Annotated in this window: 44 protein-coding genes, 1 tRNA gene and 5 pseudogenes (1 of these 50 only partly in view); 20 read left to right on the top strand and 30 right to left on the bottom strand. The window is 39.7% G+C overall.

Annotation, left to right across the window (positions count from 1 at the left end):
- A protein-coding gene (locus ACE1CA_RS06930) for an EAL domain-containing protein (protein ID WP_413275694.1) crosses the window boundary here: on the top strand, positions 1–2,084 show its 3' portion. It extends 514 nt beyond the left edge of the window; 2,084 of the gene's 2,598 nt are visible here — the last part of the coding sequence; its start codon lies beyond the left edge, outside the window; the stop codon is at positions 2,082–2,084.
- 201 nt (positions 2,085–2,285) lie between these two features.
- Here the strand turns inward: ACE1CA_RS06930 and ACE1CA_RS06925 are convergent, their stop codons facing one another.
- The 6 genes from ACE1CA_RS06925 to dpsA form a co-directional block, all read right to left on the bottom strand.
- Positions 2,286–4,895, bottom strand: a complete 2,610-nt coding sequence (locus ACE1CA_RS06925; protein ID WP_413275695.1) for a CHAT domain-containing protein — start codon at positions 4,893–4,895, stop codon at positions 2,286–2,288.
- 21 nt (positions 4,896–4,916) lie between these two features.
- Complete coding sequence (locus ACE1CA_RS06920) at positions 4,917–7,673, bottom strand: two-partner secretion domain-containing protein (RefSeq protein ID WP_413275696.1); 2,757 nt, start codon at positions 7,671–7,673, stop codon at positions 4,917–4,919.
- A gap of 315 nt (positions 7,674–7,988) precedes the next feature.
- Positions 7,989–11,399, bottom strand: coding sequence for a type 2 lanthipeptide synthetase LanM family protein (locus ACE1CA_RS06915; RefSeq protein ID WP_413275697.1), 3,411 nt, complete (start codon positions 11,397–11,399; stop codon positions 7,989–7,991).
- A gap of 251 nt (positions 11,400–11,650) precedes the next feature.
- Positions 11,651–14,608: a PAS domain-containing hybrid sensor histidine kinase/response regulator gene (locus ACE1CA_RS06910; protein ID WP_486517700.1), complete on the bottom strand. Its 2,958-nt coding sequence runs from the start codon at positions 14,606–14,608 to the stop codon at positions 11,651–11,653.
- 304 nt (positions 14,609–14,912) lie between these two features.
- Positions 14,913–15,923, bottom strand: a complete 1,011-nt coding sequence (gene obgE / locus ACE1CA_RS06905) for a GTPase ObgE (RefSeq protein ID WP_413275699.1) — start codon at positions 15,921–15,923, stop codon at positions 14,913–14,915.
- A gap of 130 nt (positions 15,924–16,053) precedes the next feature.
- Positions 16,054–16,608, bottom strand: a complete 555-nt coding sequence (gene dpsA / locus ACE1CA_RS06900) for a DNA starvation/stress protection protein DpsA (RefSeq protein ID WP_413275700.1) — start codon at positions 16,606–16,608, stop codon at positions 16,054–16,056.
- Between the two features lie 600 nt (positions 16,609–17,208).
- Here dpsA and ACE1CA_RS06895 point away from each other — a divergent pair.
- On the top strand, positions 17,209–18,117 hold the full coding sequence (locus ACE1CA_RS06895) for a glycosyltransferase family 2 protein (protein WP_413275701.1): 909 nt from the start codon (positions 17,209–17,211) through the stop codon (positions 18,115–18,117).
- Between the two features lie 13 nt (positions 18,118–18,130).
- Here ACE1CA_RS06895 and ACE1CA_RS06890 read toward each other — a convergent pair whose 3' ends face one another.
- Positions 18,131–18,535 (bottom strand): DUF4359 domain-containing protein, encoded by a 405-nt coding sequence (locus tag ACE1CA_RS06890; protein WP_413275702.1) that lies wholly within the window; start codon positions 18,533–18,535, stop codon positions 18,131–18,133.
- 116 nt (positions 18,536–18,651) lie between these two features.
- Between ACE1CA_RS06890 and ACE1CA_RS06885 the strand changes: the two genes are divergently transcribed.
- The 3 genes from ACE1CA_RS06885 (at position 18,652) to ACE1CA_RS06875 (ending at position 21,980) form a co-directional block, all read left to right on the top strand.
- A tRNA-His gene (locus tag ACE1CA_RS06885) sits at positions 18,652–18,724 on the top strand.
- A 267-nt stretch (positions 18,725–18,991) separates the two neighbouring features.
- The gene (locus tag ACE1CA_RS06880; RefSeq protein ID WP_486517699.1) at positions 18,992–20,320 is read left to right on the top strand and encodes an IS701 family transposase; all 1,329 of its coding nucleotides are present in this window, start codon (positions 18,992–18,994) and stop codon (positions 20,318–20,320) included.
- A gap of 88 nt (positions 20,321–20,408) precedes the next feature.
- Positions 20,409–21,980: a HEAT repeat domain-containing protein gene (locus tag ACE1CA_RS06875; RefSeq protein ID WP_413280488.1), complete on the top strand. Its 1,572-nt coding sequence runs from the start codon at positions 20,409–20,411 to the stop codon at positions 21,978–21,980.
- 64 nt (positions 21,981–22,044) lie between these two features.
- Here ACE1CA_RS06875 and ACE1CA_RS06870 read toward each other — a convergent pair whose 3' ends face one another.
- Genes ACE1CA_RS06870 through ACE1CA_RS06860 form a run of 3 tightly spaced genes read right to left on the bottom strand, consistent with a single transcriptional unit; the run spans position 22,045 to position 26,018 of the window.
- Positions 22,045–25,230: a helicase-related protein gene (locus ACE1CA_RS06870; protein WP_413280489.1), complete on the bottom strand. Its 3,186-nt coding sequence runs from the start codon at positions 25,228–25,230 to the stop codon at positions 22,045–22,047.
- A gap of 47 nt (positions 25,231–25,277) precedes the next feature.
- On the bottom strand, positions 25,278–25,448 hold the full coding sequence (locus tag ACE1CA_RS06865; protein ID WP_413261385.1) for a hypothetical protein: 171 nt from the start codon (positions 25,446–25,448) through the stop codon (positions 25,278–25,280).
- Positions 25,449–25,451: 3 nt separating this feature from the next.
- On the bottom strand, positions 25,452–26,018 hold the full coding sequence (locus ACE1CA_RS06860) for an ATPase (RefSeq protein ID WP_413261384.1): 567 nt from the start codon (positions 26,016–26,018) through the stop codon (positions 25,452–25,454).
- A 125-nt stretch (positions 26,019–26,143) separates the two neighbouring features.
- On the opposite strand from ACE1CA_RS06860, the gene ACE1CA_RS06855 reads away from it, so the two are divergent.
- Positions 26,144–26,266, top strand: a complete 123-nt coding sequence (locus ACE1CA_RS06855) for a DUF29 family protein (protein ID WP_413280490.1) — start codon at positions 26,144–26,146, stop codon at positions 26,264–26,266.
- Positions 26,247–26,417, top strand: coding sequence for a DUF29 family protein (locus ACE1CA_RS06850; RefSeq protein WP_413280491.1), 171 nt, complete (start codon positions 26,247–26,249; stop codon positions 26,415–26,417). The genes ACE1CA_RS06855 and ACE1CA_RS06850 overlap by 20 nt, the downstream gene beginning before the upstream one ends.
- Before the next feature lie 99 nt (positions 26,418–26,516).
- Here ACE1CA_RS06850 and ACE1CA_RS06845 read toward each other — a convergent pair.
- From ACE1CA_RS06845 to ACE1CA_RS06815, 7 genes and pseudogenes are all read right to left on the bottom strand, one after another.
- Positions 26,517–26,768: pseudogene (locus ACE1CA_RS06845) on the bottom strand (hypothetical protein); the annotation flags it as partial.
- Entirely contained in the window at positions 26,744–27,262 is a 519-nt protein-coding gene (locus ACE1CA_RS06840; protein ID WP_413280493.1) for a PIN domain-containing protein, read from the bottom strand. The gene ACE1CA_RS06840 and the pseudogene ACE1CA_RS06845, both read right to left, overlap by 25 nt.
- Positions 27,259–27,558 carry a hypothetical protein gene (locus tag ACE1CA_RS06835; RefSeq protein ID WP_413261380.1) on the bottom strand — a complete coding sequence of 100 codons (300 nt, stop codon included), beginning with the start codon at positions 27,556–27,558 and terminating at the stop codon, positions 27,259–27,261. The genes ACE1CA_RS06840 and ACE1CA_RS06835 overlap by 4 nt, the downstream gene beginning before the upstream one ends.
- Positions 27,559–27,594: 36 nt before the next feature.
- Positions 27,595–27,984: a hypothetical protein gene (locus ACE1CA_RS06830; protein ID WP_413280494.1), complete on the bottom strand. Its 390-nt coding sequence runs from the start codon at positions 27,982–27,984 to the stop codon at positions 27,595–27,597.
- A complete protein-coding gene (locus tag ACE1CA_RS06825; RefSeq protein WP_413280495.1) occupies positions 27,981–28,334 on the bottom strand; it encodes a hypothetical protein in 354 nt (117 codons plus the stop codon). The genes ACE1CA_RS06830 and ACE1CA_RS06825 overlap by 4 nt, the downstream gene beginning before the upstream one ends.
- Position 28,335: 1 nt before the next feature.
- Entirely contained in the window at positions 28,336–28,764 is a 429-nt protein-coding gene (locus ACE1CA_RS06820) for a DUF7680 family protein (RefSeq protein WP_413261378.1), read from the bottom strand.
- Between the two features lie 241 nt (positions 28,765–29,005).
- Complete coding sequence (locus tag ACE1CA_RS06815) at positions 29,006–32,242, bottom strand: ATP-binding protein (protein WP_413280496.1); 3,237 nt, start codon at positions 32,240–32,242, stop codon at positions 29,006–29,008.
- A gap of 374 nt (positions 32,243–32,616) precedes the next feature.
- Between ACE1CA_RS06815 and cas3g the strand changes: the two genes are divergently transcribed.
- The 6 genes from cas3g to csb2 all read left to right on the top strand — a co-directional run bounded on the left by cas3g (position 32,617) and on the right by csb2 (position 41,062).
- On the top strand, positions 32,617–35,082 hold the full coding sequence (gene cas3g / locus ACE1CA_RS06810) for a type I-G CRISPR-associated helicase/endonuclease Cas3g (RefSeq protein WP_413280497.1): 2,466 nt from the start codon (positions 32,617–32,619) through the stop codon (positions 35,080–35,082).
- Positions 35,075–37,219, top strand: coding sequence for a type I-G CRISPR-associated protein Cas8g1/Csx17 (gene cas8g1, locus ACE1CA_RS06805; protein ID WP_413280498.1), 2,145 nt, complete (start codon positions 35,075–35,077; stop codon positions 37,217–37,219). The genes cas3g and cas8g1 overlap by 8 nt, the downstream gene beginning before the upstream one ends.
- 3 nt (positions 37,220–37,222) lie before the next feature.
- The gene (gene cas7g, locus ACE1CA_RS06800) at positions 37,223–37,699 is read left to right on the top strand and encodes a type I-G CRISPR-associated RAMP protein Csb1/Cas7g (protein ID WP_413280499.1); all 477 of its coding nucleotides are present in this window, start codon (positions 37,223–37,225) and stop codon (positions 37,697–37,699) included.
- A gap of 44 nt (positions 37,700–37,743) precedes the next feature.
- Entirely contained in the window at positions 37,744–38,856 is a 1,113-nt protein-coding gene (locus ACE1CA_RS06795; protein ID WP_486517950.1) for an IS630 family transposase, read from the top strand.
- 95 nt (positions 38,857–38,951) lie between these two features.
- The gene (locus tag ACE1CA_RS06790; protein WP_413281860.1) at positions 38,952–39,386 is read left to right on the top strand and encodes a hypothetical protein; all 435 of its coding nucleotides are present in this window, start codon (positions 38,952–38,954) and stop codon (positions 39,384–39,386) included.
- Positions 39,386–41,062: a type I-G CRISPR-associated protein Csb2 gene (csb2, locus tag ACE1CA_RS06785; protein WP_413281859.1), complete on the top strand. Its 1,677-nt coding sequence runs from the start codon at positions 39,386–39,388 to the stop codon at positions 41,060–41,062. The genes ACE1CA_RS06790 and csb2 overlap by 1 nt, the downstream gene beginning before the upstream one ends.
- Positions 41,063–41,451: 389 nt before the next feature.
- Here csb2 and ACE1CA_RS06780 read toward each other — a convergent pair whose 3' ends face one another.
- The gene (locus tag ACE1CA_RS06780) at positions 41,452–42,306 is read right to left on the bottom strand and encodes a hypothetical protein (RefSeq protein WP_413281858.1); all 855 of its coding nucleotides are present in this window, start codon (positions 42,304–42,306) and stop codon (positions 41,452–41,454) included.
- Positions 42,307–42,409: 103 nt separating this feature from the next.
- On the opposite strand from ACE1CA_RS06780, the gene ACE1CA_RS06775 reads away from it, so the two are divergent.
- On the top strand, positions 42,410–43,522 hold the full coding sequence (locus ACE1CA_RS06775; RefSeq protein ID WP_486517970.1) for an IS630 family transposase: 1,113 nt from the start codon (positions 42,410–42,412) through the stop codon (positions 43,520–43,522).
- Positions 43,523–43,814: 292 nt separating this feature from the next.
- Here ACE1CA_RS06775 and ACE1CA_RS06770 read toward each other — a convergent pair whose 3' ends face one another.
- Positions 43,815–44,192 carry a hypothetical protein gene (locus tag ACE1CA_RS06770; RefSeq protein WP_413280977.1) on the bottom strand — a complete coding sequence of 126 codons (378 nt, stop codon included), beginning with the start codon at positions 44,190–44,192 and terminating at the stop codon, positions 43,815–43,817.
- A 56-nt stretch (positions 44,193–44,248) separates the two neighbouring features.
- A complete protein-coding gene (gene arr / locus ACE1CA_RS06765) occupies positions 44,249–44,665 on the bottom strand; it encodes an NAD(+)--rifampin ADP-ribosyltransferase (RefSeq protein ID WP_413280978.1) in 417 nt (138 codons plus the stop codon).
- 81 nt (positions 44,666–44,746) lie between these two features.
- On the opposite strand from arr, the gene ACE1CA_RS06760 reads away from it, so the two are divergent.
- Entirely contained in the window at positions 44,747–44,977 is a 231-nt protein-coding gene (locus ACE1CA_RS06760) for a hypothetical protein (protein WP_413280979.1), read from the top strand.
- 2 nt (positions 44,978–44,979) lie between these two features.
- A pseudogene (locus ACE1CA_RS06755) lies at positions 44,980–45,399 on the top strand (PIN domain-containing protein).
- 373 nt (positions 45,400–45,772) lie between these two features.
- Here the strand turns inward: ACE1CA_RS06755 and ACE1CA_RS06750 are convergent.
- The 4 genes and pseudogenes from ACE1CA_RS06750 to ACE1CA_RS06735 form a co-directional block, all read right to left on the bottom strand.
- Complete coding sequence (locus tag ACE1CA_RS06750) at positions 45,773–46,612, bottom strand: SWIM zinc finger family protein (RefSeq protein ID WP_413280980.1); 840 nt, start codon at positions 46,610–46,612, stop codon at positions 45,773–45,775.
- A 16-nt stretch (positions 46,613–46,628) separates the two neighbouring features.
- Positions 46,629–46,835, bottom strand: a pseudogene (locus ACE1CA_RS06745) (hypothetical protein); the annotation flags it as partial.
- 268 nt (positions 46,836–47,103) lie between these two features.
- Complete coding sequence (locus tag ACE1CA_RS06740; protein WP_413280982.1) at positions 47,104–47,616, bottom strand: SRPBCC domain-containing protein; 513 nt, start codon at positions 47,614–47,616, stop codon at positions 47,104–47,106.
- 32 nt (positions 47,617–47,648) lie between these two features.
- Positions 47,649–47,999, bottom strand: coding sequence for an ArsR/SmtB family transcription factor (locus tag ACE1CA_RS06735; protein ID WP_413280983.1), 351 nt, complete (start codon positions 47,997–47,999; stop codon positions 47,649–47,651).
- 212 nt (positions 48,000–48,211) lie between these two features.
- Between ACE1CA_RS06735 and blaOXA the strand changes: the two genes are divergently transcribed.
- A complete protein-coding gene (gene blaOXA / locus ACE1CA_RS06730) occupies positions 48,212–49,081 on the top strand; it encodes a class D beta-lactamase (protein WP_486517698.1) in 870 nt (289 codons plus the stop codon).
- Between the two features lie 170 nt (positions 49,082–49,251).
- Here blaOXA and ACE1CA_RS06725 read toward each other — a convergent pair whose 3' ends face one another.
- The 3 genes and pseudogenes from ACE1CA_RS06725 to ACE1CA_RS06715 form a co-directional block, all read right to left on the bottom strand.
- Complete coding sequence (locus ACE1CA_RS06725; protein ID WP_413279661.1) at positions 49,252–49,989, bottom strand: nucleotidyltransferase domain-containing protein; 738 nt, start codon at positions 49,987–49,989, stop codon at positions 49,252–49,254.
- A 123-nt stretch (positions 49,990–50,112) separates the two neighbouring features.
- Positions 50,113–50,778, bottom strand: a complete 666-nt coding sequence (locus ACE1CA_RS06720; protein ID WP_486517697.1) for a type I restriction endonuclease — start codon at positions 50,776–50,778, stop codon at positions 50,113–50,115.
- A gap of 75 nt (positions 50,779–50,853) precedes the next feature.
- Positions 50,854–51,093: pseudogene (locus ACE1CA_RS06715) on the bottom strand (hypothetical protein); the annotation flags it as partial.
- Between the two features lie 84 nt (positions 51,094–51,177).
- Between ACE1CA_RS06715 and ACE1CA_RS06710 the strand changes: the two are divergent.
- A pseudogene (locus ACE1CA_RS06710) lies at positions 51,178–52,387 on the top strand (IS1380 family transposase).
- Between the two features lie 220 nt (positions 52,388–52,607).
- Here the strand turns inward: ACE1CA_RS06710 and ACE1CA_RS06705 are convergent.
- The 3 genes from ACE1CA_RS06705 to ACE1CA_RS06695 form a co-directional block, all read right to left on the bottom strand.
- A complete protein-coding gene (locus tag ACE1CA_RS06705) occupies positions 52,608–54,827 on the bottom strand; it encodes a hypothetical protein (RefSeq protein ID WP_486517696.1) in 2,220 nt (739 codons plus the stop codon).
- Positions 54,828–54,963: 136 nt separating this feature from the next.
- Positions 54,964–55,290, bottom strand: a complete 327-nt coding sequence (locus ACE1CA_RS06700) for a tyrosine-type recombinase/integrase (RefSeq protein ID WP_413278610.1) — start codon at positions 55,288–55,290, stop codon at positions 54,964–54,966.
- Positions 55,291–55,300: 10 nt separating this feature from the next.
- Positions 55,301–55,546, bottom strand: coding sequence for a hypothetical protein (locus ACE1CA_RS06695; RefSeq protein ID WP_413278611.1), 246 nt, complete (start codon positions 55,544–55,546; stop codon positions 55,301–55,303).
- Between the two features lie 17 nt (positions 55,547–55,563).
- Between ACE1CA_RS06695 and ACE1CA_RS06690 the strand changes: the two genes are divergently transcribed.
- Positions 55,564–56,469, top strand: coding sequence for a type IV secretory system conjugative DNA transfer family protein (locus ACE1CA_RS06690; protein ID WP_486517695.1), 906 nt, complete (start codon positions 55,564–55,566; stop codon positions 56,467–56,469).
- A complete protein-coding gene (locus tag ACE1CA_RS06685; RefSeq protein ID WP_413280417.1) occupies positions 56,462–57,361 on the top strand; it encodes a hybrid sensor histidine kinase/response regulator in 900 nt (299 codons plus the stop codon). Before ACE1CA_RS06690 ends, ACE1CA_RS06685 begins: the two co-directional genes overlap by 8 nt.
- Positions 57,362–57,671: the final 310 nt, after the last annotated feature.

Raw genomic sequence — 57,671 nt, 5'->3', positions numbered from 1 at the left:
TTAATGATTTTGTACTCGATCCCGACGGAGTAATTCGGCGAAATTTCATATTTGCTGCTCTAAAAGGCGAAGCCTACTACTCTTTTGGATTACTAATCAGTTTAAAATATTTGCAAGAACAGAACTTAGCATTAAAAGTACAACCTCATCACCTGAAATTGGGTGAGAAAATTTTGCCCAATTTAAACCCTGATTCCGGGGGATACCAAAATATTGATACAGGAGGCTATCAAATATTATTAAAATATCGGAGTAGGAGTCAGAATATAGCAGCACAGGTAACATTGACTCAAGTTTTAAATGGAGAAATAGATCCGAATTTAATAAGAAATAAAATAGTAATAATTGGAACGACAGCACCCAGTCAAAAAGATTTATTTTTTACTCCTTATACGGCAACGGATCGGGATACAGCCAGTATGCCAGGAGTGTTAATTCATGCTCAAATGGTCAGCCAAATTATTAGCATAATGGAAGATAATCAACCTTTATTTTGGTTTTGGCCTCAATGGTTAGAATGGTTTTGGGTATGGGTTTGGTCGCTAATAGGAGGAATAATAGTTTGGCGCTTTCGCCGACCATTACTGTTAGGAATTGCTCTATTTATAGCGGTATTAATTTTATTAGGGGTTTTCGTTGTTAGCTTTGTGCAAGGAGGATGGGTACCGCTAGTAGTGCCAGTGTTGGGATTATTAGTCACGGGAAGTAGTGTAGCAGCTTATAAGTTATTTAATGATACTTTTTATGATGCTTTAACAGGTTTACCAAATCGAGCTTTGCTTCTTAAACAAATAGATAAGAAAAATAACTCCGTCCAACATAAGGAAAATTATTTAATAGCAGTAATATTTTTAGATCTCGATCGCTTTAAGATGGTAAATGATAATTTTAACCACCAAGTAGGCGATCGGCTGTTAATCGCTGTCACTAAAAGATTAAAATCTTGCTTAAGTGATCAAGATATAATAGCTCGGATTGGCGGAGATGAGTTTGCTGTCTTATTAACAAATATCAGTAATGTTAATCAAGTAACATCAGTAGCCGATGCAATGCAAGAGAAATTGTCTTTCCCCTTTAATCTTAAAGGGGAACAAATATTTATTTCGGCTAGCTTTGGAATTGCTTTTAATCAGATAGGTTGCGATCGACCTGATGAGATAGAATTATTAGTTAATCGCCAACCAGAGGAACTGTTACGAGATGCTCATACAGCAATGTATCGGGCAAAAGCACTAGGTAGAGCACGCTATGAAGTCTTTTCTATAGGTATGCGTACCCAAATAGTTTCTCGCTTGCAATTAGAAAATGAATTACGCCGAGCGATCGCGGCTTTAAGTGATGGTACAAGTCAAGAATTTTTAGTTTATTATCAACCAATCATATCTTTTAAAACGGGAAAAATAGCAGGGTTTGAAGCATTAATTCGTTGGCAACCTCCGGGTAAATTCATTTCCCCTGCTGAGTTTATTCCCTTAGCTGAAGAAACTGGTTTAATTATTCCTTTAGGGGAATGGATATTAAAAGAAGCCTGTCTTCAGTTAAAAAGTTGGCAGAAGCAATTTTGTTTGGAATCACCTTTATCATTAAGCGTGAATCTTTCCAGCCAACAGTTTTCCCAACCGGATTTAACTGAAAGAGTGGAAAAAATTCTCAAAGAAACAAAGCTGAATGGAGAAAATTTAAAACTAGAAATTACTGAAAGTATGGCAATGCAAGATGTAGAAAAGACCATTGCTAGTATTTTACGTTTAAAAGCGTTAAAGTTGCGTTTTAGTATTGATGATTTTGGCACGGGATATTCATCTTTGAGTTATTTGCATCGCTTCCCTGTAGACACTTTAAAAGTCGATCGTTCTTTTGTGAGTCGAATGGAAGATAGTAGTGAAAATTTAGCGATCGTCCAAACTGTAATTATGCTCAGTCATAAATTAGGTATGGATGTAACTGCTGAGGGAGTAGAAAAAGCTTCACAAATGCAAATATTGCGAGAGTTAGGATGTGAATATGGACAGGGTTACTATTTTGCTAAACCGCTAAATAGTGAAGCAGCAACGGCATTATTAGCCGAACAACCTCAATGGTAATTAGATATACATACTTATGGGAGGCTGACTCATGCAATTCGTTAGCGGTTTAGGTTAAAGAATTTTCTAGGTACGTTGTTGCGCTTTAGCGCTAAATGTGGTTAAGACAGCGCAATAAGATAAATAATTCAGCGATTCTTTCCGAAAAATTTTTCTTTTCTCTTGCCTATTCATGAGTAATTTAATCTTACTTATTTAAAGTTATAACCAATTTCCTACTAAAACAAAAGCTGACCAAAAATAGGGATGAGAAAATTGGTCATTTTGCAAAAATAACTGTTGAGTGCGACGTAAAGCTTCGGCTTTTGTAATTTGGTTATTATTTAGCTCTTTGTAAAAATTTGTCATAAATAAAGCAGTAGCTTCATCATCAACATTCCACAAAGTTGCTACAGTACTTCGCGCTCCCGCTCGCACAGCTATTCCCGTTAATCCTAAAGTGGCGCGATTATCTCCAGCAGCAGTTTGACAAGCACTAAAAACTAATAATTCTAAGGGGCGATTAACGCTCTGATTACTACGTAAAAGAGTGTCTAATTCCTTGGCATTAATCTTTGTATCCCAAGTCAAAATAAAAGTATTAGCCGCCTTAGAACTAAATTGACCATGAGTTGCTAAATGAACGATCGGAAATTTATCACTTTGGATTTTTGTCTTAAAATTAGATGCTGTAAAAGATTGATTTATTAGCTCTTGAGTACTAACTTCTTTAGCAATATTACTCAATTCAATAGCTACATTAGGAAGTGGTGCAAATCCTTGACGCGATTCGCTTAATCCCACCGTTAGCACTTTAATATTATTACGCTGTAAAGGTCTGGCATCTACTAATTGTAATCCAGGCGCGATCGCCACACTGTATTTTTGTACTAAATACTTTTGTCCATCATAAATTCCTGCTAAGGGAATATTTCTTAAAGAACCATCTAACACAAATACTAAAGTTTGTCTGCCACTATTTGCTAAATCAGTTTCGATCGGACGAATTAACCAATTGTAGATTTTCTCAGCAGCAGCTAAATAGCTTTTTTGGGAAAGTCGTAGTCGAGGAATAGTCAAAGCATCAATGGCTTTTTTGATTGTTGCTTCTATTTCTTGGTTAGGTAAAACAGTTGTGTACCGCCGCAAAGGTTTTCCTGGCAATGCAGCAATTACTTCTATCCGTTCGTTAATAGTGGAAGTACTTGTATTACTTAAAATAATTGTGGAAAAAACCGCTGCTTTCGGATCGATTTGGTCAATTTTAACAGCTTGGGTATTTAAACAAGCATCTCGGAAAAAATTATCCAATTCAGCTAATTGTAGAGAATCAATTAAACTCCTTGCTCTTTGCAAATCTGCTTGTTCTACATCTTTTCCTACTGGTAATAGTAAATCTACTAACTCGCGATAAACTGGTTCTACAGTATCTCGAAAATCGAACTGAGCTTCTGCGGAAATTGCCACTAAATCGCTGCGAATAGATGCTAAAGAATTAACAGCTTGATCATAAGCTGCGATCGCCCCTTGACGATCTTCTTGCTGTTTATAAATTCTCCCTAATTGCCATTGCCAACGAAAGTTAATATCAGTAGCATTAACACTTTGAGATAACAGTAAAGCTTTTTTGGTTAATTGTTGAGCAAAATCCCATTGTTTGTTTTCTTCATACAACCTCCCAAAATTTCCTACAGCATAAGATAATGTTCGTTTATCCTCTAAAGTCTCAGCTTGTTGCACAGCAGTTCCTAACATTTTGCCAACTTCCGCATTACTAGGAAGTGTTAATTGATTATTTCCCTCTTTCCTCAATTGCATTAACCTTCTAGCTAAATTAATTCGCGCATAAATTGCTTGTCTACTCAAAGGTAATTGGCTTATATTAGCTTGAATTTGCGGCACCAATGCTAGGGCTTTTTCTGCTTGTTTTTGATTAACTAAAACCTTGAAATTATTCAACATTGCTTGAGTTTTAATATCGGGAGAATTAGTAGCTTGCACTGCTTTTTCATAGTAATCCAAAGCTGTAGGTAATTCTTGCCCTAATCTTGCTGTTTCGCCCAAACTTAAAAACATTGCAGCGATCGCATCATCCACTTTCAACCTTTGGGCAATAGCTAAACCTTGGGTGAGAACTTTTTGCGATCGATCTAACTCCCCCACCACCCGCAAAGCATCCCCCAAACTTTGCAAACCCTTCACCTTGATTAAACTATCCGGTTGCTGTTGCCAAGTTACATTTAACTCATCCAAAGCTTTAATTGCCTGACGATACAAACCTAATCTTTGTAAAGCTTGAGATTGATTAATTTGATTGCGAGATACTCCAGCAAAATCACCAATTTCTTGATAATTATTTGTAGCTCTCTGCCAAGTTTCCAAAGCTTTTTCCGGTTGACCAACTGCTAATTGTAACAGCCCTTGAACTTCTAAAGATTGCGCTAATAATTGTTGGCTTTCTTTGCTATTAGGTTGTTTTTTCAGTAAATTAAAACTTTTGCTAATTTCTTCTTTAGCCTTAGAAATTTCTCCTGTTTTATGATAAGCTAAAGCCAAATTTCTCGCCACTCTTGCTTGTCCTAGCTGATTGCCTTGTGCAGCATAATTATTGTTAAGTTGTTGTAAAAGAGCGATCGCTTCCCCAAACTTACCATCTGCATAAAGTTTTTCTGCTTCTGCTTCCCAATTCATTGAATTATCAGCAACTAATTGTTTTGAAATTACTTGACTATCTGGAAACGCAGCAAGTGACATGGCATTTTTTCCCCACAAAATCACCCCACAAAAAGATAAAATTCCCAAACATATAATGAATAAATTTTTAATTTTCATTAACTACTTCCCTACCAAAAATTACTTTTTAATTGGTAAAACACCACAGCCCGGATCACTTAAACTCAAACTGTGAGGCGAAGCTGTTCCTCCTCCAGCAATTAAAACAACTCTGCCATCAGCCCCAACTATCCAACCTTGAGCTTCTACAATTTGCTCATCAGTTTTTGCCACTCTAGCATGAGAATTACTCCTACTATTTATCCGTCTTTGTAAACCAACATTTTGATTCACATCTGCCACTCTTGCCCATTCCACCATCACCGCATCATTAGTTGCAGAATTAACCGGATTAGGCGGTAAACCACCCCTTCCTGTCACTACAAAAGAACTCCTCTCTGCTTGTTGTGGCGCACAAGCATTTTGAGCAACTAATCCAGCTACATCAATCACATTTGTAGGTAAAGAAACTAACCCAGAACTCACATCCAAATCAGGTGTATTAATTTCCACTACTCCTCTTAATGCCGGATTTCCCCCCGTTGCCGTAATATCATTATTGGGCGTTTGTTCTAGTCGATATTGCAGACCAAAAATACCAGTTGCATTAATATTTACTCGACCCCCCTGGCTATTAGCAGCATTAGCAGTAATATCGCTATTTCCTATACCTACTAAGTTATTTGTTGTCAAAGTAATATTTCCCCCTGCTTCTTCACCAGTGGAATTAGTACTAATTAGACTATTCCCACGTAACACTAATAAATCTCTGGCTTGCACCCTGATATTACCAATCCCAGCTTGATTATCAGCCGCCAATCTCCCAGTATTATCAAGTTCAATTCTGGTTGCATTCACTTCCAAATTACCAGCCGCACCCGAACCCGTACCGCTGACAAATAAACCACTGTTAATTAACTGCTCCCCCAAAATTCTACTGCCACTAATTCTCACATTTTCCGCATTCACACTTAACGTTCCTCCAAAGCCTTCTCCAAAAGAATTTGCTCTGATTGTTCCTCCAGTTTCAATGCTCAATTCTCTGGTATTAATCGTTAAATTTCCCCCGGTTCCGGGGCCAAAATTATCAGCAGAAACTTTCCCTCCATCCTGTATTAGCAATCTTCTCGTATTAAGTGTTAAATTTCCAGCATTCCCAGTACCACCTGGATCTGTAGAAACAAACAAACCACTACTACCTTTTATTGCATCAGGATTTGGGCGTGTTCCAATTATTTCGATCGACTCAGAAGCATCAATTACCAAATCACCTGCATTTCCATCTGCTCTAGTAGCAGTAACTATTTGTCCCCCACCTTGAAGTAATAGTCGTCTAGTTTGAATCGTTAAATTGCCACCATTGCCTGTAGCCCGAATCGCAAACACTGGATCGATCTCAACCCCTGTGAGAATGCCTCCAAGGGTGGTAGTATCGGGGTTTGTGCCAATCAATTCTACAGATTCCGTAGCCTTAATAGTCACATCTCCCGCTCGACCTGCGGTAAAAGTGGCAGTATTTACTGTTCCCCCATCTCGAATTAGTAATCTTTGGGTTTCAATGGTAATATTTCCACCATTCCCGATCGGTATATCACCACTATTGTCCAGCGCTAAAGCTTGAGAAAATATGCCACCACTAAGATCAGGATCTTCTAGTGGCACACCAATGATTTCTACTAATTCTGAAGCTATAACTGTTAAGTTTCCCGCATTACCATTACCATTAGACAAATTACCTAAATATGCCCCATCTCTAATAGATAATCTGCGAGTTTTAACTGTTACATTACCACTAGCTCCCGTTGCAGTTCCTATAGTAGAATTAGTAATTCCAGTATAAACAGGAAACAAAGGATCGGAAAAAAACCTATTAAGTTCACCGATAAATTCTACTGATTCAGTAGTAGTAATATTTATTTCTCCCCCAGTTTCTGCTCCATCTTGAGAATAAAAAATTAATGCCCCTCCGGTAAGAATTAGGTTTCTCGCTTGTACTTGAATATCGCCTCCCCTTTCCCCACTGGTATTAACAAAGGCACTTTGAGTTAAATTAATATCGCCAAAGTTTTGTACTTGATTGTAATCTAATGCCCAACCTTGTGTAATCGGAATCAGACCAACAAATCCATTATTAGCAACACTACCTAACTCAACTCTTCCTTGTGGTGCTGCCATTGTACCCCCTTCTAAAAGTACATCACCACCTACAAGTGCGAAAGTTCTTCCCTCACTAACTTGCAAAGAAGCACGAGAAGTTCCATTATTACTTTGATTCACAATTCGACCAGGATTCGTACCATATTGTAAGCCCACAGGAATATTAACACTCAATAATGGTGGTGCTTCAGGGTTAGTAGCACTAAATTCTAAACCATCAGCAAATCTAATTTTACTCGCCGTACTACCAATAAATGAACCGTTAAGATCTAATTTTGCACCTAGACCAAAAATAATTCCATTAGGATTAATTAAAAATAAATCTGCATTACCCAAAACTCCCAAAGTTCCTAAAATTTGCGAAGCATTATTTCCTGTAACTCTAGTTAAAATCCTCGCCACCCCATCGGGGTTAGCAAAATAAACCCCCCGCCCAGCACCAACATTAAATTCTCGGAAACTATGAAACAAATTATTACCACGAATTGCTCCCCCGTTAATGCGATCGCTAGGAATATCTCTAATCACACTAGGAGTAACTACAGAGCTTTCATTCCCCAAAGTAGCATCAGGAACGACCTGAGCTAAACTAAGTTGACTTGATAAAGCAATTCCACTAAAAGTTAAGTAACCTAACTGACTCAACCGCCAGCCAAATTTTTTCATAGCACAAGTTTGCATTTTACTAACCACCTTGAAGCAAAAATAAGTAAACTTCCCAAACAAATAATCAACAAATTCTTAGTAAACCACTGTTAATTAACTGCTCCCCCAAAATTCTACTAACTGACTCAAGCGCCAACCAAATCTTTTCCAAGCACAAGTTTGCATTTTATCAACCATCTTGGGGAAAAAGTATAAAAATTTAACAGTTTTTTAAAGTTATCTATATTAAAAAACTAATCTAGTCGGGTCTATTATAACTGTAGAAATAAGGGAATTAAAATTTGATAAACCCTCTCAGCTACCAAACTTTACCTAATTTTTAATTAATGACTAATCCCACAGTAAAACAGAAGGTAAAGCTTCGGGGTATGCCAACCTAAGTAATTCATAGCCAATTCCCGATGTTCCCTGAAAAAAGCTAGGGCTAAATACAGAGTTGGGCAGATTAGGTAACTTATATCCTCCAGATTTCTCCGCCCAATGTACCGCCCAAGTAGTTCTCTGTTCGGCAATCTCTTTTAAGTCGGGACGAGATAATTTTTCAGCGGCTACCTGCAATAGTTCGATGCGACCAAAATTCCCACAACAAACACAATCCACATCCTGCAAACTATATTTTTTAGTTGTTTGCAGCGCAATTTCTATATCTTGTTCGATTTGAGTTGTCTTGAATATGGTAGAGCCACCCAACCGAGCTAATCCAATTCCGGTTGCGCCATGACACCAACTCACCATAAAAGCAGGTTGACCATTTTGTTGAGCAAATGCTCGAAAATCGGGCCAGTTGGCGACAGCGGGAGAAAACACACTATGCTCGTAAGTAATAGCATCGTTAGCTGCTGTTAAAAAAGCTTCGTTTTGGGTGACTGCATAAAGCCGTAATAGAGCGTATGCAATGCCAGCTGCGCCGTGAGAAAAACCCGTGTAATATTTCTGTCCTAAAATATGCCAAGCTTTGCCTGATTTGGGATTTTTAATTGGCAAATTTGGATAATAAAATTGTTTGATTGGTTCTGTTTGATGAGTCAGTAAATGTTGACCGCAGTTAATAGCTATTGCTAGAATACTTGGTTCTTTGGTTTGGACGTATAATGCCAATAATCCTAGAATTGCCCCTGCTGCACCGCCGATAATATCAAATTGTTTGTCATTACTAATGAGTTCGGGAGTAATTAATCGAGCAATAGCTAAAGCATTTTCTAAGAGTGTAGGTTCTTGCAGAAAGTGACTAGTTTTTACTAAGGCGTAGATAATTGAACCTAAACCTGTACCTCCGCCAATTCCTAAGCGCACGAATCTGCGAGTAGATTCAAAATCAGCTGTTTGCAAGAATTTGTTAATTGATTGAAAGGCGGCTAAACTTAGTTGATGAAATTGTTGTGTGCCTCTGACATAATCCAAGGCTGATAAAAATAATGCAATCCCTCCGTTACCGTTATAAAGGTCTTCTGGCAAAGGCATTAGTTGAAATATTTCGGCGTTAGGAATGTAGACAAAACTAATCCATTTAACGCTGCCGTCTTTTCCCCAAATTGCTCGTTGTTCAATTTCTGTAGCAATGCGATTTGCTTCTTGGAGTAATTGTTTTTTACTTAAGGGTTGTAGTTCGGATAAGTCTGTGGGAACTAGGGTGGATAGATTGGCAGTTATGGGGTTGTTACTTAAGTGATTTCGTATTACTCTGGCATAAAATGAGCCTTTTATTATTTCTATTTGTTGGGCTAGATTTGTTTCATTTAATGTTTGTATTTGTGAGATTACTTCTTGATAACTGGATTGTTTAAAGTATTGTTCGATCGGTTTATCTATTCCAATTGTTAGGGTTTGACTATCTGGATAAGCGGCGAAGTAGGGAATATCCATTTGCTCCATTGCTTTAAGTTCGGCGTGGAATATTGACCAATAATTAGGCTTTTTAGCAGTGACTAAAAAAGCACGGGCGAGGATGTCTATTTCGATGCTGCGATCGATCCCATCACGCAAAAATTGTGGGGCAAAAGTTTTCTGCAAAATCGTCCAATAAATTCTAGTGGCGCGAAAGATAAACCGCACTCTCTGATTTTGCATCAACAATAAAGGTGTGTTAGATGTTAGCAAAATGTCTCGTTTTTCCATGAGGAAATGATACATTTGCTCAAATCCAGTGACGATCTCTGATAAATAATCATTTGGAGAAAGAGGAAAATTATTTAAGATTGGTATATTCTGAGGAATAGAAAATTGTAAATCTTTCGTTTCTCCATGTTCTTCTGGTGCTGCGGTTATTTGAGCTTCAATACTACCTAAAGCGCTGGTGTCATAAGCCAAACGTTTGTTTTTTCCAAATTCCCAACGGGGTAATAAACCTGTGCGTAAAACTGAGTCGGCAAAGTAGAAATTTACGGTACTTTCGGCTTCTGTTTCTTCTTGTAATTCAGCTAAAGGACTGACTTCTTGGTGCATAATAGTTTCCATATCAATTAACACCAAATGTTCTCCGTGAGCAATTAAGTTTTCTCGGTGACAGTCAACTACTCGCAGTGTATAAAGCAGGCATAATAGCATTCCCGCACGTTGATAAAAACGCTTGGCTGCGGCTTCATTTTCACAGGGCAAATGTTCTACATATTCTACCCAACCATGTGTTTGGTAATCGCAGACTTTTAAGACTTTAAATTTTAAATCAATTCCTTGCTGATTGCACCATTCTAAAAATTTAGTGTAAGCTACTTCTGCTCCTAAACATTTGGGTTTATAAACTAGCTGCAAGCCACATTCAAAGGTAAGAGCAATTACTGAATTACCAGAATTATGAGGATCGGAAAGAGCAGGTTTAATTTTAACAACTTTTCCTAGTTCGGTAAATGAATCTTTTTCTGGGTGGAATACTTGCTGAATTTCATTTAAGTTAGTTTGCAAGCGTTGTAAAAATTTGGCTGTTGCTTCTACCCAAAAATCAATTGCTGTGGCTATTAATCGACCTAGCACAGGATAATTCTGGAAAAAAGTTACTAATCCATCTTGCAAAAGTTTGTGTACGAAAGCGTCGTATTGTATTTTTATTTGGACGCGATCGCCAGTAGATTGCCGTAATAAATTTAGCAAGTTCTGCCCTAAAGGACGAGAACGAGCAAATTCATATTCTAAAGTTTTACCACTTAGATTTAAAAGTTGATTGAGTAAATTGCGTTCTAAAGTGAAATAAGCTGTATGAGTAAGTAATTCTAATGGTAAAAATATCGAACCATTTAGAGATTTTAATAATTTCTGCCTTGCTACAGCGATCGCCGGAAGTAACACTTCTTTAAAGGGTAATTTTATTCCGGGATCTAAAGGTAATTTGCCTATTTGATTCGTTGTTGAGTAATAATATTCATCACCAGCACTCAGATAATTCTCATCTTTGAGTTCGCAAGCAAAAATTTCTGCCTTTTTTTCTGGATCGTTAATTAATAACCAAGCAGTTTGGATAATTTCATTTAAAGTTTCTGCCCAAATTGGCAAATTTTCAGGATCTTCGGGGGGAAGCGATCGCACAATTCGCTTTGCTTGTTCTAAATTCAAATCATCCCAAAGCAAGCGTTTGGCAAACTTTTCCCAGTTTCCTTGCGCTACCACTTGACACCAGCGATCGAGGCGAGGATTTGGTTGTGACTCTCCGGTGTCTGTATCATCAACAGCAAATGATTCCACTGAGAGGCGCTCTGATAGAGAGCTTGCTTGGGCTACAATTTTTGCTAAATCGGATTTTGTAAGCTTCATAAGTATTGGGGTATTTCAGTTTTATTATTCCCAAGTTAGCAATAAATCTTGCTTCGATAGTTAGCAAATTTTTCAAGTTGGCTCTTTGGTTTTGGGGACAGGGGACTAAGTACGGCAATTGTTATTAATAAAAATCAAAACTATAATAACAATAATTTCTCTTGTACATAAAGTGATAAGCAAAGTTAATTAATTTGTGTAATGTTTGCAATGTTTGATTACTAAGCAATCCCAGTTTTCTGTTCCCCCAATCAACTTAGTAAGCTTTCTATTGCTTGAATTAATTGCTCTAATTCTAAAGGTTTAGCAATATGTAATTGAAAGCCGGAAGTAATTGCTTGTTTTTGATCTGCTTCGCTGGCGTAAGCTGTTAAAGCAATGGCGGGAAGTTGTTTAGTTAAGTTTAGCGATCGCACCTGACGCATTAAACTGTAACCATCCATTTCTGGCATTCCAATATCACTAATTAATAAATCGAAAGGTAATTGCTGTAGTAAATTTAATGCTTCTTTTGCCGAGGCTGCGGTAATTATGTTTGCGCCATACTCTTGTAAGAAAAAAGCAATTAATTCTCTGGTATCTGCTTCATCATCTACAATTAAAATTTGCTGATTTTGCAAATGCAAATCATGACTCAATTTGCTATGTTTTTGGTAGTTTAGTGTACTATCTATTCTTAAGGGTAATTGCACGGTAAAAGTTGCACCTAAATCTTCTCCGGGGCTTTCTACTTTAATTGTACCACCATGCAGTTCTACGATTTGCCGAGCGATCGCTAAACCTAAACCTAACCCCCCAAATTTGCGTGCGATCGAACTATCTGCTTGTCGGAAATACTCAAATACATAAGGAAGAAATTCAGGAGTAATTCCCTTACCTGTATCTTTAACCGTAATTTGAGCATAACTACCAATTGATTCTAACTTAACATCAATTAGTCCACCTTTTGGGGTGAATTTTACGGCATTACTAAGTAAATTCCAGACTACTTGTTGTAATCTGTTGGCATCACCCATCACACAAATTGCTGATTTTAAATCTGTGCGAATTTCCATTAATTTGGCTTCAGCAGCTAAAAGTACTGTTTCCTTCGCCGCTTCAATAATCATGGCTAAATCTACTGGATATACGTGCAGCGTTAATTTGCCTTGTAAAATTCGCGAAATATCTAATAAATCTTCGATTAATTGAGTTTGTAACTTAGTATTTCGTTCAATTGTTGCCAGAGCAAAAGCAGTTTTTTGTGAGTCTAATTTGCCACTTTGTAACAGTTTTGTCCAACCGAGAATCGGATTTAATGGAGTTCGTAATTCATGAGAAAGAATGGCTAAAAATTCATCTTTGACGCGGTTAGCTGCTTCTGCTTGTTCGCGGGCAAGTTTTTCTCGTGCTAATAATTGTTCGCGTTCGGCTTCGGCGCGTTTGCGATCGGTAATGTCTAAAAATGCTCCTACCGCACCTCTAGGTTTACCTTGCTCGTCCAACAAAGGAGAAGCATAGCCATATAAATTAAACAGTACTTCATCTGGGCGCAAAATATCAACTTCCACTCCTTGTAAATTGACATTGTGAATACCCGCATAACGCAAAGGTGTTTCTTCTGGAGTGAGTTCTTTACCGTTACTAAAAATTTTGTAATTAGGAGGAGGACTATCTGTTGGCGTACAGGAAGCATTACCATTAATAGGAATTCCCAGAATTTTAGCAAAGGCAGGGTTAGCACGTATCTGTTTAAATTCTGGATCGTCGCTAATTAAAATGCCGATCGGAATTACTTCAAATAAAGTTTGCAATTCGCTAATTCTGTTTTGTAAATTGCGGTTTAATTTGGCAATTTCGGCTTCCGTTTTTTTGCGATCGCTAATGTTGCGAAAATATATGACAATTCCCGCATCGGAAGGATAAACCTGCACCGAAAACCAAGCATTAAAAGGTGAATAATAATCCTCTAATTCTAACGCTACTCCTTCAATCATTGTTTGTTGAAACAACCGACCAAAACTTGTTTCTGTTAATTCCGGTAACTCCTCCCAAAGATTTTTTCCTAACAACTCCTGTGCAGGCTTTCCTAAAGTACGAGTACCTTCATGATTAATGTATGTAAAATGCCATTGGCGATCGACAGCAACAAAACCATCGGTAATACTCTCCAAAATCTTAGAAATCTCTTCTTTAACTCTTTCCGCTTCTACCCTAGCCGCTTGTTCTCTTAATAATAATTGCTCTCTTTCTGCTTCTACTTGTTTGCGGGAAGTGATATTTTGAAGTACGCCCAACATTCCCAAAACTTGCCCATAAGCACTGTACTGTGCCCTTCCCTTGACAGCAACCCAACGCACTTCTCCATTAGGCTGAATTACTCGATATTCGATATCATAATCGCTGTTTTCAGCAATAGCTTTTTCTACTGCTAATTTTGTCCGATCGCGATCTTCTGAATGCAATAAATTTTGCATTTCTGTCCAAGTCATGTAAGCACCCGATGGAATGCCAAATATTTCTGCCGATCTTGGCGAAAATGTTACCATATCCGTTATTGCATCCCAACCCCAATCGCCCATTTTGGCAGCTGTTAACGCCAAGCGTAAGCGTTCTGCACTAGTACGTAATTCTTCATTTGCTAATACTAAACGTTCCTGACTTGCACGAAGTATTTCTGCTGCTTGTTTGCGTTCCGTAATATCTATAGAAATCCCAATTAAGCGTTCTGGCTTTCCCTCTGCATCTAAGTATAGAGTTCCCTGACTATCGAGCCAGCGGATCTTTCCATCAGGACTAATTACCCGATATTGTCGATCGTAGGCCGTTTCCCCAGCTAAAGCCCGTTGGTAAGCTTGGATCAAGTTTTGTCGATCGTCTGGATGCACAAGAGCCAAAAACTCTTCTATTCTACCTGTTTGAATGCCCCATATTTTGGTGGCATTTTCACAACATACGACTTGATTTTGCTTTAAGTTCATGTCCCAGACAATCATCTGGGCAGAGTTAAGGACTAAGTGTAACCGTTCTTCAGTTTGGCGAAGATTTTGTTCAACTTGCTTTAATTGCTTGCAGCGATCGTTATTCTCTTTAATTTCCGCCAATTCTTGTTGTAATGCTTTCTTTTCTTTCTGACACTCTCTTTCCAAGTCTTCTAATTGTTGAACTCGCTGTTCTAGTGCAGCAATGCGATCGAGAAGGGGTTCATTGAGCATTTCCTCTTGTTCCATTTTTCTAACCCAGATGACAATTGCCTGCCTAAATCAGCAGATTTCGACCATTTTAATTTTCTATCAAATTTTAGAAGTCCTGCTCTACCAAAAGGTAGAGTTTCCAAATTTTACTTCTACTTTATGTCTGAGGGTAGTTTTTTATAAAAAACAAAATTATCAGCGGTAATTTCAACTTAATTGCAGTTCTAATTACCTAAAAAACTGTCGATCAAGCAAATAATCATCGTATAATATTTAATTTAATATGAAATATTCTACTCCTCTAACCCTAGAAATCCCTTACTCCACAAATAAAAATCACTCAAACTAAGACTTCAGTTTGTTCTAGCATTTGCCAAATTTGTTGTAACAAATTGTCTAGTCCAGAACGGGTAGCAGAGGAAATAAGAAAAACTTGATTTCCACTTAATTCTTGTAATTGCTGGCGCAGTTGTTCTAAATCTGTTTGTGCAGGATCGATCGCATCAATTTTACTCAAAGCCAAAATTTGCGGACGTTCGGGTAAACCCCGATCGTAAGCTAATAATTCTTCTTGAATTGTTTGATAATTGGCGATCGGATCTGCTGCTGTTGCATCAATTAAATGCAGCAATAAACGAGTGCGTTCAATGTGGCGTAAAAAATCATGCCCTAAACCCACACCTAAATGAGCACCTTCAATCAGTCCGGGAATATCAGCAAAAACAGCCCCATCACCATCCGGTTTTTGCACTACTCCTAAATTCGGTACTAAAGTAGTAAAAGGATAATCAGCAATTTTGGGTTTAGCAGCAGAAATAGTAGAAATCAAGGTAGATTTTCCCGCATTTGGCAACCCAATAATTCCCACTTCAGCTAACAGTTTTAATTCCAAACGTAGGAGTCGCTGTTCTCCAGGTAAACCGGGTAAAGCATATTCGGGAGCACGGTTACGATTACTGAGAAAATGCTGATTTCCCAACCCACCTTTGCCGCCTTCAGCAATACAAAGAGTTTGCCCAGGTTCAATAATATCCCCCAAAATTTCGTCAGTTTCGGCATCATAAACAACTGTACCGCAGGGAACTTGAATAATGCGATCGCTACCATTCGCCCCTGTGCGATTATTTGGCCCCCCACGCGAACCATCCTCAGCCTTAAACCGATGATTATATTTAAAATCCAGCAAAGTCTGCAAATCTGAGGTAGCTACAAGAATACAAGAACCCCCTTTCCCCCCGTTTCCACCAGAAGGCCCTCCAGCGGGAACATACTTTTCTCGGCGAAATGCGACAATTCCATCGCCACCTTTACCAGCCTCAACTTCAATTTCTACTCGATCGATAAACTGCATAATTCTCCTTTTTTAACTTAAAACTTACTTATATTTTAGTATTTCAAGCTCAGATCCCCGACTTCTTCAAGAAGTCGGGGATCTAAAGAACTCTTGGTATATGAGCTTAATTTACTTGAAGCCTTATACCTTAATTATGAGCAGGAGCCACAAAAGCTAAAGTCAGACTATCATGGGCAAGGAAGTGAGCTAAATGGAATGCTCTATCTTCTGTCTCTAGAAGGATTTTTTCGTATAAATAACGAGTGGCGCGATCGCCTAAACTTTCTGCTTGTGCCGCTTGGCTTCTGATTACTTTGATTACAGCTTGTTCAGCTTGTAAATCATGTTCTACCATCGATCGGCTAGTAAAAATGCCATCATCTTCGGGACTAAAGCAACATAGTTCAGCAAGCTTGGTGAAACTAGCAACAGGAACACCGCCTAAGCCATTCAAACGTTCACCAATTTCGTGAATATGTCCTTCTACTTCCCCATAGCTATCTTGAAAAAATTGATGTAGAGAATAGAACTCACTACCTTCTACTACAAAATGATGTTTCTGATATTGCAGATACAGCGCTTGAAAGCTTGCTAAAGCAATATTTAATCCTTCACATACAGGTCCACTAACGGATTTTTCTAATAAAACTGGATTGTCAGCGATCTGATCTACGGCTTGTCTTAAACCTAAAACTTGGGTCATCTTTTCCCCTTTTCCTGTTACTTAAGGAGTTTGGTTGCAGCTATTGACAATTTATCATTTTCCTTTCAATAGTCAACTAGGCTTTTCGCAACTGATGAAAATCTTTATCAATAATTAAGACTTGGTTAAGCCAGAGATTGACTGAAAGATTCATAACCTTATTTGGCAATGTCCGTCTATGTCAGGAAACGACCACACTTACCAAGAGTAAAAAATAAAAATTTTACTTTTTAGCCAGATGAGAATCATTAACACTCTATTAATTTCTAAATTTTTAATATTTGCTGAGTTTGGATGCCATAATCGCCTCCATCACCACTGAGATCCTAAAACTGTATGTTTGGATACTGAAACCGAAGCGTTGTTGACTGTATTTTACGCAGGGGCGATCGATCGCTCGAAATCCTCATCCAGCAATTTTTCCAGGTTACTAAGCTATAGGTAAGCATTATCAGAAATATCAATTAAATCAAAAGAAGACACTTCAGTTAATAAATGCAAGTAATACCCAAACTGTAAAGGTCGCTAGCAGGTAAAGCTTTTTCCTTCATTCATTCTGGTTAATAATGATATGATATTTTAGAGAATGGAGCCTAATTCATGCTGTCTGTAATTATTCCCGCCCGCAATAGTAAAGCTCTAACTTCAAATTGTTTATCTTCTGTGTTATTTACTTTTCAATTTGTCAACTTTCCTATAGAATTTATTTTAATCGATGATAATTCTGAGCAAAAGGAAGAAATACTGCCACTATTTTTAAACTTTCGTCAATCGGTGAAACACCCAGTAAAAATTATTAGATTTCACCAGAGACAACATTACACGGGTGTATTTACTTGTGGACTTTCCCAAGCTGAAGGTAATCAGATTTTTTTCCTCAGTAATGACATGATGATTACGCCTGATTTTCTCAAAACAGTATTAAGTGTAGCTAATTTAGAAACTGAAATAGGCATTGTCCGAGGCATTTCTCAACACACAGATAGTCATCCCGAACACGCTTGTTTGCCACCTTTCCCTATGCGAGGATTTCAAGATGTTTTAGACTTTTCTAACTACATTTCCCGCTATCATGGACTGCATTATGTAGAAGATAAAATTTTGTCAGGAGATGCAATTTTAATCAAAAGAACCTTGCTTGATAAAATAGGTGTAATGGACACAAGATTTTTTGGTTATTTCGGAGATTTAGATTATGGTATCAGAGCGAGAAGAGCAGGTTTTAAGTTAGTATGTGCTAAAGGCGCATGGTTGCATCATGAAGGTGGAGGCCATGTCAAACATGAAGCCAATATAGAAAATGTAGATTTTAGTTTGAAATATCAACTTAGAATGCAAATGGTGCAAGAAGCATATACAAAATTCAGGGAAAAATGGGATACTTCCATGCGACAAACTTATGCTGGTATATTTGATTTTAATTGGGAAAAATTACATACTCAAAAAGTGAATTTTAGTGAATATGAACCAGCAAAATCTCTGGATTTGCAAATTTGCCAAGTTCTATAAATGTAATCAATAATTACTTCTCTTCTGCTTGGTAAATATAAAATTTATGTCCAACTGCTAACGTGCCAAAATGATAAGAAGGTAAGAAGTCAGAGGGTAAGAAGGGCGAAACTTTAGTAATTGATAATTCAGTTTTGTAAATACTGAATAGAATAAAATTATATCTTTCTGTACTTTGAGAAATGAAATCTTTGATTTCCGATCGATTAGAGTTAACCAATCTTTTGCATTCTCGTTTGAGGGACTTTCCCCAAATTTTAGGTGCTTGAGGGCAAACATTTTGTTGCAAGTATTCGGTAAGTTCCTGAGTAGCATACTTCTCGTACTCCGCCTGACTGGGATTGCTGATGGCTAAGGACACCAGTAATCCGGTTACAATGGCAGTACCCAAAGATTGGGGAAAATTCCAACTTTTCATTAATTTACTGTGTCCATTTGAGTCCAGAGTTAGCTTACCACTGAAAGAATTTTTTCGTCTCTGGGCTAAGGACTTGATCCTTTTGGAAAAAGAGTGCTATGATAAATAATCGCAAGGCGAGCGTAGCCAAGTGGTTAAGGCAGTGGATTGTGGTTCCACCATTCGTGGGTTCGAGTCCCATCGTTCGCCCTCTTGTACAGTGACTAATTATTTGTCGTCGGTGACACATTACTGTCGTTGTGCCAAATTAAGTGTCGTCGTGACAAATTGATGTCGTTGAATAGGCAGTGACAAATTAGTGTCATCCTTATTGGCTTTTGCAATCTATGTATTTTAGATATTTTAGACGCTATCAGCTATATTTCGTATTTTTGAAATGTAATCCCTCTTTTGTCACTTTCCGGGTATTCTAAATAAAAGAATGAACAAAAAAAACCCTGAAAGGTAAGTAGAGCAATGGATGTAGAATTACAAATCCTCAAGCATTTGCCAAGAGATGCTCATCCAACGGTTGCACTCATAGATGAATATTGTGCAGAGTATAAAGACCTGTTTAAGGAAGTAAGAAATTATGAGTGCTTCAAATATTTACATTTGGGAATAATGTCACCAATCAAAAGAAAATCATTACCAGAGATAGCGAAAGTTGTAAGTATAAACTCGGCCCAATCATTACATCATTTTATAGCCAATTCTGATTGGTCGGTAGATAAATTAAAACAAAGAAGATTAAAAAAACTAAAGAAAGCATTAGATGGCAAGAAGATTACAGTGGTAATAGATGAAACCGGAGACAGGAAAAAAGGTAAAAAGACCGATTATGTAGCCAGACAATATTTAGGTAGTGTAGTCAAAGTTGATAATGGAATAGTTTCAGTCAATGCCTATGGAGTTTACTCTAATATAACCTTTCCCTTAATGGTAAAAGTATTCAAACCAAAAGGAACATTAAAAGAAGGAGATAAATATCAAACCAAAATAGAATTAGCGTCAGAAATTATTACAGAATTAATTGAAGAAGGCTTTCAGATTGAACTGGTACTGGCAGATAGTTTATATGGTGAAAGTAGCCAATTTCTGAGAAAACTGGGTGAATATAACTTAGCTTATGTAGTAGCAATTAGAAGTAATCACGGAGTCTGGCTTCCTTCAGGGCAGAGGGTTAGAGCGAATAAATGGTGTAAATTCGAGAGAACTTTTAGCAACCAAAAGACAGAAATTAGATACATTAGGGAAATAATTTATGGTAAAAAGAGAGCCGTAACTTACTGGGAAATAACTACCGATCCAGAAACTATGCCAGAGAATTCTACTTCCTTCGTAATGACAAATCTTCAAGGGAACCTGAAGCATATTTTAGGTGATTTGTATGGATTAAGAACTTGGGTAGAATATGGTTTTCGCCAATGTAAGCAGGAACTCGGCTGGACAGATTATCGGTTCACCAATTTTCAACATATTGAGAGGTGGTGGGAAATTATTTTTTGTGTTTACACAATGATTAGTTTAAACTCTCCAGCCTTCTTCAGCTTAAATAAATCTCATCAAACTGAGGCTGATCAGCCAGAAACTAGTAAGGTTGATTTTTCTGATCATCAACAATGGAATCATGAATGTGGATGGAAGAATGTTTTAAATAATCTGCGTCTTATTGTCCAACCACTATTACTATTTTGGTCGATTTATCCCTGGCTCGATATTTTTCCTAATTCACATTTATTACTGGGATTCAATCATTTAATTGCTGCCATGAATCAATTTAAATCCTTTTATTCTTCTGGATAGTTTAGTTTATTTACTACTTGCTTAATTCGGAAAGTGACAAAAGAGGGATACTTTATTTTGGAAGACTATTCAGCACGTTGCAACTTTAATGGGGGAAATAGGTATTAACAATGATGAAGCTATCGATATTTTAATTAAAATGTTGCAAACTTGCACCTCTAGCTATACCCTTATTCCAGTTGCAGAAAGCTTATCTAAAATAGCTATCGGTAACACAAAAATCATTGCTAAACTAATTGATATGATGGACGATATTAGTTATACTAATCAAATTAGTAATACTGCTTCGATATTAGGTCAAATTGCTAAGGGTAACTATAATGGAATTAATAAATTAATTACTCGACTAAAAGAGACTAATAATCCACTATTTTGGGAAGAAGCTGCTTGGGTTTTAGGAAAAATTGGTGCTAATAACCAAGATGCAATTGATATCTTGGAATGTGGGATACAACTGGATTGGTTGCGAAATCAAGATATCCATTATAAAATTGCTGAACATTTATTGAAAATTGCTCCACAACATGATAAAGCGAACCAAATAGTCGCTGAATCAAATTTGCCGAAAACCAAGGAAAAAAATGCAGATAACTCAGGGAAAGCTGAATCTGAAATTTTAAAGGTTGACTCGGAATTGTTCAATTCTTATTATGAATTACTATATCCCAATGACCAACCCAATGACGAAAATATTGTATATGATCCAAAACCTTGGGAGGAAGTAGCAGAAGCTCTACTGAATGTGAAAGATGTGAAAGAAGTAGAAGCAATTATTATTCCCTGGATTGATTCAAGGGCTGATTTCATCAACGGGGATGAAGCTTGGGTTTCCCTTGTATCAATACTAGAAAAATTCGTTGATAGCAGTACATCGCCTGTATTTTCATGGCTTATAGATAGTTGTTTTAATATGCTAGATGCTGATGAAAATCTGGATGTACATGATCAAGCTGTTCAGACCTTAAAGAATTTATTGAGTAAGTTTAGCAGTAAGGAATTATATGAAGATATACTCAAGAAGTTAGCTCCCGACTTTAATTACAAAAATAATTTTGGCTCTTATGAAGCTAGTTATGAAGTCCTCTGGCACTGTGTTCAGAATATGGCTTATGTTGATTTTTATAAAGTTTGGCCTAAACCTGGCACAAATATTCATCCAGAAGTTGCAGAAATTACTCCTACTGGCAACAACACACTAACACAAAATCTCATCTTAGCAAACTTACCGCAACTCTTGAAATCTGCCATTGCTAATGATCCAAACCTCAATCAGAAAGTTCGCGAAATTTGCATCAATGCTAGCGAATTTATGAAAGAACATCGCGATAACCCAGCAGCGGAAATTTATGCAGAAATGGTAATTGCTGGTTGTCCAGAACGCCTTAATGGAGAACCAGAAACAATGCAGTCACTCAAAGTTTATTGTAAGCTGCTAAAAAGCGATAAAAAGTTTGTTTTGGTATTCTACGACTCTACTGCACTAGAACCAGAACCGATAGGATTTAGCGATAGTTTCCTCGATGATCTCAGTAACTTTGGTGAAGAAATTTGTGTGGTTACAGATCAACTAGTGAAAAAACTAAAACAGTTCTCTCCTAGTCAACCCCAATTAGTTGAAAATATTTTAGGTTGGATAAGAGCAATTACCTGGGAAAATTAACTCCTTAATACTAAAGATAATCAAAGCAGCATCCAAGCGATCGCACTACCAAGCATTACTTCAATCATCCCATCGCCACTGCCAACAAATCCTCAAACAGCGGGTCGCCAAAACTCATCAACCGCACTGAGGGCATCTCATCAAATACCTCTGGATAAAAGGTAACAGAGTAATTGCGACCTTTATAAAAAAGTTGCCAAGTACGTTCCTCCGCCTGCTCAAATCTAACACCGCAAGCTTTTAATAACGTAGAAGTAGTAAATAACTGCTCGATCGCTTCTGGCAGAATAGGAGACGCAGGAATTGAAATGCGAATTTCTGCCAAGTCTGCGACAACATCCATCGCCACCATTTCATCTAAAGCAGGACGCAAAGGAGGAGTATCTAAAATATGTTCAAATTCAGCTAGCAATACCCCTTCTTCTTCTGGATCTGCACTCATTGCTGCTTGTTCGATGAAGGTTGGTACAGAAGCTAAAATCGGTTGTAAGTTACCAACAACGGTTTGGAAAGCATTGATGCGATCGCGCAATTTTCGATACACTTTTGCTTCTACCGTACCATCATAGTAAAAATTGTGAATTCTCACCGTTGGATAAACTTGTCCAATGCGATCGATCCTGCCAATCCTCTGTTCTACGCGCATCGGATTCCAAGGCATATCGTAATTAATAAGTACGCCACAAGTTTGCAAATTCAAACCTTCGGAAGCTGATTCTGTACACAGAAGAATTTTGATTTCACCTTCTCTAAATCGACGCTTAATCTCCTCTTTAGCAACTAAACACCAGTTACCATCTGCCAAAAGTTCGCCACCTCTGCCAGAATAGCAAGCAACTTGAGAACCATACAATTTAAGTAAGGCATCTCGTAAGTAGTCCATCGTATCGGTGTATTGGGTAAAAACAATTGCGCTTTCCCGTTGACTCAATTCTCGACGTAAAATAGTAATGAAATGAGAAAGTTTGGTGTCTTCACCTGTGGTTTCAAATTGCCTTAGTAAGTCTTCTAAATATTGGATTTCTTGCGGGTCTACAGGTTCCATATAGGATTCTAAACCTTCAATTACAGCATCATCAGCATCATCAATATCGCTGAAATCATCTTGAGTTAGACTCGAACCCATACCAGTTATCAGAGAATCAAGTCGTCGTTGCAATGATTCTTTAATAGCGTAAAAAGAACTGGTCAAACGCTTGCGATATAAGGTCATTAAAAAGCCTAAAGCTTTGCGATTCTGTTTTTGAGCTAAACGATAGAAATGACGCACGTAATCGCTTACAGCCACGTATAAAGGGATTTCGCGATCGCATTCCAAGGTAATCGCATTGTCTTGCACTTCGCGCCGGGGGATGTCGCGGTCTAAAAGTCCTCGCTGGTAATATTGCCGTAGAGTGTCGCGGGTGTGGCGAAACATTATATCTTTGAGGGGAGTATTAACGGTGAGGTATTGGCGAGAGGTGGTGATAAAAGAATCATCAGCTAAATATTGTTTGGGATTGACGAGTTTTTGACCTTTTTGCCAAATATCTCGGATGCGGTATGATAGGAGGCGATCGCTCTTTTCTAAATATCCTTGTAATCTAGAACAAGGTTGACCGCCACGCTGAAAGTAATCGATAGACATTTGTTGCCAAAACTCCAAACTGTAGCGGTCGGGAGATGCAGTTAAAGAAGCAAAATAATTGCAGAAATTATCGCCATAAGACCAATGTCCTTGCATTCCTAATAAGTTAAGTAAGTCAAAAACTTCAATAGGGTCAATTTGCATTGGAGTAGCTGAAAGAAGAATTAAGCTGCGAGTTTTTTCTTTCAGTTGTTGCATTAATTCTAATAATCGATTCGGTGTTTCTTCCCGATTTTGTGGACTCTTGCGACGGGCATGATGGGCTTCATCTAAAATGATTAAGTCCCAAGGATTAGCATCCAGCAGTTGTTGCATTCGTTCAGTTCGTCGTACTAAATGACTGGAGGCGAGAATCAGGTTAGTTGTATTCCAGGGATTAATTGTTATTGGTTGATTGTTATTTGTTAATGGTAAACCATAGGGGTCTTTAAATGTTCCTTGGTTGTAACTCCAAAAGTGCAGGTTGAATTTCTCTCGCAGTTCTTCTTGCCATTGAGGTTGAACGCTAGCAGGCGCTAAAATTAGAACTCGCTTTACTTTTTGGGAAACGAGTAAGTAACGCAAAATTAAACCTGTTTCAATGGTTTTACCTAAACCAACTTCATCCGCAATTAAAAAACTGTGAGGGAATTTTTGAGCAACTCGTCGTAATATTTTAATTTGGTGAGGCCAAGGAGAAATAGGAATTGACTTGAGGCAGAAATCTAAGCAGCCTGGATGTTGATATAAATTAATCAGTTGTTCAAATCCCGATTTTTCTTGCTGACATTGTTCATTTATAAGAGTTGTAACAACTGGTTTACTTATTTCTTCAATTACAATATTGTCTGGTTTATCTAATTCTCTAATACTTTGTTTTTGGGATAGAAGTCTGTTATCAAATTCGACTCGTTTATCCCAGGTTGGTTTAGTCGCTGGCGCATAACGTAATAACTTTTTCTGAACCGCTTCTGGAACTTCAAAAACTTGCACGTTGGGGGCTAAATTGTGCCAAAGTTGTTCAAAGCGAAAAATTTCTTCCTGAACTCGTTCTAGTTCTCGTCCTTCTTCCCAAGCACAAAAAACATGGAAAGATTCAACGTTTTTTTCCCAACCGCCGAGGGATTCATTATTGGAACCGCTAAAGGCTAATTGGTCGCCATTAGCATCAGTAAAAATACCAACTTTTTCATGGAAAATATGATGGGGGTCTAATTGGGCATGACTATCTTCTGGAATTCCATCTAATTTAAGGGGAATGGCAATTTTAATATCTAGGTAGCCGTTTTGAATCAGCCAACTGAGGATTTCAAAATGTTTCAGTTGGGCGAAATTTTCAGGTGGTTTAAGGTCAGTATCGAGGCGGGTAAAGAGTGCATCTCTTAATTCATATCCTTGTTGGATAGCTTGCAAATCTTCTGGACTAAATTGGCAACCCATGATTAGTCGCATTCGTCCTTCTTGATGCAGCATTGCACCTAAGCCACGGGCTACTTTACTGAGAATAGCACTGCTGAAAAAGCCGGATTTGCGGTCATATTGAATGGCACATTCCAAGGCGGGAATATAAAAGTCAGCAATGGGGTTATTTTCATTGCTAGAATAACTAATGCGCCAAGTTCGTTCCCGTAAATATAAAGACATATTTTATTTGATGAAAGTAGTTTTTGTTAGCGGTTAACAGTTAACCATTAACTAACCTCTTTTGTGGGAATTTTTTCTGCGGTAAGAGTGACAATTTTTCCATCTTGCCAAATAGTAATCGATTCGCCCAGCTTTCGGTGCTTTTCAATAGCTTGGGCAATTGCCTGTTTAATACCTGCGTCGATTTGTTCTGATAGTTTTTCGGTTTCTTTTTTCATGGTTTAATCCTCATTAATTTTATTCCAAATAGATGGGTAATAAATTATTGGATTTGAATTAAGCGGACATTCTGCTACTAATTCTGGAATAGAAGTAGAATTATCGTAAACAATCCATTTATCACATAAAGGCAGATATAGTTCAATCAGGTTAATACGTCCTCTTTCATAGCGACGGCGGATAGTTTCTTCGGGAATGTTATGACCTCCGCTTTCAACCCGTCTTCTTACCCGTTCTATAGCTAATTCTGGGCTTTGCAGCCAGAAATAAATTAAATTAATTACATAACCTTTATTTTTACAGGTTGTTAAAAATCGGGCATAATTCCGAGCCGATAAGGTGGATTCAAAGGCGAAGTCAGCACCCGCATTTGATAGTGTTTCTAAGCGTTGTAACATTAAACGTCCTGCTTGTATGGCAACTGATTCAGGGTGAAAGGGGGAAAGTCCTTTAGCAATTTCATCGGCGTTGACATATTCAAAAATGTCTAAGAAGTTGGGTAATAGTTGCATGGCTGCTGTTGTTTTACCCGCACCGTTTGCACCTCCGATAATAAAAAGGTTTGGCATATCTGTCTCTTTTTTCCTCAGCGAGCAAGATGCTCGCACTACTCAGCCAATATTTTCTCATAAAATAGCAACAAATTAGGGAATTTGTTAGACTTATGTAGAGAAGAAAAAGGAAGTTAAACAAAATGACAAATATTCAATCGATAACAACTGCAATAATATCCCTTTACGAACAGGATTTTTATCTGTGGTTACAGACAAATATCAATTTATTAAAAGAGGGAAAATTTGCCCAAAGAGATTTTTAATGAATCTTATCAAAATGCTAGGAAACTAGCCGCAGCTGAAACAGGTTTATCTATTGAAATATTTCCCCCTGAGTCTCCCTTTACTGTGGAAGAAGTACTTAATGCTGATTTTTTACCTTCACAGAGCAATGATACCGAAAATATTGAATAGACCTCTCCAGAAATTAAAGTTGCGTTGTCTGAAACCTTTGTAGAGACGTTGCATTCAACGTCTCTACAATCTTTTTTGGAGAGGTCTAATAGTTAACTGTTAACCGTCACCCAAATCTAAATCTAAACTCAATTGTCCGTATTGCAACGGTAACTCTAATTGTTCCACCACAACTTTCGCTTTAATTTCATCCATCGCTAACCACAAATCTAACAAGGCTTTTTCTTCTGGGATGCGTTTTTTTTCATCTCCAATTCGGGGAATTACTTTTAGCGCGACTTCAATTGTTCGCATGAACATATCGTTGCTGACTAACCCGGTGGCTTTCATAAAACGGCGGACGGGTTGGATCCCATTCTACGAATAAGCTCAAAGTTAATAACATCAATCTTAATAGTCTGTAAATAATTAGCTAGTTTAAAATCATCGGTTAAAACTAAATATTTGTCTCTAGCTATATTAATAATTCCACAATCTGTTAATCCAAACTTAGTAAAGTTTTCTAATTTTACTGCTGAAGTACTTTCAATATAAAATTCAGATAGCTTTTCGTTAACAATATTTGCAAATATCTCTAAACAGCGAGAACGTTCTGGTTCTCCAATCCCATTAATCAGACTGTTTACTTCTGTCAGAATGTTGGGTGTTGTAACAATTCTCTGAAAAAATAACAAAATCCTCACCAGTAAATCATAATCTTCGGGAGTAAACTTTTCGGTGCGATTAAATTGGGAGATGCGCGAACGGTTCACCGTACCGACAAACAAAAGAAGCAGAATATTAGTATCAATTAAAATTCCCTTTTGCTGGTAGCGTCCCAATAAGGAACGAATAAACTCATTCATGGCTGTCTAATTTTCATTGATTTAACTTCTCCAGTTGTTGTATCTATCTTGAAAATTTTATATTCGCGTTCGTGTTGAGGAATAGCTGGAAGTCCTAAAGGATTATTAGCGGTATCGGTTAATCGATTAAATCCTATTGTAATTAGCCAATATGTTTTATCTTCTGATAGTTCAACCTCCTCTAGTCTGACATCTTGAATTCCCGTTCCTATTTTATCCTGAAGGGAATTCAGATAATTTTCGGCAGCATAAACAGCAGCACGTACATCAATCTTAATGTTTGTTTCTTGTGTCATAAAATCAATGCTCCTAAAAGTAGTATATAAAGGAATCTAACTTGACGATTCAAAAGTAGCAGTTCGCTCAATTATAAACCATTCGTGGTATAAAATGGCGATAAAAAATTCTTCGTTTTTAAGTTTATCACAAACCGCCATAAATCCAGCTAAAAACTCACCATCACCAAAGGTCGTATCTTTCAAAAACAGCGTTAGCGAGTTACCATCTGCACTCCAAATTGTGCGTAAAATTGTTATATTTGTATGATTTTCTCGCTCTATTGGTAACAATACCCAACGCCCCTCAATTTTCATAAATTCGGGGTTATAATATTCAAGAACTGATGACCAGCGTTCAGGCCCTTCATGTTTCTCAATAATTCTATCCCACCGCAGAGATTTAATGTTATTCAAAGTTTCATCAGACAAATCAGAGAGTTTCATGTTCTTTTACTCCAAGGGTCAGTATTAACATCTGATAACTGATTTACCGTAATCTTATGAATCGCTAATTGAGCGGTTGAATCTCCATCAACGCTGGTCATTTTGATTAATTCTAGCAATCTTTCTGGTGTCATTTCAGAGTCTTGCACGCAGTCCCATAACGACCCAACGGAAAAACTCCGATTTCGCCAATCTCTAGGATAAGACCTATCTAAAAACCATTGCCAAGGTGAAGGATGCGCGAGAATATGTTGGGCAATTTCTAACTCTGATTCTGCCTCAACTACGCGAAAGCTAGATTCATAAATTCCTTCATCAAACAGACTGGTAATTAAATATAGATTTGCCATATTAATCCCCTAGTAATATTCGCAAAGCTTTTAATGCAGTAGACCGCTTTCCATTTGCTATTTTGGCGAACCAGTAATGGGCTTCTTCATTACTCATTGCCATGACTCCAGAAGTGATATTAGCAATTCTTTCTGGTTTGGAAAGTGGTTGTAATGCCTGAAATAAAATTGCTAAGTTTACGCCGGAATCTTCTGATAAAATATAAGGTGCTTGTCGTTGATGTGATAAGGTTTTTGGATCGTAATTGTTCGCTTTTAATAGGCTGTAAATTACTGTTCTTGCTTGTACTAAAGCATTACCTTTGAGTCGTCCAATTCTTTTGGCAGCAGGACGCTTTTTTTCTCCGGCTTTTTTATAAGCACATTGGTACAATTCTAAAGCAAAATTGTTGTTATCTAAGGGAACGATTCTTAACTGGAACTCTTGCATATTTCCGGGAATGGGAGCGTCTTGCTTGGGGTTAATAAACGTTTAGGGTTAATAAACGTTTAGGGTGAATAAACGTTTAGGGTCAATAAATTTTAGCGAGCAAGATGCTCGCACTACAGAAGAATAATTCTATATCGGAAATTGAATGGCGAGCAAGATGCTCGCACTACGGAAGAACAATTTTATATCGGGAATTGAATGGCGAGCAAGATGCTCGCACTACAATAAAACCAACCTGTTCTTATCCATACGTCACCTTAACAACCAGATTCAAGCGATCGACCGGATTGCGATTAAGCGTCTGTTTAATTGTATTAAGTTCAGTTCCTTGTGGTTGAATTGCTGGTTGAAATTCAAAGGAAATTTTCAGGCTGACGTTGGCTTGCACATCTGGGGTATTTAGTAAACTATTAATAGTAGTAAAAAAGGTTTGGAAACCCCGAATCGGCCCTTGATATTCTAATCTTACAAACTGGTCGCCTGTTTGAATCATAACTGTTTGGTCAATGTGCAATTTGAAGCGAGTTAATAAAGGAATTGTTGTCCCTAGTTTACGGTAATCTACAATTTGACTGACGGATAGTTCTAGGGATTCGATACCTTGTACTTTATTATCCGTGCAGCGATCGATCAACGCATTAAAAGCAGTATTCACGCTACCATCTAATTCTATAATGTCGGGCTTGGCATCAAACAATGTCCCTAAACCACCGCCACCTACGATGTAAGTACCACCGCCATTGCTAACAGTGGGTGTCCTTCCGGGAACCGCAATAACTACTCGCGTTTCCTTTTCGGCGGTTTCCCCGTTACCGTAGTCAGCAACTACCCGAAAAAGTGTCGTGTTGCTAATTTTCGCTTCATACTCATCAGAAGGACGAAACTCACCAGGTACTAGCGTCCCCTCTTGGTAAAGGCTAACCGTTAACGCCCCTTTCGCCTTCCAGTAAACTTTTACAGGTTTTGTGGGTTCTGTTGAGGGCATTAGTTGGGCGCTGAGTTCGATGTCTTTGGGTTTGGGGGGTTCGAGAATACCTCGACGGTAGAGAGTCATGCGATCGCTAAATTCGATCGTTTCTGGTAAAGTTAGCTTACTGTCATCGGTTTTAATGAACAGGCGTTCTCCGACTTTCATATCCCATTGTCCCATCTCTAACCCTTGACGAAGGGTATCGCGCAGTTTAGAAACTTCCACATCCTGCAAAATATTCAAACTCAAATCTTTAGAAAAAGCTTCTTTTAAAGCTTTAGTTGTCCAATAATCTAAACCGGAAGGCCAAACTTTTTGGATAATATAAGCAGGCGCAAAAGGTTTAGCCTCTTCCGAGCGAATTTTCTGACAATCTTTGAGGGCTTTTAAAATCACATCTTGTTGATTATTCTTTCCTTTTACTTCGCTAGATTCTTGGGCAGCTAATACATAGTGCATCAACCCTTTGGGGGCTTTTACTGAATCGTTAGCAGGATAGAATAAATGACGATAAGCATTAGTTAAAGAGATGCGTACCGCTAAATCCATTTCGCCTTGTTTCTGCTTCAGTTGTTTTTGTTGATTTTCTGATAAATCATTTAACCGATTTTGACTTTTGAGGATATTTTGAATCGCTTTATATTCCCTAGCATTATCTATGGCGCGTTCTAATTCTTGCCGATTAGCTACTAAGAATAATAAGCGATTGCGGAAGGTACGAAATTTTCCAGATTCACCTGTATTACTGAAAATTTGCTCGACTAAATGAGGTGGAGGGTCTGTAGTAGCAGAAACAGTGGCTTCATCAAAATCAATCACGCATAATGCCACATAATCGGGGTCATCGTCTACATCAGACGCATTTTCTGGGGAAGAAACAAGGGTAAAGAATTTATTGGCGAAGATGCTATCTCGACGATTTCTTAAATCATCTTTGGCTTCACTTCTGCCAATTTGTTCTTTCTCTTCGGCAATGATTTTGTTAATCGAAGGTTCTTCTTTGAACCGAGAAATTGAGGTAATTGGGTCATCATCTAAATACCAAGCAACGGCGCTGAGTCGTTGTAGGGCACGGTCAACAAATCCAATTTCTAATCCGGGTGTAAGCAGGGATAAATTTAATTCAGCCCGTCGAATTCCAGATGAAGTTCCTTGGGTGAGAGAATGTAGGAAAATAGTGCTGGCTACCCAAGTAGAAAAGGGAGGTTTTCCAGCAGCTATCCATTCCCCGTCTTGTACTTGGGCGTAAGCTTCTCTACCATCTGGGTTATAAATATCTGCCCCAATGGGATTTCGCATTAAGGGACGCTGGAGACGAGAAGTTAAATCATTGGTAATTTCTGCATCTAATCCGACTGGAATATGATGCGTATGAATTAGCGGTATCCAATCGTTTGTATTCTGCCAGAGGTGACGGACTACTTGGGCGAATAATCTTAAAGCCCCTCTAGTGCGTTGAAATTCTGGGATAGAGGCAATCTTTTTAGTTAGCAGGTTGAAAAGTTCGGGATGAAAGGGGTAAGATGATGCGATCGCATTTGCATATCTAGCATCTTTACATCCATCTGGCAAGTTGATGCGACTGGCGCGGTAGCTGTTTAAATATTCTTTCGCTACATCTTCAGCAGCTTTGGCACTTACGCTATCAAATAAGCGCTGTTTGACGATATTGTAGATTTCCACATCGGTGGAGGGACTTAAAACTCTTTCTTGTCTGGCGGAAGCTTGGATTAATTCTTGTAGTTCGGTAGTTTCTCCGCCAAAGGTATCGGAGGCGGAAGCGAGGGAATAGACAAATACTAGGTTATTGCAAGCAGCGGCTAAATCCATCAGGGAGAATAGGAAGGCGACTACTTGTTCGGATAGGTCGCTTTTACCGACTTGTTTCGCTTTAGCCGATCGCAAATGACGCGCAATTTCATCGAGAATAATTAAGGTAGGCTGTCCGTTTGTCAGTCGTTCTAATACGGAAGTACCAGGACTAATACCTTTCTCGTCAGAACCTCGAAGTAATTTATAACCTTCAATTCCACCAATCTGATAAGCTATTTCACCCCATAAAGTATAAGTAGTGATGCCCGTTTCCGGGTGATAAACGCCATTTTCCGGGTCTAAGTCCCTACCATCCACTGCGGCAACTTGTATGGGACGGTCTGGAATTAAGTTTAAATCAGCAAAGCGTTCCAGTCCTTCAATGTATCGTCCTTGTTTGCCAATGTGCCAAAGGGCTATCTCGTCGTGAGTTTTGCCACCGCCGAAACTTGTTTCCAGCCGCAAAATAGGCGACCCCGCAGCTTGTCCAGTTAAGCGCCCGAATACTTCTTTAATCAGGGTTTTTATCCCATCTGTGGGGAAAGTGTTGGCGAAGAAGGTTTTGGGGTCTTGATAAACTGTGGGGGCTTTGCCATCCACTACTAATCGCAGTTTGGCGGCGAATAACTCTACAGAGAGTTCTCCTTGTTGGATTTCTTCTCTGGGAACGCAAGTCTGAAAAATGGATGGCCGCATGATTTTTAGTTCTTTTTCCCTCAAACGGTTTGGGGTCTTATTTTAAGTTTTCCCGTAGTAAGGGCTAAATTTACAATTTACACTGGAAAGATTGGCTAGTGTGTTGGGTGCGATCGCTATAACTAACTTACTCCCTTTGCTGAAATCCTGAAGATCCAGATCCCGTTAATTTATAAGTTTAGCAAATCAATATTAAGGTGACTGTTAAAAAGAAACTTATTTGTTTTTTCCATTACCACAAGCTATTCTGAGAAAAATGGTCTACGGAAGCAGAAAACCGATGGTCGTATAACTGAAAGGTTGCCTGGTTTCGTCAGAAAGCATTTGCACAAATTTGGCAACTTTGACAGCCGCTTCAGTACGGTTGCTTTACTATGCAAAATTACTTTGAATGGTTTCTTGAAATTACTCAAAACCCACCATTCCCCTATCAAGAGCGACTAGCCACAGCATCAGAACTCCCGATTCTGCTTAATGTACCAACGGGGGCAGGAAAAACAGCCGCAGTGGTCTTGAGTTGGCTTTGGCGCAGACGTTATGGCGATGAAGAAATTCGTAAGCGCACACCACGCCGCCTAGTTTACTGCTTACCGATGCGAACACTGGTTGAGCAAACAGAGGCTGAAGTTCAAAGATGGGTGAATAAGGCCGCCGAGTTGAAGAATGAGACAGAAGAGAATAAAGTACAAGTTCATGTATTAATGGGCGGTGCGGTCAGTAAACGCTGGGAAGCTGACCCAGAAAAAGACTGCATTCTGATCGGTACTCAAGATCAACTATTGAGTCGAGCATTGAACCGAGGATACAGCATGAGCCGCTATAAGTGGCCGATCCACTTTGCAATGCTGAACAATGATTGTCTGTGGGTAATGGATGAGGTGCAGTTAATGGGGGCTGGACTGCGAACAACTGCCCAACTGCAAGGGTTCCGAGAAAAGTTTGGGACTTATGGAACAGCGCGATCGCTATGGATGAGCGCAACCCTAGATAAAGAACTACTGCAAACTGTTAACTATAAGCCTGATTTGAATCAAGTCCACGAACTCACTGATAATGATTATTTGCAGAGTGAAACGCTCAAGTGGCGAGTGCAAGCTCAAAAGCGTTTAGTCAAAACAAAAACCGAATGCAGCGGTAAAGAAAATGATTATGCCTTAGCGCTGGCGAAAGAAGTAATCGCCGCGCACATACCCGGTTCGCTGACAATGGTGATTTGCAATCGAGTCAGCCGTGCCCAGGAACTTTACAAAGCCCTGGAAAAGCAAAAGGGCGAGAAACCAATATTAATTCACTCGCGCTTTCGAGCAGCAGAACGAGAGGAACGAAATCAGCAACTTCAAAAACTTCGACAGAAGGAGCTTTCTGGCATTTTGGTAGCAACTCAAGCAATCGAAGCAGGTGTTGATATTTCTGCTCAAATCCTGTTTACTGAACTCGCCCCTTGGTCGTCGCTAGTGCAACGGTTTGGACGATGTAATCGCTATGGGGAATACAGGGAATGCTCTGAAACAGCAACCGTTTACTGGATAGATATTCCTGATTTAAAGAAAAATGCTAGCCCTTATAAGACTGAACAACTGGAACAAGCGCGATCGCTTCTTGAAGAACTTAACCAGGTAGGCCCAAAAGACTTGGAAAATTTTAAGGATAAGGCTCCAAAGGAGAAGATTGAAGGCTTAATTCCCCGTCAGCATGACCTGTTGCAATTGTTTGACACTTCTACTGATTTAGCAGGGCATGATATCGATATTTCTTCATTTATTCGAGAAACAGATGAAAATGATGTGGCGATCGCTTGGCGGAACTGGTTGGGTGAAGAGCCACCCGATGATCTAGGTGCATTACAACAAGAAGAACTTTGTCGAGTTCGGCTTGTTAGAACAAATATCGGCTATACATTCGACCTGTTAGATAAGCTCAAGAAGCAAGACCGCTACCCTTGGTACTGGGATGGGCTGAAAGGCAAATGGGAAAAGGCTAAAGCAGTTTATCCAGGGATGTCATTGCTGCTGCATTGTTCAGATGGTGGTTACTCAGAAGAACTCGGTTTCACAGGTGAAAGCACCGACCAACCTAAAGTAGTTGGAACAACAACTTCTATTGAGTCTGACCACGATGAAGCCGATTCATTGACTTATCAGATGAAAAAGTACGTCACTTTGGTTCAACATTCTCAGGATGTTGCTGAAGAAGTTGAAACCTTATGCAAAGAATTTCCAGCATTTGACTTACCCGTTAACTTACTCGTAAAGGCTGGACGCTGGCATGATGCGGGTAAGGCTCATCCGGTGTTTCAAACAGCATTGACACATAACCGACCAGACCGTGTGGGTGAGACACTTTGGGCTAAGTCAGACCATGATTTTCAGAACCCAGCAGATCGCTACTCAATGCCTGATAATCGGCGTGGTTTTCGGCATGAGTTAGTCAGTGCGCTGCTGGCGTTACAACAATTACAAGAACAGGAAGACTTTTTATTGTGCTACCTGGTTGCTTGTCATCACGGTAAGGTCAGAATGACCATTCAGCCTCGACCTACGGAAAACCCTGTTGGGGTGAAGCGGTTTGCACTGGGGGTGCATGATGGAGATCGCGTCCACGACCAACTTTCTGAAATTGACTTGGGTGCAGGTTTAAGAATCAAAAGTCAGGTTCTTTCCCTAGACTGTATGGAGTTAGGAGAAGGAAAAAATGGGGAATCGTGGACAGCACGGGCGATCGCCCTTTTGGAAAAGTATGGCCCTTTCAAATTGGCATTTCTGGAAACCCTGATTCGGATTGCTGATTGGCGTGCTTCTGCTCGACGCACTCCTGACATTTTGGAGAAGACTGATGCCTGAATCCATTACTCTACAGGGTTGCACCCCAGAACCGCTATCAAACTACCTCAAAGCATTGGGTGTTCTACGGTTGATTGTTGAACAGAAGCAAGACCCCCAAGCAAAATGCTATTGGCTTAATGATGCTTTTGTTCTGGTAACGCACCTAACCCAGGAGCGGCTAGAAAAGTTCTTGCTTGATCGCTACAAACCTACGCCACTCATAGCACCTTGGAACGGTAGCACTGGGTTTTACCCAAAAGATACTGCTCAAAAGCGCTTGCTCAATTCAATTCAACAGGCGAAGTCAGAACGGTTAAAAATTTATGGGGAAACGATTACAAAGGCTCAAGAGCAGGTTGATGACCTTAAGCTAACAGTTCAGCCAAAGGATAAAGATGAAAAACGACGACTTTTAGAAAGGCTGCGAAACGAACTACCTGATGAAGCGGTGAAATGGTTAGATACCTGTGCTTTGGTGACATCAAAGGATTTACAATTTCCCCCTTTAACCGGAACGGGTGGCAATGACGGTAATTTTGAATTCAGTCGCACATTTATGCAGCAGTTGCAGGAATTGATCGACTTTGACACTGGAGAACCTACTGCTAATGCACCAGCTTTACTCAAAGCAGCTTTATTTGATGCAACTCTCCCAGGACTGCCCTTTAGCGGCAAAATTGGGCAATTCAACCCTATAGCGGCTGGAGGAGCCAACGCTGCACCAGGCTATGATGCTGATTCCAGAGTCAATCCTTGGGATTTTGTGCTGATGCTAGAAGGCATCATGCTTTTCACGGCTGGGGCTACTCGGCGCTACGAACAATCAGAACAGGGTGGATTGGCTTATCCCTTTACAGTCCGCCCCTCCAATGTGGGCTATGGTAGTGCTTCTGATGGGGATGACGCTAGAGCCGAACTGTGGATTCCATTATGGTCTGCACCTGCGGGGTTGGGAGAGTTACAGGTTTTGTTTAGTGAAGGACGGGCTAAGGTAGGCGATCGCACCGCTCGCTATGGGGTAGACTTTTACAGAGCCGTATCAAATTTAGGCAGAAATCGAGGAATTAACGAGTTTATCCGTTATAGCTTTCAAGTTCGCAATGGGTTGTCTTATTTTGCCATTCCCCTCGATCGCTTTCAGCCCCAGTCTAACCCCCAAGTTGACCGATTGAAGGAAATCGACAATTGGTTAGACAGCTTTAGACGGGCTGCTCAAGATGATAAGGCTCCTGCGTCTGTGAAACGGGCGCATCGACGTTTAGAAACTGCCATTATCGATTTAAGTCGTGGAAAGGCATTTCTATTAGATGTGCTAATTGCATTAGGTGAAGCAGAGGCAGCATTAGATAGTTCTCTCAAGTTTACTCAAGATAAATTTCTTCGTCCTTTACCTTTGTTGGAATCGGGTTGGATTGATGACTGTAAAGAAGAATCCAGCGAGTTTCGTTTGGCATTGGCATTGGCTAGTAATAACTTACGACAGCGACTTGTGCGAGTACGACAAAAAACAGACAGCCGAAACAGCCGTTTTTGGGAGTGGGCAGATAAAGAAGACGGTATCACAACCTGGAAAAAAGGGAATTTGGTAAGTAACTTAATTGCTTGGTTGAGGCGAGAAGAAATTGAAGTTCAACAGCAACATCTGACATACTTCTCAGAACAGCCAAAAACTTACAAACTCTTTGCAGCGTTAGATGATGTGGTGCGTTGGATTGATAAGAGCGTTAACGATGAACGAGTGGAAGCGATCGCTCGTGGGTTGAGTTTGGTGGATCTGTCTGAGTCTTTTAAACTACCGAAGCCACCAGAGTTGCCGATTCCAGTTGCCTATTCTCTAGCCAAGCTCGTTCAGCATCGGCGGATTAACCAGGAGGCGTGTCAGACGGTTTTCGGACGCTACATTTTGGCCCAAGACTTGATTATCCCTAGAGTTTCTAGTCTGCTAGGCAAACTAGCCGCAGGCGACTGTTACACCGCAACCCAGCTTGCTATTCGACGTTTATCTGCTAGCGGACTTAACCCATCTGTGGCGCAAGGTGTGTACGAACCAAGCGATCGCACCCAGCGAGTTGCCTCTGCACTAGCATTTCCAATTTCTGACTTGGATCTGGCTCGATTACTCAAACAAATTCGCAAATATGACAGCAAGGAGTAACCAATGGATTTTACTGCTCTTAAAGACCATCCTAGACTATTGATTGAAGCGAACCTTGAACCTTTACAGGGTAGTCGCTTTCAACCTACAGGCTTTCCTGATTTAGGGCCAGCAACCTATCAACTTCCAGGCAGTAACACTCCGATGCTACTACTAGAATCGGCTCAAAGTGTAGCGAATCGGTTAGAAAATACCATTTGGGATGAAGCAAATCAAGATGTAGTTGCTCCTCTGAACGGAATCCCTTATGTAGTAGTTAAGCAGGGCGATAAAGTTTTGACAAATTCGCTATTAGAAGCGCATCGGCTGAACTCCCCCTACATTATGGGAACTAAACAGAAAAAAACTGTTTTATTCGAGAAAATTCAAGCTGAACTTGAGATTGCTCCCGAAACACCAGTGGACTTTCATAGATTGGCTACAGTTCTGGCTAAATACGATTTAAATTGTTTATTGCATGGTAAGCTGTTAATCATTTAAATAGGGTAAAATGGAAAAGTCAACCGAGCAAAATGAGTCAGGAAATGCCAGCAAAGAATCATCTGAGCTTAGAACAAGTAGAGAAGCTACAAAAAGCCCTAAAAGAAGAAGAAAATGGAAACATTAGAGAAAGAATTCTGATGTTACTGTTGCTAAATGATGGAAAAACTCAAGCTAAAATAGCGGAATTTCTGGGCTGTTCAATAAATAAAGTATCTTATTGGTGCGTACATGGAGATCCAGATAATCTAGAAAGCCTAGTCGATGAAAGGATGAAGGGTAATCATCAAAAAGCTACAGATAAATATAGAGAAATATTATTAGAGACAGTAGATAAAGAACCCAAAGAATTAGGATACGAATTTGGCAGATGGACGGCACAAAGGTTAGCAACATATTTAGCAGAAACGACAGGAATAAAATTAAGTGGGTCGCAAGTTAGGAGAATATTAGAGCAAAAAAAGTTCGTTTACCTCTGGGCGAAGTACAGCTTAGAGGGAAAGCGAGAGCCGGAAAAAAGAAAAGAATTTAAAAAGAAGATAACCGAATATTTAAAAATAGAAAAAGAGAATCCAGAACGTTTACAAGTATGGTTTTGGGACGAAAGCGGTTTTAGTTTAAGCGTGATAAAAAGAAAGAATTGGTGTAAAAAAGGTAGCCGAAAAGAGGTGAGAGGAGATCGAAGAAAGGGTCGGATTAATGTAATGGGAGGGCTGAGGTATTCCGACAAGAAAAGGTTTGTGGAATTTCTGGATAAAAGCAATTCAGAAAGTTTTTATCAAGTGCTAAAACTGTTTTATCAAGAATTGATTGGTGAATGGGTAGCTGCTGGCAATGAAGCCGATGAATTTGCTGAAAAAGGAGCCAAAATAGTGATAATTCTCGACAATGCTAGTTTTCATAAAAAGGCAGAATATCTCCAGAAAGTTGCCGCTGAAATGCCCAATATTCATTTAGAGTTTCTCCCGAAATATAGCCCGGATTATAACTTAATTGAATTAGTTTGGCATTCAACAAAAGAATTTATTGCTAATCGACTATTTAAATCAATCGAAGAATTAGAATATTTATTACATCAACTTTTAAATGAAGGACAGTTAATTATTAAATGGGAGCGAAAACTTAAAAATAAAGGTAATGCTCTTATCCCTGTTTAAATGCTTAACAGCTTATTTTCTTTGAAAAAATTGCTGGTGCTTTAAGAATTGCCCGTACACTTTCTGGTTTTATTGAAGCCAAAAATGTCTCAATTGTGAGTTCAGGTGGTGTTAAGCACGATCGGGTTGATGCCACCGGGAAAGCAAAGGATAAAGGTGGTGCTGGAGAAGGTTATGGAAATGTACCCTACCACCGGGAAGAGTACACGGCTGAAAAAATTACGGCTTATTTCAGCTTGGATTTAGCACAAATTCGCGGCTATCGCTTAGGGGTTGATGTAGAAAATTTACTGATTGCGATCGCCCTCTACAAAATCCAACGCTTCCTCGATCGCGGTTTGCGCCTGCGAACTGCCTGCGATCTAGAAGCAACTATCACAGAAGTCAAGCGTCCAGGGGGGTTTGAACTCCCCAGTCATGCAGAACTAGCTAAGGCATTGCCCTCGTTAGTTAAAGCAGCAGCTTCAGCCTTTGCTAATCCTCCCATAACGGTTGTTCAGTACCAGGCTGAGGAGAGCAAAAAGAAATAATGAGTGTAGGACTTTCGATTCAATTCCTCACGGGTCGCTATCATGGTACACCCTGGAATCATCAGGTGAATGAAGGGATTGTCGAGTGGCCCCCCTCACCCTGGCGAATTTTGCGGGCGTTGGTTTCTGCTTATTACCGCCTGCCAGAGCAACCCGATCGCGTTCTGATGAAACAATTAGTAACTAAATTAGCCAACCAACTTCCCAGTTATGTCCTGCCGGAATATACTGCCGCTCACACTCGGCACTATATGCCGATTTGGAAAGAAGGTAAAGCCACGACAACCAGAGTTTTTGATACCTTTTATGTCTTACCGGGTGGGGCAATGTCTTCGGAAGCAGCAATTCAGGTGGTATGGTCTGAAGTTGAGTTGAGCCAGCCAGAACAGCAGTTACTTCAGCAGCTTTGCTCTCAGGTGAGTTACTTGGGTCGGGCGGAGTCTTGGGTTGAGATTCAAGTAGTGAAAGACCAGCAAAACTGTAATGCGAATCCCCTCAAGGATGAGAAAGTAAACCCCGACATGAAGCGGCTTGAGGTTTTAGCACCCTTGACCTATGAAGGGTTGCAGGGTTTTCAAGCAGCACTGGCGGTTTTACCCAAGCCGAAAAGAGGAAAAGCAAAGTGGAAAGCACCAGCTGACATTCTGGAGGCGTTAGAACTTGATATTGCGAATTTACACGGACAGGGTTGGAATGGGATTCCGGGTACTCGTTGGGTTATCTATGAGTTAGAACAGGCAGAACGTCAGTTGGTGCGATCGCAGCCCTATATGCTTCAAGCACCAACGTTTGCTCGATTTGCACTTTCTTCTAATGTGCTGCCCAATCTAACGGAAGCAGTTTCTTTGGGAGAAAGGTTTCGGAAGGCGCTGATGGCAAAGAGTAGGGATGCTGACGGACTGGTAGATCCAATCTTCAGCGGTCGCCAGCCAGATGAATTAGATGAGGAAGGCAAAGGGAAGCCTGCGGTGGGACAGCAGCACGCCTGGTATTTACCGGAGGTGAATCAAAGAGGCAAAATCGACCATGTTGTTGTCTATGCGGCTGGGGGCTTTGGAGAACAGGCAATTTTGGCGCTGTCTAAACTCAATAAGGTTTGGGGAAGGGAAGGGTTCGATCTGCAAACTGTCTTGGTTGCGCTTGGACGAACGGAGGACTATAGCAGTGAAAGACAAGAACCAGGATGCTCGATTTTGGTGGGGAAAAGTCGCAGATGGCAAAGTCTAACGCCGCTAGTGCTGCCCCGTCATCCAAAACGCGATCGCCGAGGTCAACCCAAATATATTCCTGGGACATCTTTTCAAGTTGATGGCCCAGAGCATCAAACACTGCGTTTGTTAAAGCAGTTGCTCAACCATTTGAATCAGCAGCTATCTTTGGATGAGTACGTTGAGATTCAGTGTCCGGGCGATCGAGCAGATTGGTTGGGTTATCAACGGGATGATGGCAAGCTTTTGGTAAAGGCAAGATGCGTGAGTGAGGAAGCGGGGAGAAAGTTCAGCGGCTATAACTGGCAAGCGTTTCAACGTCGGCGTTACCAAGGTAATGGGAAAAAGGAGTCCGATCGCGGTTACTGGTTAGAAATTGAGTTTGCCGAACTACAAGCAGGGCCGATCGCTCTTGGCTATGCGGCTCACTTTGGCTTGGGGTTGTTTGTACCTGCTGATATTGCTTAATGGAGCCGCACTTTAAAGGTGCGGTGTAAGTGGTGCCGTTAGCGTATTGTGATAAATCAGAACGCAGGCTTCAATGGAGCCGCACCTAAAAGATGCGGTGTAACTCTGTCAACCAAAACCCAAATATGTTAAGGGTTTTCAAGCCATTTTTCGGGAATCGCATTTTTTGGAGCTTTCCAGCCCTGCTTACTGCTATAAATATGCAATAAGCAAAGTTATCTAAAAGCTGTAATTATTTCTTTGTCAAGGTTCTAGCCATTTTCGTGAACTCCCCAGAGTTTTTGCTCTCGCTTCGGTTCACGAAAATTTAACTGGTTCGATTATAAAGTCTACTTAGCTATTAACTCAAGTTGCGTGCGATCCAAAGTGCGAGCGATCGCACCATTTCCTTAAGTTGGAGGTTGCACTACAACCTTCTTTTTGATCGCAGGCTTGGGCTTATCAGTGACAGTAGGTGGTGAACTTCCTACTTCATTAATGTTTTTCGCTTCTTCCACTTTAGCCTTACGCTGCTGTTTCTTAAATTCCAGTGCTTCTGCCTTCAATGCCTTACCAGGTTTGAAGTGTGGTGGTATCTCCTCGGTAGGTATCCCATTCAACGATTCAAACCCAAACATATCTCTACCTGGGATAAACCGTGCTTTTATCTCCACAAAATAACGCTTACCCTGCTCCTCCTTCTCAAGCTTTGGATTGAATCGGAATGGTGGTACGACAGCATCTTTCCAAATTAATGGAAGATGCTGCGCTTTCATGAATCGAACTTTTCGTGCAGAGTCTAGCACTTTAATTCTAGTTTTAGTCTCCTCATTAAAATTCCTAAAAATTGAAATGCACGGCGTTTTACATACAGGAATGAATTGCCACAATCCAGAAAGCTTAAACTCAAAATCTTGTGCAGCAAACACATCCTTATCAGATGAATTATCCTCACCATTTATAGGTGCAAATCCTACAAGTGAGAATCCTAATATGTGTGTTTTATCTCGCCCCGGAAAATGCAACACTTGGGGATATACCGTTAGCCTTAATTCTTTGGTTCCGTTTTCTCCTAGTTCCAGTTTTAGTGCATCCCAAGCTCTCATCCCTTTGTTATGAGGTGCGTATTTCAAGGGATACTCCTTCCCTTGTATCTTGATAAATGCTCTGTTGTTTTGGGAGTCCAACCTGACTTTCCCTGGTAAAATCCCAATAGCTTGAAATAATGTAGTCTTCTGTTCGGTGGGCTGTGGTTCGCTGGTCATAAATAAAAAGTTAGTCCCTAATATTTGGGCTTTTTCCAGCTAAGCTGTTAATCATTTAAATAGGGTAAAATGGAAAAGTCAACCGAGCAAAATGAGTCAGGGAATGCCAGCAAAGAATCATCTGAGTTTAGAACAAGTAGAGAAGCTACAAAAAGCCCTAAAAGATGAAGAAAATGGAAACATTAGAGAAAGAATTCTGATGTTACTGTTGCTAAATGATGGAAAAACTCAAGGTAAAATAGCGGAATTTCTGGGCTGTTCAATAAATAAAGTATCTTATTGGTGCGTACATGGAGATCCAGATAATCTGGAAAGCCTAGTGGATGAAAGGATGAAGGGGAATCATCAAAAAGCCACAGATAAATATAGAGAAATATTATTAGAGACAGTAGATAAAGAACCCAAAGAATTAGGATACGAATTTGGCAGATGGACAGCAGAAAGATTAGCAACATATTTAGCAGAAACGACAGGAATAAAATTAAGTGGGTCGCAAGTTAGGAGAATATTAGAGAAAAAAAAGTTCGTTTACCTCTGGGCGAAGTACAGCTTAGAGGGAAAGCGAGAGCCGGAAAAAAGAAAAGAATTTAAAAAGAAGATAACCGAATATTTAAAAATAGAAAAAGATAACCCAGAACGTTTACAAGTATGGTTTTGGGACGAAAGCGGTTTTAGTTTAAGCGTGATAAAAAGAAAGAATTGGTGTAAGAAAGGTAGCCGAAAAGAGGTGAGGGGAGAGCGAAGAAAGGGTCGGATTAATGTAATGGGAGGGCTGAGGTATTCCGACAAGAAAAGGTTTGTGGAGTTTCTGGATAAAAGCAATTCAGAAAGTTTTTATCAAGTGCTAAAACTGTTTTATCAAGAATTGATTGCTGAATGGGTAGCTGCTGGCAATGAAGCCGATGAATTTGCGGAAAAAGGAGCCAAAATAGTGATAATTCTAGATAATGCTAGTTTCCACAAAAAAGCTGAATATCTCCAGAAAATTGCTGCCGAAATGCCCAATATTCATTTAGAGTTTCTCCCCAAATATAGCCCGGATTATAACTTAATTGAATTAGTTTGGCATTCAGCAAAAGAATTTATTGCTAATCGACTATTTAAATCAATCGAAGAATTAGAATATTTATTGCATCAACTTTTAAATGAAGGACAGTTAATTATTAAATGGGAGCGAAAACTTAAAAATAAAGGTAATGCTCTTATCCCTGTTTAAATGCTTAACAGCTTATCATAGCTCAAAATTTAAACTTCCTGCTCACAACGCAAGTTGGAGCAATAGCAGGTATTGGATAAAATTTTTTAGTTTTGCCCAAATTAAAGCTGCTATTGATGTAGTGTTTAGCGAATTGCCAAAGTTGCCCGATCGCCATAAAATGAAGATAAAAAACTACTTTTGTTACGCAATAAAGATAGTTTTTATTGCGTAACTAGTAACCCAGTAACCGTCCTAGCGTAACAGTTAAACATTAATTTAAACATGAAATTAAGGTTCCTTAAATTCTGCATTAATCCCACCAGGCATATAATTTTTGAGAGTTTATTTCCATTTCATCACAACCGCGAACAAATCGCACGAATTCACCTGCAAAATCTAAGTCTTTTACGCCCATAACTGTTATGGCATCAACAACTAAATCCGGTGTTTGTTTGTCAGGAAATGCTATGCCATCAAACGTTGCTGTTGCCCCATTTTTTTGGCATTTCTGTCCAAATTCGATAAATGAACCCACAGTTGGTGTTGCATTAAAACTTGCTGATGGTGTGGTGTATCCCAGTTGAAGAATCTGCTGTAATGTTTTTAAGGACAAACCGCAAAACTTGATAGCATTCGGCGTATATTCAGCGATCGCTGTCCCCAATATTTCTGCGATATTTTCTGCCATAAATTTAATTAAAAAATAGGTTGGAGTGCATTGTTTATTAGATGGACGAGTCGAACTTAGTCCTCGATCGCCTCAACACCAAGTTGCTTAAGTCGCTCCAGGTTGTCCTTCATGGCTTTAACCTGTTCGGGGGAATGTCCCTGCCAATCTGTAACCTCTCCTATGACTCGAAGCGGATTCCGAGAGCGGTATGATTTCGTTGGATTTCCTGGGTACTTCTTGTCTGTCAGATTAGGGTCATCTTCAATCGAGCCAGTTGGTTCCACAATGTAAATTCTGCCGAGTCCTTCGCCAAGAGCTAGTTCAGCCCCCCAGGTAGCCGCATCCAAGGTAGCGGTCAGATAGACATAGACCGCTTTCTTCCTCTTACCGTAGTTAGAGTTATAGCCGGGTACAATTAGGTCTCCCGGCTTCAGGTCGGCCTTCGTGCCATGATAGAAACGCTGTGAATTCAGGTTGTCGATCGCTGCCATTGGCTCGCTCCTCCATTATTTAAATCGCAGGTAAATTATAGATGTGTGCCAAATTCTCATCCCTGAACATCAAAACTCACCATGACACAAATTACTCTTGCAGAACTTCCCGAAACAATCCAAAACTTAATTAACCAAGCTCAAAAAACAGGCGAACCCCTCACCATCATCCAAAATGGGATTCCCTTCGCCATCATTTCCCCCATCCAGAAAAGATCCCTTCTCCAAACCCTTTCCACCCTGGAACCATTAGACGAAGACTTTGCCAATGTAGACGCAGGATTATTACCCTTAGATGATATCGAATTGTAAAAATGAATTATTTATATTTGTTAGATACAAACATCATTTCCCAATTAATTAAAAACCCCTGAGGTACGCTCTACTCAAAAATTCAAGAAGTCGGCGAAGATACAATTTGTACAAGTATTATCGTAGCTTGCGAATCAAGATTTGGAGCCAAAAAAAAGAACTCTCCAAAACTTTTAGAAAAACTAGAAATCATATTAGATAGTATAGCAATCCTCCCTCTGATACCACCCGTAGAGCAATATTATGCCGAAATTCGTACCGAATTAGAACAGCTTGGAACCCCAATTGGCGGTAACGATCTATTAATTGCTTCCCATGCCTTAACATTAAATTTAACAGTTATTACCGCCAATATTCGGGAATTTTCCCGCGTTCCTAATTTAAAAGTAGAAAACTGGCTCAATTCAGAGTCAAAAAGCTAAATGGCTTTTTCTTTAAGATGTTGATAATTATTACCAGAATTGTTGCAGGAGTATATAAACGGAAAGCAGAAGTTACAGCTAGTAAACTGAAGCAGAAGCATGAAATAGCGATCGCTAATGCCAAATGATAGATGCAATCAACGATTATCAAGGTGCTTTATTGGTGATTTCACACGATATAGATTATCTGCAAGCTATTGAAGCTTTGGGTCAAACAACAAGAATAGCCTAAAATAGGAAAAAAAGCTAAATCTGACAAACGATAACATCACCTTAAGAACCCAACTGCTCCAACAAATTGCCGCATTAGAACCTCAACAAGCACTATTTCCCTCAGTTAATGAATCGATTGATGAAATAGTACAACAACAAATCAAAAAATATCCTTATTTTTAGTTCTCACCCGTTCATACAACTCTTCCATCACTTGAATAAAAGAAACATCTTCATGCCAAAAAGCCGGAAAATCTCCCTGTTTCTTAATCAAAATAGCTGGTAAACTAGATGAAGAAATAGGCTCAACCCTTGCAGGTAATCGCTTACTCCCCAACCAAAATTCCCGCGAATTAACCTCCTGCGCCACCTCTACCTTTTCCAAAGGTGGAAAGTACGAACTAGCAGCAGACAAAGAAGTTTCTTTAACAGCAATTTCATCAGATAACACCCTTCCCAAAGGAGACTTAGATAACTCCCTTTGTAAATCCTCCTTAGACAAACCCCTTAACTCAAACAATAGGAAAGGATTATGGTCAAGTTGAGAAGCCACCAAATAATATACCCCAGCAATATGTTTACAAGGATTCGCCCAATCAGGACAAGAACAATTAGTTTTAAAATCCCTTTCACTGTAAGGAAGAAGATGCAACCCTAACTCAGAAAATACCGACTCAATATTATCTGGAACCTCATTCATCAACAACTTAGAAACAAAACTTGCTCGCGAAGACAAAACCTTAATTACCTGCGACCATTGAGTAGCCTTAATCGCCTTAATCTCAATTGTAGTTGAATATCTAGGCTCTTTATGAATCCCATAATAGTGATTAATAGAACCTCTTACAGTCGCAGTAATCTTATTCTTATTTACTTGATAATCTAGAATCTTTCCCCCACTAGCATAAGAACGTCCCCTTCCCAATCTAGCTGGGTCGCTAAACTTCTCTAAAGCAGCAATAAAACGTTTACCCCACCATGTTCGACTAAACTGAGCCATAATTTCAATCTTCCTTCTAATCTAAAATAGCCGCCTTATTTAAACTAATCAACTGTTTAAATGACTCATTATCCAACTGGGTTAACCAAGATTCATCAGTCCCAACAACTGAAGAAGACAACTTCTTTTTATCCTCAATCATTTGGTCAATCCGTTCCTCCAAAGTTCCAATCGCCACAAACTTATGTACAAACACATTCTTCTTTTGACCAATCCGAAAAGCACAAGAGTGCGCCCCTTGAAGCAGAGCTTGTTGACCAAAGTCAGCATTCCCACATCCCAAGTCAACAATGTCTAGGTTGCTGAGATTTCCTGCTAGTTCCAAAAATATTGGACGTTCGAGCGTATTATTGGGGTTATCAGGTCGATCGCGATGTGCAAGATACCTAGCTAACACTTCTGGGTTGTCGAAAAACTCTTGGTTTCCAGGCATTTTTTTCCCAATCAGCCCAACACTATCATGTTACTGATTGCAGGAGTTCTTCGACGGTTCAGTGTCGATCTTGAACTTGCTTTGCCAGAAACTCTTCAAGGCAATCGAAGGTAGAATTCCATCCAGCAACAACGCCCATTTCTTCATGCTTGCGGCGTTCCTGTGCCGACTCATGCACAATTTCAAGTGTGAGTTTAGTCTTACCGTTAAGATCTTCAAATAATACTGTAATCACGATTCCTTGAGGTAAGTCAAAGTTGCTCACCTGCTCGAAACCTTGATCAAATTCATCAGTGCTGACAATGCGTTCTGGTGGCAAGACTTCCCGAAAAACTCCTGTAACTGGATACTCTGTACCATCTGGGCCAACCATCACATAGCGCGATCGACCACCCGGACGCAAGTCTAGTTCCGTAACACGAGTGGTAAAGCCTTTGGGTCCCCACCATTGCTCGATATGTTTTGCTTGAGTCCAAGCTTGAAACACCAGTTCTCGCGGTGCGTTGAAGATGCGAGTGATGATGATTTGACGATCGGACCCAGTTTGACTGTAGCCATGTGGTTTCAACATTTCATTTCTCCAGTAAATGTAGCGATTGCAGGCTAATTCTCGGTATCTTGTTGATTTTCTTCGGCTTGTAATTGTTGTAGATAGTCGTCCAAGCGATCGAAACTCTCCTCCCAAAATTGGCGATATTGCTCCAGCCAGTCCGCTACCTCCTTGAGCGGTTCGGCTTTGATTTGGCAGGGTCGCCATTGCGCTTCCCGACTTCTTTCGATTAATCCAGCACGCTCTAGTACCTTGAGATGTTTGGAAATCGCGGGCAGACTCATCTCGAAAGGCTGGGCTAACTCTGTTACTGATGCTTCGCCTTGTCTGAGTTGAGCGAGGATAGCACGCCGCGTCGGATCTGCAAGGGCAGCTAGGGTGACGCTTAATCGATCGGTGGACATTTTAAGATTGGGACTGTATTTAACCGCGCAGTTAATTAACTACTAGGTTAAATGTACTAGTCGAGAATGTCAAGTACCAATTGAGGTGGAAAGGGCAAGAAATTGGAGCCATCTGGGAGCGATCGGGTATTACTGGCAGATTTTCCGAAACGATCGTTGTTCAGTTTGTATTACCACAGGTTCTAGTGGATATTCTGGTGAGGAGATGATTTATGCAGTCAATCATTCGTAAATTTCGGCAACAATTCTCGAAAAGTTTTCTGACGAGCTTAATAGTGATTTTAGTTTGCTTTGTTCTACTAATCGTCAGTGGATATAGAATGCCGATACATTCAGCTTCATCAGATTTGATGATAGCTCAACAGATTGATTTGGGACAATCATTTCGAGATTTAGGTGTTGATGGTTCAATAGTAATTTATGACAAAAATAACGCCCGTTTCTACGAACACAATCCATCTCGAAACATAACAGCTTTTCTCCCTGCTTCCACATTTAAAATCTTCAATGCGCTAGTCTCATTAGAAACTGGTGTAATTCCAGATGACGTTGCAGTTTTAACCTGGGATGGGATTAAACGTGAAATACCTGCTTGGAATCGAGATACAAATTTACGTCAAGCTTTTAAGGATTCAACTGTTTGGTTTTACCAAGTTTTAGCCCGGAAAATTGGTCATCAGCGAATGCAACAATTTATCGCTCGCGTAGGATATGGTAATCGCCAAATTGGGACAGAGGAAAAGATCGATCGCTTTTGGTTAGAAGGCCCTTTGCAAATTACACCGAAACAAGAAATCGAATTTCTGCGACAACTTGAAGGTAACAATCTTCCCTTTTCGGAACGCACTTTGGATTTAGTTAAAGATATTATGATTGTCGAGCGTACACCGACATATACTTTAAGGGGAAAAACAGGTTGGGCTAATAATACTCAGCTGAATGTTGGCTGGTTTGTCGGTTATTTGCAGCAAAATAATAACGTTTATTTCTTTGCAACAAACCTAGCCATGTCGAGTGCTAATGATGCTCCTAAACGGTTAGAAATTACTCGTCGCAGTCTCAAAGCATTAGGGTTACTTTAAGGCTTAGAATTTGATTGAGCGATATGCCTACGGCACGCTGCGCGAACTCACAAAGCAAAAGTCAGCAATACTGCTTCATTTTAGCCATCAATTTAAGTTAGCGCTCGGCACAACTCCTTACCAATATTTACTGCAACAAAGAATCGAACATCACCAAAAACCCGATGCAATTACTGTGCTAATCTTACTCTTATCAACAACTGATGTAAAGCATCTTTTCCAGAAGCTGTATCAGGTAAATGGCTATTGTTAGAAGCTTCTTCTAATTCCTGAAACAACCGATGATACTCTTGTTGATGAAATGCTAAATCATTATCTACGCCAGCTAATTTACAAGCAATCAAATCAGGAATTTGCGGTAACTGAAAATGCTGATTAAGCGTTACCAAATTCGCTTGAACTTCTCCCGTTTGCATCAGATAAATTCCCGTTAGTAAAACTCGGTAAACATAAAGCAACGGCTTCACACGCGAGGGTTTTTCCTTATGGAATAATCGCCACTGTGTTTGAGCAAAACCTTGATAATGATGAGCATGAAACCGTGTAATACAACCTCGAACAATCTGCTTTAACTCTTCATGTTCTGGCGTAGTATACACAACTAGCGGCGAGTAAAGTTGCTCTAAAACATAGCCATTTTTCTTAAGTAATAACTCGAAAAACTTCTTGAGATCATGAGTTACTAAATCCAGTTGTAAACCATTTTGGATTTGCGATATTTCAACTGTTTCCTCCCCAGTAATCAATCCAATCACATCTGGCAGCGGTAAAATGTGAACTCCCCGCAAATCGTAATCAGAATCAGCGGAAGGAAAACCATACAAATGTGAACCACTAATTGTGGCGAACAATAATGGGTAAGGTTGATTTTGAACGATCGATAAAAGTTGAGCCTTAATTGTATCCATAACGATAAACACTAAAGAAACTGAGTCATGAATTCTCGATATTCTTCTTTCATCGGCAAATCTCGCTCGACTTTAATGCGCCGACGTTGGGTGGTAACTGTTTTTATAAAAGAGCATCAAACGTTAAGCGATCGAATTGCTCAATTGCTTTAACACCTGTAAAATCTGTTGTAATTTACTCCTTTGTGGTGGCAATAAAGAGAAGATATCGGACAAATCAAATTGGGAATTTGGCTCGGATTGTTTCAGAAGTTTGATGAAGCGAAACTCATCACCATTGGTAACTAGTCCAAACACCGGACGAGGCTCCCGAAAAGTGGCTGTGTCAACCACCTGTGGAGCAGCCATCATATAGGTTAAGGCTTGGGGGATAGCAACTGATAGCGAAAGAGTTGTATTTTTGGCTTCAATGACCAAGATCCAAAATTGCTCCTGTAAAATCAGCGTATCAATGCGTCCAGAGAGCAACTCATCTGGCTGTGCGAGCGAAATTTCCATCAAGGCTTCAGTGCGAATGGTAAAGCGGGAGTCGTACAATCCTGCTAAATCGAGAAGTGGCGATACAATTAGCTTATCCACCGTCCCTTCTGGTAAAGAGCCTCGATTGCGATGTTCAAAAAAGCGTTGCTGAAGGTGCGCTAGAGTTGTTCTATCTGCATCCGTTAGTTCTGGTAAGTTCTCAAACCATTCAGTGAAAAAGCGATCGTCAGTGGTATATGCTAGATTGAACCGTTTGTACACCGCAGCCATCGAAGTCATCTCTTTTGAGATTGCCAATGTTTGAACCATTTGTTTGCCTCTTAAAAAAGTTCTTGATGTAATTAATTTAATCATAAGCAAATAACCCAAAAACTTTTTAACTCCTTAATTAGTTCCTGAAACTGAAATTGATTCGGGTTTAATTATGAACCATTCATGATACAAAATTGCTAGGAAAAAGTCTTCTTCAAAAAGTCGATCGCATACAGCCATAAATCCAGCTAAAAATTCCCCATCACCAAATGTTGTATCCTTCAAAAACAGCGTTAACGAATTACCATCTGCACTCCAAATAGTACGTAAAATAGTAATATTAGGATGCTGTTCGCTTGCTACTGGTAAAACCCGGATTTCTCACAAACGCTGAGAAAAAGGGGGTAAAAACCTGCTAAAATGTATAGATAGCAAGGATTTCAGCAGTTATAAAGTATGACCCAACAAGCTTCGCGCTCACTCCCAAAACAGTTCAAATTTGAGCAACCAAAATCGCCCCCAGTTGTAGTTAATTTCCAGGGTGGACAGGTAACATCGGATGCCGGATTAAGTTTAATTGCTGAAATAGACAGAAAACTACAAATAACATCACAGTTTGCACAGTGTTTCCAAGATTACCGAAAACCAAATCGAATTGACCATACAGTAGAAAGCTTAATTACACAAAGGATATACGGTCTGGTCATGGGGTATGAAGACTTAAATGATCACGAGGAATTACGTCATGAGCCAATGTTTGCTATAGCATTAGGAAAAAGAATTGGTAGAGAAAATGAGCCAGTGATTTTAGCCGGAAAAAGTACATTAAACCGTCTCGAACATTGTCCTGATGATCTAGAACAAGGAGCAGACAATCGTTATCATAAAATTGGGCATTCTCCATCAGAAATTGAAAGTCTATTTGTGAAGATATTTCTAGAATCTTACTCCAAAGAACCACGACAAATTATTTTAGATTTGGATGTAACTGATGATTTAGTACATGGTAATCAGGAGCAAGTTTTCTTCAATACTTATTACGCAGGATACTGCTATACTCCACTATATATTTTTTGTGGAAAACACTTATTGGCAGCCAAGCTACGACCTTCAAATGTAGATCCAGCAGCCGGGGCTTTAGAAGAATTACAGAGAATTATTAAACAAATTCGTGAGAAATGGAGTAATGTCCAGATTTTAGTCCGAGGAGATAGTGCCTATTCCAGAGACGATATCATGACATGGTGTGAATCGCAGACTGGTTCGTTTTGTGGTTACTTCACTAACTACCAATAAAGTACCTCCTGCTCAAGTCTACACGCAAAAATATTGTAAGCGAGGCGAGATGGAAAATCGCTTTAAGGAGCAACAACTTGAACTTTTTAGTGATAGAACCAGCACCCATACATTCGCTGGAAATCAATTAAGATTATGGTTTTCTTCTCTGGCTTACGTTTTGATGAACGCATTGCGTCAACAATGTTTAGCGAAGACGGAACTACAAAACGCTCAAGTCGGAACTATTCGTACTAAATTACTAAAACTAGGCGCATTGATTACTGTAAGCGCCGGGCGAATTTTAGTTGCGATTACTAGCTCTTGTCCGTACAAACATATCTTTGCTGCTGCTTACAGATGCTTAAAAATGCTCCCAAATACCGCTTAATCTAAAGTCAAGGTGCATTTTCTAAGTCTCTAATTAATGAGACTTTGGCTTGGTTTTATCTAAGCCCGGTTTTGTAATGTTTAATTTTATGAACACAGCATTTCGATTTCAGTACTAAGATAAATAGAGTAACTATTTTATCTTGATAAATCCTGAATTATACTTAACTTATTTCCCTACCTAAATTTCAATTGATGATGTATCAAAAAAAAGTCTTACATCAGGTCATGTAAATTGATTTTTTATTGTTTGTGAGAAATGCGGGGGAACCACCTTGGGCAAAAGGACGAGATAATAATGCTACTTTTAACCCGACACCCGCAGGCAATAATTGAAGATGAGGTATTGTTTGGGCTGGTACTTCTTGGGCAATGGAAAACTCCCCACCAATGTCTGAATGTACTGTAACTATGCTAGAAACTGCTTTGATGGCTGCTAGGACTCGTTCTTGGGCAAAGGCGGGTACTTCTAAGCGATTTCCTTGACCAATAATCTCGGCAATCCGTCGGTGTTCGGCATTGATTTCAATTACTTTAATCCGAGTGAGAGTTTCTTTAATAGCTAAGAAGTCTTGGTTGGTTGGTAGTTTTGGCGAAAATTCTAAAATTAAGCGGTCTGGCTTCCCTTTTTTAACAATTAATTCCGATTCTCCTTTAACGATTTCAACGCGAGTATTTGGTGCATCTTCCCAAAATACTAAGGGATGTCCAATTAATGCACAAATCGCTTTTTCATTGAATCGATAATCGGTTTTATCTCGGTATCCGTAACTTCCATTTAAATAACTCTCGATATAGCTACAAACTCGCATATCTTGGGGTGTGATATAGTCAAATTCTGCTAAATTACTGCTCAACCTTTTGAGAGCAATGGGACGACCTTTACCCCATCCGCTTTTACTCATTTTTTGCTCGCGAGGTTGTAGGAGGCATTTGCTGGGGGAAAAGGTAATAAACCATGCCAAACGTAGTTCTGTTTGAGTGTTGACTGGTGCGACTGGTTCTTTATAAATATTAGCCAGGGCATTCAAGCAAAGTTCCCAAGGTTCAGATGAGCGAATCGTATCTACTATGCTCTGGATGCCGCTATCAGAGCGTAGTATTTCTGCTTGTATGCTATAACTACTGTGAGGTTTGAGCCGCGATAAAAGTTCGGCACTTTCCATCGCCAACCACTGATAATTAGATTTTACTGCTTGTTGATATAACGCTTCTAACAATTTAGGTAAACGCTTTTTTGCTCTATCCGCATCTACCCAGTAAAGACAAAGGGAAGATAACAATGTTGCTAAACTGTTGCCTTCCTCTAAGGCAGGAATATCGGCGCTAGTAATCAAATTTTTTTGGGCAATATTACCCTGTTGCACCTGGAGTAAGTTTTTCAGTTGCGGATAAATAGATTTCAGCCAAGGCTCTGATTGACGATACATTAAATTCACATATTCTTCGGCTTCTTTTAAGCTTACTAACGAACCATCTTTTAACAAGACCAAAATGAAAAATATTCCAGGTATAGTTTTGAAATAAGCTTGGTTTTTCCCCACAGCTTTTTTAAGTGCTGTGAGAGTTTTTGTGTAAATTGTCAGAGCTTTTTCGTTCTCACCTCGGAAAAAGTATAACCAAGCCCAAAAGGGAGCGGCGTTATCTTGATAGTTATCTGATATTCGTTCTAATGCCTGTTGAGCTTCTTCCAGACAACCGCGTAGTAACAATTGTTCTGTCAAAATTAATTGGAGATAATCCGAGCAATGTTGCCCGGAAGTTGTACATTCTGCTTTGAGCATTGCCAATGGTTCTTCAACCGGATAACATTTAAAAACTGCATTTCTCAAAATGCTTAATAAAGCAGTTTCATATAATTCTTGATTTAAGGTACTAAACCAATCTGCATCAAAGGGTTGGTAAAAAATTTGGTTAAAAATATCATTGATTACTATCTTATCTTTATTAGCATATTTATAGTAATCTTCTACTACTTGATTCATGAATTTGAGGTCTTGGCGATATATACCAATACGAAGTTCGCGCATAAATTGACGTTGATTTTGAAAATATCTGGGGCCGCTGGTGTAACTTCTAGCTATGGGTATTCTTTCCTGTGTTATTGTGGCTAGTGTTTCAAAAGTTCCGATTTTTACGGCATGGCGAGTTGCTATTTCTGTTAGTAAGCGATGGCATTGTGGCCCTTGTCCTCTTTCTTGAATCAATAAGCCAGCCGTCAGTAATTTATCAATATGTAGTTTTAAAGTTGAGTCGATAAAAGCTTTCCCATTTTCATTCCTGCACCCGCTTTGATTCAAACAAGTGAGGAAGGCTGTTCGGTTTATCGGTTCGTAGATAACGGCGAATAATTGAATAATTTTTTGCTCTACTGTTGGTAATTGATAATATGCTTGGGCAAGTTGTTGACATTCGGCGGTAGCTGCATCAAATTTGGTCATGGTATTTATTGACAGCTAATAAATTTTCTAAATCTCTCTCAAAGCAGATAAGATTTACAACTAGTATTCAACAGACAATGTTCTTACTTGTTGAATCCGAATTTTTACCTCTAATACCAGAGCTACTAATTCCTCATCAACGAGGCAAATAAAGCGAACTACTATCATTTGGTCGAGCGTGCAAATAAGTACTAGTAGTAGCTACATTTGTATGTCCCAGCGTACTCTGAATCAACGGCAACGGCACGTTACGATTTGCCGCATGAGTAGCGTGGGAATGCCACAACCAATGGGGACTGACATTTTTATTAATTCCCGCTCGTTCTGCTGCTGCTTGAATAATCCGGCGAATTTCTGTTTGCGAAATCGCTCGTTTTCTCCTCCCTTCAAACACCGGATCGTTGGGACTACTATCTTTCCCCATAGTCATCAACTCCGTCCAAGTTTGAGCCGGAATAATCACATTTCTGACCTTATCTCCCTTCCCCAACAATACTGCCAAACGGCAGCGGTTTATTTTCAATAAACCCTAAAAAGTAATCGATATCTAGCTGGTAGGCGCGACGAGTGTGGCGGGATTTTTTATTTGCCAACCACAATTCGATTAACTCTTCATTCGTTTCTACCTGCACTAAAGGTTGGCTGGCAATCAACCCCATTTTGAGCAAAGCCGTTTTATTCCAGAGTTTTCTAGGTATTAGTACTGCTGTACTGCACATATTAATATATATATTGGATGATAAGAGCCTTTATCGGTCAAAGTACTATTCCGATTGTTTTATCAGGGAAAAAGTGCATCATTTTTAAATTAGATGACCAAAGACGTGCCGTAGTTGGCCCACTTTTAGCAGCCGCTATCCACTTATGCGTTGTCAGTAATCTATCTAAACCAAGAAAAGACCCTTTCGTGTACTGTTTGGATGAATTTCCCTCGCTCAAATTCGATCGCATGGATCAATGGGCTAACGAATATCGCAGTGCTGGTGGTGTTCCCATTGTCGGCATTCAAAGTTTGAATCAATTGTATAACCTTTACGGGGATAAAAAAGGGGCAGCGATCGCTAGTGCTTTATCAACTCATGTGCTGTTCAATCCGGGCGATTACGACACGGCAGAGAAATATTCTAAACGCTATGGAGAAGTGGAAGTGCTGGTGAAAAATCGCTCTACGGGTAGTTCGATGGGTCAACATACTAGCCGTTCTGTCAATTGGAACGAACAACTGCAAAAGAAACCATTGATTAGTGCTGATGAAATTCTGCGATTTCCGCAAGGTAAGTGCATAATTACCTCTCCTGCTTATGGTTCTGGCACGGAAGCTCTGTTTCCTTATCCCTTGAAGGTTCCAGTTAAGCCTAACGACCGCAAACGCGCTCAAGAATCAGAAGTACTCTGGGATAGCCAAATTCGACCTCAGCTAGAGAAACGAGCGACTGGGCAATCAGTTGACCCGAAAACTAAGCAGGTACTCAATATTGATGAGGAACTAGATCGTCGAATTCGTGCTGCCGAACAATTATTACCCCATCCTCATGACCCTAGCGACCCAGTAACTACGGCTGATGTCCAATCAAACCAAACTGTCGGCAAGATTCGGGAACTCCTAAAAAACAAAGCAATTAGCGGTGTACGTCATGACTGAACATTTGGTTCCACCTGATATTTTGATAGTTGATGATATTCCTGATAACATTCGGTTGTTGTCATCCATGCTAGTTGAACATGGTTATCGGGTACGAAAAGTGGTAAATGGGGAAAGAGCATTAAAAGCGATCGCTTTACAACTGCCTGACCTAATTTTATTGGATATCCGAATGCCAGATCTCGATGGTTATGAAGTATGCGCCCGACTCAAAGCATCGGATATAACCAAAAAAATACCGATTATTTTTATTAGTGCTGCCGACGATGTGTTTGATAAAGTGAAAGGCTTTGAAGTCGGGGGTGCTGACTACATCACCAAACCGTTTGAATCGATTGAAGTAGTTGCGCGAGTCGAACAACAATTAGCGATGCGTCGCTGTCAACAGAAACTATTTGCCAAGAATCAACAACTCGCTACACAGAATATTCAACTACAGCAAGAAATTAAACAGCGACAGCAGACAGAACGGCGTTTGAAAGTTTTCGTCCATGCTGTTTCCCACGATTTACGAAATCCCGTCACCGGAATTTCTTTGTTACTACAAAGTTATCTAAATAACACTACGGCAGATGTTGTACTCGACAGGCAGATTGTCGAAACAATGTTGGATAGTTGCACTCGGCAACTTCAACTGATTGATTCTTTAGTGGAAACGCAGCTATTAGAAACGTCGCGCTATCCGTTGAACTTGCAACCAATATCGCTGCACGCTTTGACCAGTCGTATCCTGAAAAACTGGGAACCGATGTTAACCAAGTCCCAGGTTGTGGTGGTTCATCGGATTGCTGCCGATTTACCTTTGATAAGGGGTAAAGCCGAGATCTGTGTGAGTGCGATTCGTTCTGGAGAAACCCATTTCATGGGGGGATTCCAGGCTTTAGTAGAGTAACCCTAATTGGGCTGAGTCCGCACTTTAATCCTCTACTAATGACAACTTGATATCCATGTAAGTGAAGTTTCTAAAAGAACCAATTCTTACTGCCCTGGTGCGGGGTTAAAAGCACATAAACTACCAGTAATGGTAGCCCCTACGGAGAAGACTGACTATCAAATCTGTAAAGCGGGGATGAAAGCGGTTAATGGTGGTAATTGCTGAAAGCACCAACTGCAAGCAAGAGTTTATGGGGAGAGTAAACGAAGTGTCGTTGAGCCATCGTCAGATCTCACCAAGGGATATAAGCTTGTGTTTCGGACACACC

Origin of the sequence: Floridaenema evergladense BLCC-F167 (assembly GCF_041929205.2) — a bacterium.
Taxonomy (GTDB): Bacteria; Cyanobacteriota; Cyanobacteriia; order Cyanobacteriales; family Aerosakkonemataceae; genus Floridanema; species Floridanema evergladense.
Note: the sequence above shows the minus strand (reverse complement) of the source record. Positions and strands in the feature narration are given on the sequence as shown.

Bases quoted from the DNA above. Each gene is read 5' to 3' on its own strand.
- ACE1CA_RS06925 (WP_413275695.1), bottom strand. From the start codon at position 4,895: ATGAAAATTAAAAATTTATTCATTATATGTTTGGGAATTTTATCTTTT.
- ACE1CA_RS06920 (WP_413275696.1), bottom strand. From the start codon at position 7,673: ATGCAAACTTGTGCTATGAAAAAATTTGGCTGGCGGTTGAGTCAGTTA.
- ACE1CA_RS06915 (WP_413275697.1), bottom strand. From the start codon at position 11,399: ATGAAGCTTACAAAATCCGATTTAGCAAAAATTGTAGCCCAAGCAAGC.
- ACE1CA_RS06910 (WP_486517700.1), bottom strand. From the start codon at position 14,608: ATGGAACAAGAGGAAATGCTCAATGAACCCCTTCTCGATCGCATTGCT.
- obgE (WP_413275699.1), bottom strand. From the start codon at position 15,923: ATGCAGTTTATCGATCGAGTAGAAATTGAAGTTGAGGCTGGTAAAGGT.
- dpsA (WP_413275700.1), bottom strand. From the start codon at position 16,608: ATGACCCAAGTTTTAGGTTTAAGACAAGCCGTAGATCAGATCGCTGAC.
- ACE1CA_RS06895 (WP_413275701.1), top strand. From the start codon at position 17,209: ATGCTGTCTGTAATTATTCCCGCCCGCAATAGTAAAGCTCTAACTTCA.
- ACE1CA_RS06890 (WP_413275702.1), bottom strand. From the start codon at position 18,535: ATGAAAAGTTGGAATTTTCCCCAATCTTTGGGTACTGCCATTGTAACC.
- ACE1CA_RS06880 (WP_486517699.1), top strand. From the start codon at position 18,992: ATGGATGTAGAATTACAAATCCTCAAGCATTTGCCAAGAGATGCTCAT.
- ACE1CA_RS06875 (WP_413280488.1), top strand. From the start codon at position 20,409: ATGGGGGAAATAGGTATTAACAATGATGAAGCTATCGATATTTTAATT.
- ACE1CA_RS06870 (WP_413280489.1), bottom strand. From the start codon at position 25,230: ATGTCTTTATATTTACGGGAACGAACTTGGCGCATTAGTTATTCTAGC.
- ACE1CA_RS06865 (WP_413261385.1), bottom strand. From the start codon at position 25,448: ATGAAAAAAGAAACCGAAAAACTATCAGAACAAATCGACGCAGGTATT.
- ACE1CA_RS06860 (WP_413261384.1), bottom strand. From the start codon at position 26,018: ATGCCAAACCTTTTTATTATCGGAGGTGCAAACGGTGCGGGTAAAACA.
- ACE1CA_RS06855 (WP_413280490.1), top strand. From the start codon at position 26,144: ATGACAAATATTCAATCGATAACAACTGCAATAATATCCCTTTACGAA.
- ACE1CA_RS06840 (WP_413280493.1), bottom strand. From the start codon at position 27,262: ATGAATGAGTTTATTCGTTCCTTATTGGGACGCTACCAGCAAAAGGGA.
- ACE1CA_RS06835 (WP_413261380.1), bottom strand. From the start codon at position 27,558: ATGACACAAGAAACAAACATTAAGATTGATGTACGTGCTGCTGTTTAT.
- ACE1CA_RS06830 (WP_413280494.1), bottom strand. From the start codon at position 27,984: ATGAAACTCTCTGATTTGTCTGATGAAACTTTGAATAACATTAAATCT.
- ACE1CA_RS06825 (WP_413280495.1), bottom strand. From the start codon at position 28,334: ATGGCAAATCTATATTTAATTACCAGTCTGTTTGATGAAGGAATTTAT.
- ACE1CA_RS06820 (WP_413261378.1), bottom strand. From the start codon at position 28,764: ATGCAAGAGTTCCAGTTAAGAATCGTTCCCTTAGATAACAACAATTTT.
- ACE1CA_RS06815 (WP_413280496.1), bottom strand. From the start codon at position 32,242: ATGCGGCCATCCATTTTTCAGACTTGCGTTCCCAGAGAAGAAATCCAA.
- cas3g (WP_413280497.1), top strand. From the start codon at position 32,617: ATGCAAAATTACTTTGAATGGTTTCTTGAAATTACTCAAAACCCACCA.
- cas8g1 (WP_413280498.1), top strand. From the start codon at position 35,075: ATGCCTGAATCCATTACTCTACAGGGTTGCACCCCAGAACCGCTATCA.
- cas7g (WP_413280499.1), top strand. From the start codon at position 37,223: ATGGATTTTACTGCTCTTAAAGACCATCCTAGACTATTGATTGAAGCG.
- ACE1CA_RS06795 (WP_486517950.1), top strand. From the start codon at position 37,744: ATGCCAGCAAAGAATCATCTGAGCTTAGAACAAGTAGAGAAGCTACAA.
- csb2 (WP_413281859.1), top strand. From the start codon at position 39,386: ATGAGTGTAGGACTTTCGATTCAATTCCTCACGGGTCGCTATCATGGT.
- ACE1CA_RS06780 (WP_413281858.1), bottom strand. From the start codon at position 42,306: ATGACCAGCGAACCACAGCCCACCGAACAGAAGACTACATTATTTCAA.
- ACE1CA_RS06775 (WP_486517970.1), top strand. From the start codon at position 42,410: ATGCCAGCAAAGAATCATCTGAGTTTAGAACAAGTAGAGAAGCTACAA.
- ACE1CA_RS06770 (WP_413280977.1), bottom strand. From the start codon at position 44,192: ATGGCAGAAAATATCGCAGAAATATTGGGGACAGCGATCGCTGAATAT.
- arr (WP_413280978.1), bottom strand. From the start codon at position 44,665: ATGGCAGCGATCGACAACCTGAATTCACAGCGTTTCTATCATGGCACG.
- ACE1CA_RS06760 (WP_413280979.1), top strand. From the start codon at position 44,747: ATGACACAAATTACTCTTGCAGAACTTCCCGAAACAATCCAAAACTTA.
- ACE1CA_RS06750 (WP_413280980.1), bottom strand. From the start codon at position 46,612: ATGGCTCAGTTTAGTCGAACATGGTGGGGTAAACGTTTTATTGCTGCT.
- ACE1CA_RS06740 (WP_413280982.1), bottom strand. From the start codon at position 47,616: ATGTTGAAACCACATGGCTACAGTCAAACTGGGTCCGATCGTCAAATC.
- ACE1CA_RS06735 (WP_413280983.1), bottom strand. From the start codon at position 47,999: ATGTCCACCGATCGATTAAGCGTCACCCTAGCTGCCCTTGCAGATCCG.
- blaOXA (WP_486517698.1), top strand. From the start codon at position 48,212: ATGCAGTCAATCATTCGTAAATTTCGGCAACAATTCTCGAAAAGTTTT.
- ACE1CA_RS06725 (WP_413279661.1), bottom strand. From the start codon at position 49,989: ATGGATACAATTAAGGCTCAACTTTTATCGATCGTTCAAAATCAACCT.
- ACE1CA_RS06720 (WP_486517697.1), bottom strand. From the start codon at position 50,778: ATGGTTCAAACATTGGCAATCTCAAAAGAGATGACTTCGATGGCTGCG.
- ACE1CA_RS06705 (WP_486517696.1), bottom strand. From the start codon at position 54,827: ATGACCAAATTTGATGCAGCTACCGCCGAATGTCAACAACTTGCCCAA.
- ACE1CA_RS06695 (WP_413278611.1), bottom strand. From the start codon at position 55,546: ATGTGCAGTACAGCAGTACTAATACCTAGAAAACTCTGGAATAAAACG.
- ACE1CA_RS06690 (WP_486517695.1), top strand. From the start codon at position 55,564: ATGATAAGAGCCTTTATCGGTCAAAGTACTATTCCGATTGTTTTATCA.
- ACE1CA_RS06685 (WP_413280417.1), top strand. From the start codon at position 56,462: ATGACTGAACATTTGGTTCCACCTGATATTTTGATAGTTGATGATATT.